The following is a 55388-nucleotide window of genomic DNA, read 5'->3' as shown; positions in this document are numbered from 1 at the left end:
GTGAACCCCGCCTGCGGCATCAGCCAGGCGGTGGCTTTCTCGCCGATGCCCAGCAGCGCCAGACCGAACACCGGCAGGGCCACCAGCCAGCCGATCAGCAGCGTCCGCCAGGGCACCAACGCCAGAGCGGCGGCCACCGCCGGTCGCCGGGCCGGCCCGCGTCCCAGCAACCAGCCCGGCAACAGGCCCACCAGGGCGCCCAGCAGCACGCCGGGCACCGCCATTAACAAATAACCGAATTGGGCGGCCACCGCCGCGTCCCATTGGAACAGGCCGCCGAACAGCGCCGGCAGGGCGGACGAAAAGGAATACATTCGGGTCCTCCATAAAAGGCGGAAAGAAAACGGGGCATCGTGCCGGATTCGGTCGGCCGGGCCAATCGGCGGCGGCGCGCTGGCAGAACCATGGGGTTGCGGTAGGCTGGTGAAAAAAACACCACTCAAGGAGCGACCATGAACGCCAAGGACCCCCACCTGACCCACGTCACCCTGCCGGATGGCCACCGCATGCGTGCCCGCTGGTTTGTGCCCGAACAGCCTAACGGGCTGAATGCCGCGGTGATCGTGATCCACGATATCTTCGGTTTCAGCGACGACCAGGCGCGCATTGCCCGGCGTCTGGCGGATAACGGCTACCCGGTGCTGGCGCCGGATCTCTACGATCGCGCCGGGGCCCGCTCACTGTGCGTGGTTCGCACCCTTCGTGACCACGAACTCGGTCACGGCGCGGCCTTCGAGCAGCTTGAGGCCTGCCGCCTCTGGCTGCTGGAGCAGGACCAACAGCCGGTGACCAAGGTTGCGATGATGGGGTTCTGCATGGGCGGACGCTTCGCGCTGCTTTACGCCGCCCGGGGTGGCCTCCGGGTGGTGGCGCCGTTCTACGGTGGCGTGCCGCGCAAGGCCACGGCATTGACCGGCATCTGCCCAGTGGTGGGCGGTTGGGGGAAACAGGATCTGGTTTATGGCGGGCACGGTGAACGCCTGGCCCGGCACCTCTCCGAGCTGGGTGTGCCCCACGATGTCAAAACCTATCCCGACGCGGGCCACTCCTTCATGAATGATCACCAGACCTTTGTTTTCAAGCGCCTGTCCGGCTACAGCCCCCTTCGCGCCTACCATGAGCCGAACGCCGCCGAGGATAGCTGGCGACGGGTACTGCGGTTCTTTCAGCAAACCCTGGAAGAAAAATAAACACATGTACACATTGTGGCGAGTCAATGGCCTCGGTATCAGATTTGGTGATTAAAAGAAGGTTTATTAGATATTAGTTACGTCCCCTTTTTGCGTGAGCAACATGTTAATCAGAAAAAGGGGACGGACATATTTTAAAAGTGCTGTAACTAATTTATTTCGCAGGGTTTTGCGGCTAGACTATCGTCCAATAATAAAGCGTTATTAGAGGGATAGCATGCCGAGGAAGAGGCGCGTTGTTCTTCCGGGTTACCCCCACCATATACTTCACCGGGGCCATAATCGCCAGGCTGTATTCAAGGAAGAAGAGGACTACCTTAAATATCTGGCGGACGTAAAAGAACTAAAACATAGTTTCGGGGTTGATGTTTACGCATGGTGTTTGTTGCCCGAAGAAGTTCACTTGCTGATTAATCCCGGGCCCGACGAAGGGGCTCTTGGGAGTTTCATGAAATCACTGGCGGCCCGCATGACCCGGCATCGCAACCGGCGTGAGGAGCGGCGCGGCACCCTGTGGGAAAGCCGTTATCGTTCCAGCCCGGTTCAACCGAGCTGGCTGTTGGCCTGTGATCGGTATCTGGAGCAACTGCCGGTGCGTCTAGGCAGGGCCCGGAGCGTGGAGTGGTATCCCTGGAGCAGCTACTCGGAGCGCATGCAGCGGGGTGGCAAGCCGATTCTGGATCTGGACCCGGATTACCTGGCTCTGGCGGACGATGAGCTGCATCGCCGTATTATCTATGAACGTTACGCGCAACAGACCCCCAAGGCTTCGGAAACGGCTTTGATTCACGATGCCGTGGAGCGCAATCAGCTTACCGGCGACCCCGGCTTCACCGATGAGGTGGAAGCCCTGACCGGCCATCGTGTCAGTAACCGGGGCCGCGGGCGGCCACGCCGCCGCCGCGACTAACATCGACACACCCTACCGGGTGAAATACAACCCATTGATTCAGAAGATGATTCTTGATTTCTCTCATGAGGGCCCCGGGGAAATCCGGGGCTGAAAGGGAGGTAAACAAGCGTTCGCTTGTTTTTCTTTTCAGTTTCCCATTCAGGTTTGAACATAAAGGGAAAGCCGGTTGTCCGGCCCGTTCCGGATATGGATTTTAATCGGTTTTAAAGCGTTACTCAGAGTCGGTTTAACGCCAGCGCCGCCACCAGGGCGTTCTTTTTTTCAGGCCGACATGGGCGCCGTCGCAATGGGGCGGGCGGCTGGTGGCGCCACACCCGCAAAACAGCACGATCTCTTCCTTGGTGGCACTGTAAGGCACCCGGTCGCTTGCCGGGCAGCGCTCATCGGTGCAGAAGGGCGCCGCGTCGCTGTGCCCGCAGGCGCACCAGTAGCGGGTTTCGCCGGGCTGCATTCTGACCGGTTGCGGGTAGCGCGGCTCCGCCGCGGCTTCATCTCTCATTTTTATTCCTTCCCAAAAGGGCGTCCTGATCGTGGGCCCGCCCGTAAGCCCGGAGGCGCGAGGTGCTTCCAAAGGCTCCCAGGCTGTCGCGGGATGGTCATGTTTTTGTCACCGCGCGGCAACCGGCGGCTCCCAGACTGGCCGGAAAATAATGTTGGGAGCCCGTTATGCTTGCGCAAGCCGCTGGAAGGATCAAAGCCCTGCGTCCGCCGTTCCGACCCAGAAACCGGCCCAGGGACGCGGAGGAGGGCAGTCGCTTCAGTGCCTACTTTACCCGGTCGCGGCGGGAGATCCTCAAGGTACAACGGTTGCGTTACCGGATTTTTTCCCAGGAGTACGGCGCCAGTTTCAGCGCCCCCTTCGGCCTGGACCGGGACCGTTTCGACCGCCATTGCCTGCACCTGGTGGTGCGTGACAACCGCACCGGCGAGCTGGTCGGTTACACCCGCGTGCTACCCGGTGACCGGGTGGCGCGCACCGGCGGTTTCTATTCCGCCAGTGAGTTCCACATGCCGTTGGTGGACACGCTCTCTGGCGGCGTGGCGGAAATCGGTCGCACCTGCATTCACCCGGACCATCGCGGCGGGGCCGTGATCACGGTACTGTGGGCCCGGTTGGCCCGCTACATGCTCGAGAACGAGGTGCGCTATCTGATCGGCTGCGCCAGCATTGCCCTCGGCGAGGACTACAACGTGGCGGCCATTGACCAGCGTATTCGCGAGGACCATCTGGCGCCCGCCGGGTTGCGGGTCACACCCCGCTGCCGGCTGGCGCCGATGCCCGGCGACGCGGTGGCCGCCAAGGTTAGGATGCCGCCGCTACTGAAGGCATATTTGCGCATGGGCGCCCGGGTGTGTGGCGAGCCATGCTGGGACCCGGCATTCAATTGCCTGGATTACTTCATCCTGATGGAGGTGGACCGCCTGCCGGCCCGCTATGTGCAGCACTTTCTGCAGACCGGCCAGGCCGGGGTGGCGGAGCGCGCGGTCGCGATGGTATGAACGAACGGGACTGGTCCCTGGAGGGCGCGGCGCAAGGCCGCCCGCTGATACTGGCCCGCCGTCTGTGGCGGGCCGTACGCATTGTCGGCCATCTGATCGCCGGGGTGGTGGAGGCGGCCTGGCGGCGCGCCGCCCGCGACCCTCATCGACCGGAGATCCTGCTTGCCAAGCAGCGCTGGTGCCTGCGCTTGCTGGCGATCATGGGCGTCGAACTGCGCGTCCATGGGGCGCTGCGTGGTGGCCCGCTGTTCCTGGTGGCCAACCACGTCTCCTGGCTGGATATCCCGGTGATCGCGGCGGCCCGGCCCTGCCACTTTCTGTCCAAGGCGGAGGTGGCCCGGTGGCCGGTGATCGGCTGGCTGGCGCGTTCCGTGGGCACCCTGTTCATTCGTCGCGGCGCCGGTGAATCCCGGCTCAAGGCCGGGGAGATCCGCGAGCACCTTGGCCTTGGGCGCGCCATCCTGGTGTTCCCGGAAGGCACCACCACGGACGGCGCAAGCGTGCGTCGTTTCTTCCCCCAGCTTTTCGCCGCCGCCGAGGGCATGCCGGTGCAGACGGTGGCGCTGCGTTACCGGGACGCCGTCGGGCGGGCGGACCCGGCCCTGGCCTTCATCGACGATGATGAACTGCACCACCATCTGTGGCGCCTGCTGGGCCGCGAACGCATCGTCGTGGACCTCACCTTCGGCCCGCCGGTGCCCGCCGCCGAACCCCGCGAACGGGCCCGCCTGGCCCGCGAACAGATCATCGCCGGCCTCGGTTGAAACCCGCGCCACGCCCGAATCGCGACGAACCGTTTTTTTGCTACCATGAGCCCCGTTTCGTCCACCATGAGGAAGGCCCGTGACCCGAGCCAGTGACTTGAAGAAAGCCGATGTGATCGAGCACAACGGCGGCCTGTTCGTGATCCGCCAGATCGATGTCCAATCCCCCTCCGCCCGGGGCGCCGCCACCCTCTACCGGGTACGCGCGCAACAGGTAGGCGGTGGCTCCAAATTCGAAGAGCGCTTCAAAGGCGACGACGATGTCCCCACGGTGTCGCTGGTGCGCCGACCGGTGCATTTCTCCTACCTCGACGGCGACGACTATGTGTTCATGGACGATGAGGATTTCTCCCAGTACCCGATCAAGGGTGACGACATCGCCGACGAACTGGCCTTCATCACCGAGGATGGCGACGGCCTGCTGGCCCTGCGCGTGGGTGAAACGGTCATCGGCCTGGAGCTGCCCGCCTCGGTGGTGCTCACCATCACCGAAACGGCGCCGGCCATGAAGGCGGCCTCGGCCAGCGCCCGCACCAAGCCCGCCACCCTGGAAACCGGCCTGGTGGTGCAGGTGCCGGAGTACCTGCAGGAAGGCGAGAAGGTGCGCATCAATACCGCGGAACGGAAATTCATGTCCCGGGCGTAAAGATGGAGACAGGATTCAGGATAAAGGATACAGCGGGTATCGTGCCGTGCCGCGCCAAAAGCCGTGCCCGCGCTCGCGGGGCCGGCAGCGCGGGGGGCGCTGCTCTCCGTCATGCCGGCAGGCGCCTCACGCTGTACCCTGTAGCCTGCATCTTGTATCTGCTTTTATCCGGTTGCCAGCTTGGCTACTACGGCCAGGCGGTGAAGGGGCATTTCAGCCTGATGCATCAGCGCGAGCCGGTGGAGCGGGTGGTGGCCGATCCGGACACGCCGGCTCCGGTGCGCCAACAACTGATCCTGGTCGAGGACGTATTGCGCTTCGCCGACCGCGACATGGCACTGCCCGCCGATGGGGTGTACCGCGGCTATGTTCACCTGGATCGCGATGCGGTGGTGTGGAACGTGATGGCGGCGCCGCGTTTTTCCTTCGAGCCGAAGACCTGGTGCTTTCCGTTCGTCGGGTGCCTCAGCTATCGCGGTTATTTTCAGGAACAGGCGGCCCGCGAGGAAGCCGACAAACTGGCCGGCGAGGGGTGGGATACCTATGTGGGCGGCGCCATCGCCTATTCCACCCTGGGCTGGTTCGACGATCCTCTGACCACGCCCATGATCAATCGCTCCGGTCCGGCGCTGGTGGAACTGCTGCTCCACGAACTGGTACACCGGCGCCTGTACATCGCCGACCATACCCGCTTCAACGAATCCCTGGCCACCATGGTGGCCAGGGAGGGCACTCTGCGTTATCTGGCCCACCATGACCTGACCGTGGATCTGGACCGCTGGCGGCGCCGGGACCGTGCCAGGGATGCGTTCCTGGATCTGGTGGGTGATACCCGCGATAAACTGGCCGCCCTGTACGCCGGGGAGCTGCCCCCGGACACCATGGCGGCACGCAAGGCGGCCCTGATCGAGGAATTGCGCCGCGCCTTCCGTGCCCGTGCCGAGGCGGTGCCGGGCCTGGACGCCTACGGCGGGTTCTTCGAGGGCACGCTGAACAATGCCCGCCTTAATGGAGTCCATGATTATTACGGCCTGGTGGGGGACTTCCAGAAAATACTGCTAAGCTGCGGCGGGCAGTGGCCTTGCTTCTGGGAGCGGGTGGACGCGCTGGCCGAGGAGCTTGAGTGAGCGTCGCGACCGAAGGCATTCCCTCCGCGCGCCGTACCCAACCCGTAGGAGCGGCTGGAGCCGCGATTCACAACGAGGAAACCCATGCGGGAACTGGTCCGTATCAATAACGCCTCCCTGGCTAAACGTCTGGCCGACCTGTTGGCGCGGCGCGGCATCGACACGCGCACCGAGGAACGGGACGGGCACTACACCCTGTTTCTCCTCGACGCCGCCCGCCAGGACGAGGCCCGGGAACTGGCCCGTGAGTTTCTTAATAACCCGCTGGCCGGCAAGTGGCAGGATGACGCCTGGCAGGCCAGCGAACCGGTCACCGGGCTGCCCCGGGAGCGGGTGTTCTCCGGTGGCTGGTTCGCCAGCCTGGGGCCGGTGACCCGCACCGGGCTGATTGCCTGCGTGCTGATCTTTCTTTCTCCCTATGTGATCGGGCCGGGGCTCTACGAAGCGCTGATGTTCCCGGACACGGTGCAGGGGCTGGCGGCCCAGCCCTGGCGGCTGCTGACGCCCATGCTGCTGCACTTCTCGGTGTTGCACATCATCTTCAACCTGCTGTGGTGGTGCGACCTGGGGCGCCTGATCGAGCGTTTCCAGTCCAGCCTTCAGCTGCTGGCCATCACCCTGGTGGTGGCGGCGATTTCCAACTTCGCGCAGTACCTCGATACGGGCCCGCGTTTTGGTGGTCTGTCCGGTGTGGTGTATGGCCTGCTGGGCTATCTGTGGCTGTATGGCAAGGTCAATCCGGCGGCCGGGTATCAATTGCGCAAGGAGATTGTGGTATTGATGCTGGTCTGGCTGGTGATCTGCTACGTGGGCCTGTCCGGCGTGGTCGCCAACACCGCCCACCTGACCGGTTTGCTCAGTGGCGGCGCGCTCGGCGTGCTGGTCGGTTTGTACCGTCGCATGCGCTATTATCGCCGCTGACGTGGGGTCGCGGCTGAAGCCGCGACAGGGCGCGCAACGAATGGAGAGAGGTTTGAAGCAACGGACAATTGCCATCGCCGCGCTGGCTGGCCTGACCCTTGCCCTGCAGGGCTGTGGCCTGGCCCGGGTCGGCGACAGTCTGGGTCAGGGTGTGCGCCAGAACGGCGATCTGGCCACGGTGGAAGCGGGTCTGCCCAGTTATCTGCTGATGATCGACGGCCTGATCGTCAACTGGCCGGAGCGCGAATCCCTGCTCGCCACCGGCGCCGACCTCTACGGTGCCTACGCCGGTCTGTTCGTGGACGATCCGCGACGGGCCGCCCGCCTCAATGCCAAGGCCCTGGACTATGGTCTGCGCGCCGCTTGCGCCCACGATCACGCCTACTGCCGGGCCCGGGAGATGGACGTGCCGGCGCTGGAGACCCTGGTAGCCGGGGCCGACAAGGGAGACGTGCCGGCGCTGTTCACCCTGGGCGCCGCCTGGGCCGGCTACATCCAGACCCACTCCGACGATTGGAACGCGGTGGCCGAGCTGTCCCGGGTGCGCCTGCTCATGGAGCGGGTGGTGGTCCTGGACGAAGGCTATCAGCACGGCCAGGCACACATGTACCTGGGGGTGCTCAACAGCCTGCTGCCAGCCACCCTGGGCGGTCAGCCGGAGCAGGCCCGCGAGCACTTCCTGCGTGCCATTGCGTTGTCCGACGGCGACAACCTGCTGGCCCGGGTGTTCTACGCCGAGCACTACGCGCGCCTGGTATTCGACCGCGAACTGCACGACCGGCAACTGCGCCAGGTGCTGGACGCCGACGTGGACGTGGCCGACCTCACCTTGCAGAATGCCTACGCCAAGCGCGAGGCGCGTCGGCTGCTGGACAGCGCCGACGAGTATTTCTAGGAGACAATGATGTTGAGAACCGCCGTGGCCCTGCTGGCTCTGATGCCGATGCTGGCCTTCGCCACTACCCTGAAAATTTCCACGCTGTATCCGGACGGCACCGCCGTGGTCAAGGCGCTCAAGCAGGCCGGTGACACCATTGAGCAGGAAACCGATGGCCGGGTATCGCTGAAAATCTACCCCGGTGGCGTGATGGGCGATGACCAGGCGGTGCAGCGCAAGATCCGCGTTGGCCAGTTGCACGGACAGATGGCCCAGGGCGGTGCTTTCGCCCGTTACTACCGGGACAGCCAGATCCTCAATGTGCCGCTGACGTTCAACAATTACGCCGAGGTGGATGCCGCCCGCGAGAAGCTGGACCCGCTGATCAAGCAGGGGCTGGAGGACAACGGCTGGGTCAGCTTCGGGCTGGTGGACGGTGGTTTCGCCTACATCATGTCCGACAAGCCGGTGCGTGGCCTGGACGACCTGCGTGCCCAGAAACTGTGGCTGCCGTCCGGCGACAGCGCCTCGGCCAACGCCGCCGCCACGCTGGATTTGTCGCCCATCGTGCTGAATATCGGCAGCGTGCTCACCTCCTTGCAAACCGGTGCCATCGATGCCTACGCGGCGCCGCCGGTGGCGGCTCTGACCCTGCAGTGGTATTCCCGGGTCAACTACATCACCGACCTGCCGCTGCTTTACACCTATGGCTTGCTGGCGATTCAGAAGCGCCACTTCGAGCGGCTCTCCGAGGCCGATCAGAAGGTCGTGCGCCGGGTGTTGGAAGGTGCCTTCGAAGGCATCGACAAGGATAGCCGCGAGCAGAACAAGGCCGCCTTCAAGGCGGTGCGCAACCAGGGGCTGGAGCTGGTGTCGCCCGATGACGAGCAACGCGCGGAGTGGAAGCGCTACGCCGACAAGGCCACGCAAAAGCTGGTGCGGGACGGCCAGCTCAGCCAGGACATGCTTGACCGGCTGCACGCCATTCTCGAGGCCTACCGGAACAGCGGCTCCTGATGCGACGCCTGCTGGGCTGGATTCACCGTTTCGAGGACGGCCTGATTGTCTTCGTGGTGCTGATGATGGTGGCCCTGGCGGTGGCGCAGATCGTGCTGCGCAATCTGGTCGGCACCAGCCTGGTGTGGGCCGATCCACTGCTGCGCAACGCGGTTTTGTGGATTGGCCTGCTGGGCGCCATGATCGCGTCGCGCAAGGATGAACACATCCGCATCGACCTGGCCGCCAACTTCCTGCCCGAGCGTCTGCTGCCCTGGATCACCGGCCTGGTGGATCTGTTCACCGCCGGCATCTGCCTGCTCACCGCCTGGTATGGCCTGGGCTTCGTGATCGAGGAACGCCAGTTCGGCGGCGCCGCCTTCGCCGGCATCCCCAGTTGGTTGCTGCAGGCGGTGATTCCCCTCGGCTTCTCGGTGATGGCGCTGCGTTATCTGATTCTGTTCGGCCTGGGCCTGGTGGGCCGCCGGCCGCGCATGCGGGAGCCGGTGGCATGATCCTGGCCGGTGCCCTGATCCTGATTTTGCTGGCGCTGCTCGGCGCGCCCCTGTTCGCGGTGCTGCTGGGCGCCGCCGCTCTCGGTTTTTATGCGCTGGGCTCGCCGCTGGCGGTGCTGCACATCGATATCTATCAGCTGGCGGATTCGGTGGTACTGATGGCGCTGCCGCTGTTCACCTTCGCTGGCTTTCTGCTCAGCGAATCCCGCACCGCCGATCGATTGATGCGTCTCAGCCAGGCGGCGTTTGGCTGGATGCCCGGCGGCATGGCGTTCGTGGCGCTGATCGCCTGCGCCTTCTTCACCGCGCTTACCGGTGGCTCCGGGGTGACCATCGTGGCGCTGGGCGCCTTGCTGCTGCCGGCGCTGGTGAAGGCCGGCTACCCGCAACGCTTCAGCCTGGGGCTGGTGACTTCCTCCGGCAGCCTGGGGCTGTTGCTGGTGCCCTCGGTGCCGCTGCTGATCTACGGCATCATCGCCCAGCAGCTCTCCCAGCAACTGGCCATGCCGCCGGTGGAGATCGTCGATCTTTATCTGGCCGGCGTGGGTCCGGCGTTGCTGATGGTGGTGCTGCTGTACCTGTATTGCCTGTGGGCGACCCGGGCCGGCAACGCCGGGGGCGCCACCGCGGTGCCGCGCCAGGCGTTCAGTGGCCGGGAACTGCGCGCCGCCCTATGGGACGCGCGCTGGGAACTGCCGTTGCCACTGGTGGTGCTGGGCGGCGTGTTTTCCGGCGTATTGGTGGTCAGCGAGGCGGCGGCGGTGACCGCGCTTTATGTGCTGATCGCGGAAGTGTGGCTGTACCGGGAGATTCCCCTGCGGCGGCTGCCGGGCATTACCCGCGAAGCCATGGTGATGGTGGGTGGCATCCTGCTGATTCTGGCGGTGGCCCAGGCGTTCGCCGATTACCTGGTGTACGCTGAGGTGCCCGAGCAACTGTTCCAGTTCATCCAGACCCATGTGCATGGCAAGATCGCCTTCCTGATTCTGCTGAACATTCTGTTGCTGGTGCTCGGCGCCATGCTGGATATTTTCGCCGCCCTGGTGATCATGGTGCCGCTGATCCTGCCGGTGGCGCTGCGCTATGGCATCGACCCGGTGCACCTGGGCATTATCTTCGTGGCCAACATGCAGATCGGCTACATCACGCCACCGGTGGGCATGAACCTCTTCATCGCCAGTTACCGGTTCCGCAAGTCGATCACCGAGCTGTTCGCCGCCACCATTCCGTTCATGCTGGTGCTGATCGTGGCACTGCTGGCGATCACCTATATTCCCGCTCTGAGTCTCTGGCTGGTGCGTTAGGCCCACCGCGGCGTTGCGTTTCAGCCGTGATCCCGCCACTGGACACGGCGTTTCTCCTGTGCACATACTCCAGGGTATGTGGTTTCGATCAATAATATAACAACTCGGGAGAGAGCCATGTTCGCAGAGAAAACACCGTGGAAAGCCACGGTCACCGCTATTTTCCTTTCGTTTTTGTTTATCGCTCCAGGTCACGCCGCGCCCGCCGACAAGGAACCGGTCACCATCGCCATTATCGATCCGCTGACCGGGCCGATGGCCGGCGTGGGGCTGCCGCTGGTGGCGCATATGAAGTTCGAGGCGGAACGTCTTAACGCCGAAGGCGGCATGGATGGCCATCCGTTCCGCATTGTCGGTTTGGATAACAAGGTCAGCCCCCAGGAAAGCCTGGTGCAGTTGCAAAAGGCGGCGGACGACGGCATCCGTTATATCGTGCAGGGCAACGGCTCATCGGTGGGGTCGGCGCTGATCTCGGCGATCGATAAACACAACCGCCGCAATCCCGGCGAGGAGATGCTGTATCTGAATCATGGCGCGGTGGACCCGGTGCTCACCAACGAACGCTGTTCGTTCTGGCATTTCCGCTTCGATGCCGGCTCCGACATGAAGATGAATGCCCTGACCAACTGGATCAAGGATCAGAAGGACATCAAGAAGGTGTATCTGATCAACCAGGACTACAGTTTTGGTCATTCGGTGTCGTCCATGGCCCGCGAAATGCTCAAGGAAAAGCGCCCCGACATTGAAATCGTCGGCAACGATTTCCATCCGCTGGCCAAGGTCAAGGATTTCACTCCCTACGCCTCCAAGATCAAGGCCTCCGGCGCGGACGCGATCATCAGTGGTAACTGGGGGCAGGACATGGTGTTGCTGGCCAAGACGCTGGCGGACTTCGGCATCGACGCGCCGTTCCTGACCTATTACGCGGGCAGTCCCGGCACCGTGACCCAGGTCGGCGATCGCGGCGTGGACAGGATCTATGAAATCTACGCCTATTACGGCGATACCGAGGACCCGGAAATCGGCCAGCGCCAGAAGGATATGTACCAGCAAACCGATTGGGATTATTTCCTGTTCTACCCGCGTCTGACCACGATGATGGAGATGCTCAAGAAAGCCGCCGATGAGACCGGCAGCGTGGACCCGGTGGACATCGCTTTCGCCATGGAGGGCCTGTCCGTGGACATGGATACGGGTACCTACACCATGCGTAAGGATGACCACCAGATTCAGCAACCGATGGTGCTGTCGGTGATGAAGGGCGACATGCCCTATGGCGCCGAAGGCACCGATTACAATTTCGCCAAGGTGGCGCTGATTCCCGCCGAGGACGTGGCCATGCCCACCACCTGCAAAATGCGCCGCCCCCCGCGGGACTGAACCGGTCGGGCGCCGGCACGCCGGCGCCTGCCGCTAACCGCTCTTGCCGCCGCTTTTGCGCACGTTTTTGACCCTCAGGGCATTGTTGCCGCCGCCCACCGGCGCTACCTCGAACTGCTTCGGGTAGGCGCGCAGCAGGTCGCTAAGCTTCTTGAAGCCATACAACCGTGTGTCGAACTCCGGTCGGCGCTTGTTGATGTTCTGCCCAAGCGCGCCCAGGTGCACCCAGTCTTCCTCGTCGGCGATATCGTCGATCACCCGGGTGATCAGTTTCAGCGGCGGTTTTTCCTGATTGCCGCCGGTGGCGGCCTGTTCCTTGCCGGCGGGCTTGCCGTCGCTACCGGCGGCTTCGCCGCCGTCGTGGTCGGCGCGCAGGATTTCCGTATAGATGAACTTGTCACAGGCGGCCACCAGGGGCTTCGGCGTTTTGCGCTCGCCGAAGCCATAGACGATCAGCCCGCCTTCCCGCAGCCGCGCCGCCAGGCGGGTGAAGTCGCTGTCGCTGCTGACCAGGCAGAAGCCATCCAGTGCCCGGGTATAAAGCAGATCCATGGCGTCGATGATCAGCGAGCTGTCGGTGGCGTTCTTGCCGGTGGTGTAGGCGAACTGCTGCACCGGCTGAATCGAGTAATCCAGCAGCACCTGCTTCCAGCCGCCCAGGTTGGGCTTGGTCCAGTCGCCGTAGATGCGTTTCACGGTGGCGGTGCCGTACTTGGCGATTTCCTCGAACAGCCCCTCGACAATCGCCGGCGCTGCGTTGTCGGCGTCGATCAACACCGCCAACTGCTGGGGGGCGTCGGTTTGGTTGGCCATGGTCGGTTCCTTGCAATGGAATCCGACCACTGTACCAGTCATGCCCGCGGTCGGGTACGCGGGCCCAGGTCGAAGGGGCCGACGATCATGGCGCCGGAGTGCGCCCGGTGGTGCGCTTCCCGCGCCTTCCAGGCCTTGCCGTAGCGGTAGAACGGAATGGTCGGGTACAGGTGATGCATCAGGTGGTAGTTCTGATACATCAGCACCGGCGTGAGCCACCATTCCTGGCCCATGCGCATCAGGGCGGTGCGGTTCGGGTCCTGGTCCTGGCGGCCGGTGTGCGGGTAGTGGGGCAGCACCATGAATACCAGACACATGAGAAAGAACGCCAGGTAAGTGGGGATCAGCCACAGCGTGAGCATATAGAACGGCGCCCATACCCAGAGCGCGGCGATGATGGCGCCGGCCACCAGCATTTCACGGACCACCTCGGACACCTTCAGGCCCGGCACCCGGTTTGGATCACGCAGGAAAAAGATCACGTAGAAGTAGGGCCACAGGCCCCACAGCGGCATGGTCCAGAGGCTGCGGGCCATCCAGTGGTCCGGGTCATTCTCCTCGTTGGCGAAGCGGTGATGGCGCATGTGCAGCAGCCGGAATAACCGGCCCCGGCCGAAGGGCACCGCCACGAAGGTGGCCGCCGCCAGCAGGAAGTCGTTCATTTTCGGGCTGCGCGCGGCGCAGCGGTGAATCGCCTCATGGGCCGGGGTGAACAAGGCGTAGCCGGCCACGCCGTTGACCACCATGCCCACCCACAGCGGCCAGAGATGGTTCATGGTCAGCACCCAACTGGCGGCGATGGTGGCCACGCTGCCGATCAGAATCGCCACCGTGGGCCAGGCCAGGGTGGGGGACAGCCGCAGCCGGGCCAGCCGTTGTTTTTCCAGGGTGTCGGTCGCGTCGCTGTGCATCACGGGTCTCCGCCTCGTTACGTGCACACAGTGTTTACCAGGAAGGCGACGACGGGCAGACACGGAAATTGCCAACAGGGGGATAAAAAGTGACAGCGCGGGTTCAGGAACGGCGGAAGTCGCTGGGGTGGGTGCCATACCAGCGCCGGAAGGCGCGTCGGAAACTGGCCACATCGGTATAACCCAACTCCCGGGCCACCGCCGCCACGGTGTAGTGGGGCAGGCCCAGCAGTTCGGCGGCCCGTTGCGCCCGGGTGCGGTCGCGCAGGGCCTGGAAACGGGTGCCCTCGGCCTTGAGCCGGCGGATCAGAGTGCGCGGGCTGACGTGCAGCGTCCCGGCCACCGCCACCAGGTCCGGTTCCGGTTCGGCGCGTAGCCGCGCCAGCACCTGGTCGCTGAACGAGCCGTGCCGGCGCAGTGCTTCCTGGCGGGCCTCGCACTGGCGCACCGCCATCCACAGCAAATCCCGGTCGTGGCTGGGCACCGGCTCGTCACCGTAGTGAGCAGGCAAGGTCAACGCCACGCGGGGGGCGTCGAATTGCACCCGGATGCCGGCGAACGCTTCCCGATACAGGACGGCGTGCTCCGGCGGCGGATAGTTGAAATGCACGGCGCCGTCCTCGATGGGGCGGCCACGCAGCACGATATGGCAGGCAAAGGCGGAGGCCAGCGCCGATTCGGTGAGAAAGCGCACCGCGTAGTCCTGGGGCTCGATGAAATCCAGCCGCAGGGTAATGGCCTCCCGGTCTTCTTCCAGATGAGTGCTGAACACCCGGGTGCGGGTGTTGTTAAAGCGCGCGAACAGCACCATGGCGTCGCGCAAGGTGGCGCTGGCCATGGCCGCCATGCCCATGGGGCCATGCATGGCGGGCAGGGCGCGCAGGCCGGTGCGCAGGGCCAGGTCCGGCCGTGGCGACAGGGCCAGGGCATTGGCGATCAGCCGGCGTGCACCGGGCCAGTCGATGAAACCCTCGCCTTGCTCCAGAGTGGCCGCGTTGATGCCGGTGCCTTCGAGCAGAATGATCCGCCCGGCGTCATTGGTCTCCAGGGTGTCGGCGATCATGCGGCAGTAGGTAAGCGCCAGATCCGGGCTCACGGCGGGTCACCTTGCGGGGGTTGTCCCAGGTACCCGGCCACCATGCGCGTCAGTTCCCGGGCCAGCTCTTCTTCATCGATCAGATCGCCCTGGCTGACGTGGCGCACCATGGTGAACAGCACGCTGTTGGTGACGATGAACACGCGCACCTCCAGGTTCTCGATTGGATAATCCCGATAGTGGCGCAGAAAATACAGCCGCGACAGTTCCATGAAATGCTGCTGCAGCAGGTCCACCACCCGGTTGGTGGGCAGCCGATGCCAGTTGCGCACCAGCTCCAGATAGAGCCCGTCCCGGGAGCGCAGCACCGAGAAGCCGAAGCGGATCGAGCGGTGCACCATCTCGCCCAGGTCGGTGACCGCCATCAGCGGCAGCCGCCGCAGGCCGGCGGCGATGTCCTCGGCAAGGCGGTCCAGCAGTGCCGCGATCAAGGCGTCCTTGTCGCCGAAGTACTGGTACAGCGAACCGACGCTGACGCCGGCCTGTTCGGCGATACGCGCCGTGGTGGTGTCATCCAGGCCGTGGCGCTGGATGCACTGACCGGTGGCTTCCACCAGGGCTTTCACCATTTCCCGGGAACGTTTTTGCCGTGGCTGTTTACGCATGGAGCCTCAAAACGCGAATTGAACGCGAATAGATATTCGCATTAAGGTGCGATCATGAGCAAGTGCCCGCCAAAGCCACCAGGCCAAAGCCACCAGGAGAGCCCCATGAACGCACCGGCCCCCTCGACCACCTGTTCCGTGTCAGTATCCGCCCCGACCCGGGCGCGGCCGTTCGAAAAGACCGCCACGCCGACTCCGGCCTGGCTGCGCCGTCTGCTGGGCCGGGAACTGGCGCCCAGCCGCGAGGAATACCAGACCGCGCTGGACGATCTGTGGGTGGGCGACCCGGCCATGGATGCCCTGATCGAATGGATGTACGAGTATGGCCCGGCCCGGGCGCGCCCCCTGTTCGAAACGGCGGTGCGCGAGGGCGTGGAGGCGGTGCCGGATTGTCCGGCCCCGTTGAAGGCGTTCATGGACCGGGTGGCGGCACCGTCCTGGCTGGACCCGGCCCTGGTGGACGAAGGTGCCCGTTTCATTCAATCCACCGGCATGGCCGCGCCTTACGTGCTGCGTGATCTGGCGCTGATGGGCGGCTATTTGCTGTCCGGCTTCAACCAGTCCCTGGTGCTCACCGGCGCGCTCAGCCAGGGCACCGCCCGGCGGGTGGCGGAGACTGGAAAATGGTGGATCGATTGCACCGAGGAGGGCGGCCTGTTGGCCGGTGGGGAAGGGTATCGGGGCACGCTGCATGTGCGCATGGTGCATGGGCTGGTGCGGCGTAACCTGGATCGTCGCGACGAGTGGGAGCATGCCCGTTGGGGCCTGCCGCTCAACCAGGTGGATATGGCCGCCACCTATCTGGGCTTCTGCGTGGTGATGCTGGGCGGGCTGCGTAAGATGGGGATTCCGGTGACGGCGCGGGAATCCCGGGCGGTCATGCACCTGTGGAAATACGCCGGCTGGCTGATGGGCGTGGACGAACGCTGGCTGGTGGAGCGGGAGCGGGATGGCATCGTGTTGTTGCACCATGCCATGATGACCCAGAGCCGTCCGGACTGGACCAGCCAGGAACTGGGCCGGGCTCTGTCCCGGGAGCCGTTGTCGCAATCGTTCCCGCGCTGGGCCGGGGCGCGCCGGCGCTGGGCCTACTGGAGGCACTTGAGCGTCACCCGCTATTTCCTGAACCGGGAGAAAATGCGTCAGCTCGGCCTGCCGGACAACGTTGGCCCCTGGTTTCCGCTCGCCACCCTGGTGCCGCGTTTCGTCGGGCATACGCTACTGCGTTACCTGCCGGGGGCGCGTCGCTGGCAGCAACGTCATGGTCGGCGTGTACAGAACGCCGCCCTGCGCCATCTGTTCGCCGAGGGCGATCCCGGGCTGGTGCGGGCGGATCTATAAAAAAATCCGATCAATCCGTTCTTCTCACCCTCGTCCCTTCACACCAGCTTTATCTGTACAGTTCTAATCTCTTTCGGAAATGGACGAGGCTTAGAGCGATGAAACGGATTCTGGTGCTGTATTACTCCATGTACGGACACATCGAGTCACTGGCGGACGCCGTGGCCGAGGGCGCCCGTGGCGTGGACGGCGTGGAAGTGACCATCAAGCGGGTGCCGGAAACCATGCCCGAGGACGCGTTCAAGGCGGCCGGCGGCAAGACCGACCAGAACGCTCCGGAAGCCAGTCCGCAGGAACTCAAGGATTACGACGCCGTGATCGTCGGTACGCCCACCCGTTTTGGCAACATGAGCGGTCAGATGCGCACCTTTTGGGATCAGACCGGCGGTCTGTGGGCCCAGGGGGCTCTGGCCGGCAAGGTGGCCAGCGTATTTACTTCCACCGGCACCGGCGGCGGCAAGGAAACCACCATTATTTCCACCTGGCTGACCCTGGCTCACCACGGCTTCATCCTGGTGCCGCTGGGTTACGCGGACCCGGGCCAGGAGCAGAACGATATTAGCGAAACCCACGGTGCCTCGCCCTACGGGGCGGGTACCCTGGCCGGGCCGGACGGCAGCCGTCAGCCCAGTGCCAAGGAATTGTCCCTGGCCCGTTACCAGGGTGAGCAGGTCGCGAAGCTGACCGTGAAACTCTGAGATTTCCTCTCGTGTAAGAACTCATAGCGCTGATTCTTACCCCTTATACCGCCCTCCCCCGGGCGGTTTTTTTTGTTCATCGCGTTTTCGCTCCTACCGCGTGATCCAACCGCCCCCCGCAACATGCGGAGTCGCGCGGGAGGCCGGCGAAGTTTCAGGCCAGGCGCTTGCGCATGCGCCAGCGGGGCAGAGAGACGCCGCGCCGTTGCACGCTCTCCTCGCCGTCCACCTCGAACCCGAGGAAGGTGAAGAAATCCCGTGCCACCAGGCTCGCCTCGGTCACCAATTCGTCGAGCCCCCGTATCCGGGCTTCGTCCTCCAGATGATGATAGAGCAGGGTGGCGATGCCCAGGCGGGCTGCTTCCGGATGCACGTAGACGAAGGTGACGCGCCGTTCCACCAATTGCGCGAAGGCGGCGGGCCGGCCATCCCATTCCGCCACCATGGTCAGACCGTCCGCGAGCGCTTCCTGGAAACCGGGGGTGTCGGCGCCGGCGGCCCAGGCGGCCCGTTGGTTGGCGTCGTAGTGGTCGGCGGCGGTGGTGTGCACGGCGGCCTGAAACACCGCCACCAGAGCGGGACCGTCGGCGGGCTCGAAGGGGCGGATCAGGAAGGGCAGTCCGGGCAGGGCCGCCGGCGCGTCGGGTGAATCGTCGGCATCGTCGACATCGGGGGCATCGGCGGGCGCCGGCGCGCTGGCCGGCTCGGCGGCCCGGCTCGCCGGGGTTGGCTCGGTCGGCGCGGTGGCGCCGGTAAGCCACCGCCACAGGGCGCGGATCATGAGGCGCCGTCCCGCCGCTGTTGTTTCAGGGCCTCCACCTGGCGTTCCAGGGCTTTCAGGTAAGCCTCCTGTTTTTCCAGCAGGGCGTCGGTGGTGGCCTGCTGTTCGCGCAGGGCCTCGGCGCGGTCGCGCAGTTCCGCCTGCTCGCGGCGGGCGGCGTCGCCGGCTTCCTCCGCCGCCGCCCGGGTGGCTCCCTCGTCCCGGGATTCAGCGCCCAGGGCGGGCGCGGCCAGGGCGATCAGCAGCAATGGCCAGAGCAAACGCATGGAAGACTTCCCCCAGGGCTAAAACGTCGAGTCTAGCAGAGGTTCGGTGCCCGGACAGTGCCGCCCGTCGTCGGCGTTAGACCAGGCCGGTGCTCAGGGCGGCGCCGGCCACGGCCAGCAGCATGGCCCACAGCAGGGCACCCAGGGCCAGCGGGCGCCAGCCCGCCTGGCGCAGCAGGCTCAGGTGGGTGCTCAGTCCCAGCCCGGCCATGGCCAGGGTGAGCAGGAGATTGTCCAGGCTGGCCAGGGCCGGGCGCAGGGCGTCCGGCAGCCCGATCAAGCCGTTGACCACCATGGCCAGCGCGAACAGCAGGGCGAACGGCGGCACCGGAACCCGGCGGGCGGTGGCGCCGGCAGCGCCGCCGCGTAGCATCAGCGCCAGGCCCATCAGTACCGGCGCCAGCATCATCACCCGGGCCATCTTCACCAGCAGGGCGGTGTCCAGCAGCGCCGGCGACATGGCCTGGGCCGCCACCAGCACCTGGGCCACCTCCTGCACGGTGGCACCGGTGAACAGGGCATAGTCGGCGGGGTCGCCGAACAACCCGGGCCAGTGATGGAACATCACCGGCAGCAACAGCATGTTGAGGGTGCCGAACACCACCACCGCCGCCACCGCCATGGCGCCGTCCCGGTCACGGCCACGCAGTATCGGCTCGGCGGCCAGCACCGCGGCGGCCCCACAGATGCCGTTGCCGACACCGATCAGCAGGGCGGCGTTGCGTGGCATGCGGAACAGCAGTGGCCCCAGCCAGGCGGCCAGCAGCAGGCTGGCCAGGATCTGCAGCGCGTCCAGCAGCAACACTCCGGGGCCGAGCCGGGCCACCGCGTCCAGCGGAATGCGCAGCCCGTAAAGCACGATGGCGGTTTTCAGCACCGGGCCCTTGAACAGGGCCAGGGCCGGAATGGCCCGTTCACGCCACGGTGCCGGCAGGGGCTGCGCCACCAGCAGGCCGACCAGCAGCGCCAGGGCCAGTGCTCCCAGCCCCCAGGCGTGGGCCAGGGGCGTGGCCGCCAGGCCCATCCCGGCCATCCCGCAGGCCAGGATCAACGCAACGAACGGCCAGTCGGGGCGACGGGGAAGGGCCTGGGTCAGCATGGTCGGGCTCCGTGATGGATTCGAAGCCACTATGGCAATGTGATCGGCTTAAATATATTTAATAAATATAAAGATATAACTAAAATAAACTTATGAATGACACCACCTTGCGCCAGTGGCGCCTGTTTCTCGCCGTGGCCGATAGCGGCAGCGTCGCCGCCGCCGCCCGCCAGGTTGCCCTGACCCAGCCGGCGGTAAGCCAGGCACTGGCCCAGCTTGAGGATCGGTTGGGCGAGCGCCTGTTCGACCGGGTCGGGCGGGGGCTGCACCTGAACGCGGCGGGGCGGCGCCTGCGACCGGAAGCCCGTGCCCTGCTGGAGCAGGCGGCTCGCTGTGAGCGTCTGTTCGAAACGCCGGAGTTGGAAGTGGAGCTATCGGCCACCCATACACTGGGCAATTACTATCTGCCTCCCTTGCTGGCCGATTTCCGGGCCCGCCACCCGGCGGCCCGGGTGCGGCTGGACGTGGTCAACACACGCACCGCCGTGGCCCGCCTGCTGGCCCTGGAAACCGAACTGGCGCTGGTGGAGGGGCCGGTGTCCCATCGCCTGCTGGCGGTACGGCGCTGGCGGGATGACACCCTGGTGCGGGTGGCGGCTCCGTCGCTGGCGGCGGTCCTGGGGCCGGATCCGGCATCCTGGCCCTGGGTCATGCGCGAACCGGGCTCGGGAACCCGGGCGGTGATCGAGGCGCGCCTGGGCGAGGCGTTTCCGCCCGCCGAGCGCCTGCTGCAACTGGGGGCCGGGGAGGCGGTGCGCCAGGCGTTGCTGGCCGGCGCGGGGGTGGGCTACGTGAGCCTGATCGCCGCCGCCCGGGCTCTCGAAGACGGTCGTTTGGCGCGGGTGCCAGGGGCCGGCGCGGAGCTGCGCCGGCCGCTGTATCTTCTGCGTCACCGGCGGCGCTCGCCGGGGGAGGGGGAGCGGGCGCTGGAGACGCTGCTACTGGAGGGGGCGGCTCAGGGGTCGAGTCCGTAACGGCGCAGGACATGGCGGTTGCGGTTCGCCCAATGCTGGTAGCGTTGGCGCAATTCCTGGTCGTCGGGCACCGGCGCGCCGACCCATTGGCAGCGCTGAATCACCGCGCGTTTGAAGGCGCCGAAGCCGCCGTAGCGGCGAATCGAAAACCATCGCTTGCGGCCCCGGTTGGCGGTTACCGAGAAGTTGCCGCCGAGGGGCTTGTCGCGGAAGGTCACGGTGACGCCCACCAGGCCGAAGGGATTGCGGGTATTTTCCGCCGGGTCGTCCTGGTCGTCGCTGGCGTACAGCATCAACGGGCGACGGTCGCCCATGGCGGCGCGTACCGCCGGGTCCTGGATGGCTTGGTCGCGCCATTGGCGGGCCTGCTCCAGGGCCGCCGCCTTGCTGCCGTAGCGGCGGTCGCGGAAGGAGCGGCGCCGTTGCCGGCGGCGGCCGTGGCCGTCCAGCCAGGGGACCGCGCACCACCAGAACTCGCCGGTGTGATTACGATAGATGTACAAAAAGGAGTGCACGCGGGGTGCTCTTTTCATGGGCTGATTCATGATTCCGACTTCCGTCCTTGTCCTTTTTTGTTGCTTTAACGCAATACTGGAAATCAGGGTCATTAATGCAGAGCACTCCCTGGAAAGAGGGTTTTCGCTCTTTATATAAAGGCAGAGCGAATCCGGCTCCCGTTTTGAAGGGTCCTTAAAAGTCGGGGAAATCACCAAACAAATTCGCCAAGACGGCAAGATTTATGCGGCTTGCGCAAAGGTGGATCGGGCGGGGTGGCTTGTCTCGCGCGGCTCTGGCGCTTAAAGGAAGCGGAGCTGTATGGGCCCCGGATAGCGCTTTCGCGGGTTTTCCGCCAAAGCGCGATGAACCATGAAAAAAGGGGCGCCGGAGCGCCCCTTGTCGTTGCGGGTGGGGTGAGAAGAGGGATCAGCCCTCCATCATCTGCCGCAGCACATAGTGAAGGATGCCACCGTTCTTGAAGTAGGTGACCTCGGCACCGGTGTCCAGCCGGCTGATGCAGTTCACCCGCTCTTCCTTGCCGCCTTCCTTGCGGAACACTACCTCGATTTCCTGGCCGGGTTTGAGGTCGTTGCCCAGGTTGGGGATGTCCACTTCCTCGCTACCGTCCAGGTTCAGGGTTTTGCGGGTGGTGCCCTCGGGGAACTGCAGCGGCAGCACGCCCATGCCGATCAGGTTGGAGCGGTGAATGCGCTCGTAGCTCTCGGCGATCACCGCACGCACTCCCAGCAGGCGGGTGCCCTTGGCGGCCCAGTCGCGGCTCGAGCCGGTGCCGTATTCCTTGCCGGCCACCACCACGGTGGGGATGCCGTCTTTCTGGTAGCGCATGGCGGCGCCGTAGATGGGCATTTCCTCGCCGCCGGGCAGGTGCTTGGTGTAGCCGCCCTCGATGTCCGGCGTCATTTCGTTGCGAATGCGGATATTGGCGAAGGTGCCGCGCATCATCACCTCGTGGTTGCCGCGCCGGGAGCCGTAGGAGTTGAAGTCGATGGGCTCCACGTCGTGGCCCTGCAGGTAATGCCCGGCGGGGCTGTCCGCCTTGATGGCGCCGGCCGGGGAGATGTGGTCGGTGGTAATGGAATCGCCCAGCATCGCCAGGATGCGAGCGCTCTTCACCGGTTCCACGTCGTCCACTTCCTCGGTGAGGCCATCGAAGAACGGTGGGTTCTGGATGTAGGTGGATTTCGAATTCCATTCGTAGGTTTTGGATTCCGGAATCGGCAGGCTTTTCCAGGTCTCGTCGCCGTCGAACACACTGGCGTATTCTTTACTGAACATCTCCGTGTTCACCGCCACCATGGCATCCTGGATTTCCTTGCTGGAGGGCCACAGATCCTTCAGATAGACCTCGTTGCCGTCCTTGTCGCGGCCGATCGGGTCCTTGTCCATGTTGATGCGCACGGTGCCGGCCAGGGCGAAGGCCACCACCAGCGGCGGCGAGGCCAGCCAGTTGGTACGCACGCTCTGGTGAATCCGGCCCTCGAAGTTACGGTTGCCGGACAGCACCGAGGCCACGGTGAGGTCGCCCTCGGCGATGGCCTTGTCGATTTCGTCGGGCAGCGGCCCGGAATTGCCGATGCAGGTGGTACAGCCGTAGCCCACCAGGTCATAGCCGATCTGGTCCAGGTACTCCTGCAGACCGGCCTTGGCCAGGTAGTCGGTGACCACCTTGGAGCCCGGTGCCAGGGAGGTTTTTACCCAGGGTTTGCGGGTCAGTCCCTTCTCCACCGCCTTTTTGGCCACCAGGCCGGCGGCCAGCATGACGCTGGGGTTGGAGGTGTTGGTGCAGGAGGTGATGGCGGCGATCACCACGTCGCCATGGTCGAGATGGAAGGTCTGGCCGTCCATGGTCACCTCCACGCCGGAGCTCGGTTCGTGGTTGCCCACGGCGGTCTGGCCGCCTTCGCCCTCAAGCTTGGCGATTTCGCTGTCGTCCTTGTCCAGCTGCTCGGTGATGATGTCGGTAATGGTCTGCTTGATGCCGGTGAGCGGCACCCGGTCCTGGGGCCGTTTGGGGCCGGCCAGGCTGGGAACCACCTCGCCCAGGTCCAGCTCCAGGGTGTCGCTGAAAGCCGGCTCCGGGCTGTCGTTGTAGCGCCACAGCCCCTGCTGTTTACAGTAGGCTTCCACCAGCGCGATGTCCTGCTTGGGCCGACCGGTGAGTTCCAGGTATTCGATGGTGCGTTCGTCGATGGGGAAGAAGGCGCAGGTGGAGCCGAATTCCGGTGACATGTTGCCCATGGTGGCGCGGTCCGCCAGGCTCAGATCCGCCAGGCCCTCGCCGAAGAATTCCACGAACTTGCCGACCACGCCGCGCTGGCGGAGCATTTCGGTGACGGTAAGCACCAGGTCGGTGGCGGTGACGCCCTCGCGCAGCTTGCCGGTCATCTTGAAGCCCACTACTTCGGGGATCAGCATCGCCACAGGCTGGCCGAGCATGGCCGCTTCCGCCTCGATGCCGCCCACGCCCCAGCCGAGCACGCCCAGGCCGTTGATCATGGTGGTGTGGGAGTCGGTGCCCACCAGGGTGTCGGGGTAGGCGAAGGTCTTGCCGTCGTCGGTGTCGCTGGACCACACACCGCGGCCCAGGTACTCCAGGTTCACCTGGTGGCAGATGCCGGTGCCCGGTGGCACCACGCGGAAGTTATTGAAGGCTTTCTGACCCCAGCGCAGGAACTGATAGCGCTCCTTGTTACGCTCGTATTCCTTCTCCACGTTCTGCTCGAACGCCTGCGGGTTGCCGAACTTGTCCACCATCACCGAGTGGTCGATGACCAGATCCACCGGCGCCAGCGGATTGATCCGCTCCGGGTCGCCGCCGGCCTTGGCGATGGCGTCGCGCATGGCCGCCAGATCCACCACGCCGGGCACGCCGGTGAAGTCCTGCATCAGCACGCGGGCCGGGCGGTAGTTGATCTCCCGGTCGGAGGCGCGCTTCTCGGGCCATCGCACCAGCGCCTCGATATCCTCGGCGGTGACGGTGTCGCCGTCTTCGTGGCGGAGCAGGTTTTCGAGAAGAACCTTGAGGGTAAAGGGAAGCTTGCTGAGATCACCCCAGCCCTTGTCGGCGACGGCGTTAAGATCGAAGTAATGATAGGTCTTGCCGCCGACGTCCAGGGTCTTGGCGCTGTTCAGGGTGTCCTGGCCAATCCGTGTCACTGCGCACCTCCTTAGTTGGCGAGTCGTTCGCTTGGGGGGTTGTAACTCCATGATAGTACGCCCTTATGGCGGGCACATGAACCAGCCCGGCGGGCCGTCGCGCCTATCGCCGCGATGGTCCCGGTCGATGCCGCGGCCAGGTCCGCCCTGGCCTGGCGGCGCCCGCCGGCGACCTGCCTGGACGGCGCGGTTTTACACCTTTTCGCAAAGTGGCCCGGTGAGCCGCGTTAGGCTGCGCGCAAACAGCGAGGAGGGAACCCATGTTCGACTGGATTTCACAACACCAGAAAGTACTGAGCGTGATGATCAGCTTCGGCACCCTGCTGATCTGGCTGGTCTATGCTCAGTTGCTGTACCAGAGCTACCGCCGCCAGCGGCGGCCGCGCATCGTCATCAACCGGGGCAAGCATCGCAGCGTCAACGCCCTGTGCCTGATCAGCAACATGAGCGCGGAATCGGTGTTCGTGGAGCACATCGTGGCGCGGCTGGAAACCGACCGGGGAGTGTTGCGCGCCGACGTCACCGAGTTGGAACAGGATTACGAGCAGGGCGACGAAGACCGCCAGCAGCGTCACGGCACGGCCCCGGATTCATTACGCGACAGCACCCGGCAGGGGCCGTTGGCGCCCGGCGAATTCCTGCATATCGGCGCTTTCGGGGATGTCATCGAGCGGGTCTGCCGGGCCCGGGGCGTGTCCCTGGAAGCGGGTGACGGCGACGAGCGCATCGTGCGGGCCCGGGCCCTGACCATCCAGGTGGTGGCGATCTACGGTTCCGACGATCTGCCGATCGGCGTGGAGCGGCGCTTCCTGATCCACGAAACCAAGCGGGGCCATCTGCTGGTGCCGGACACCTGGGACAGCAAACGCCTGGCCAGCCGGCGCCAGCGGCGGCGCCTGCGTGACCTCATGGAAGAGCTGCGCAAGGAACAGTTGGCCGGGGATTGAGGAATCCGTTGTAATGGGGCTTTTGTGGAACAAGGGGGAAACACGATGCGGTTCGAGGCCGTGCATCCGGGCACCGTGGCGGTATGGCGAGTGCAGTCGCTGGTCGCGATCGCCGTGGCGTTGCTGGCGCTGGCGGCGTTGTTCGCGCCGCTGCTGGCCGGCGGCGCCCTGGCCATGGCGGCGTTGATCGCCTGGCTGGTGGCGCTGTTGGTGCTGGCGGCGCTGGGCTGGTGGTTGCCGGAGGCCTGGTACCGGCGCCTGCGGTATTGTCTGGATGAACGGGGCCTGAGCGTGGAGCGGGGGCTGCTGTGGCGCCACCGCATTACCGTGCCCCGGGTGCGGGTGCAGCATTCCGATGTCAGCCAGGGGCCGCTGCAGCGTATCTTCGGCGTGGCCACCCTGCGTTTGTACACCGCCGGTAGCCGTTTCACCGTGACCACCTTGCCGGGCCTGGAGCACGACACCGCCCTGGCGCTGCGTGAAAGGCTGCTCCGCGAGGGCGATGGCGATGCGGTATGAGAATGGCCACCCGGTGCCGGAACAGCGCCTGCATCCGCTGAGCTGGGTGTTCCACCTGGTCGGTGGGCTGGGTGCCTTGATCCCCCTGGGCATCGCCGCCGCCCTGGGCGCCGAGTGGGGGGGCGCCTTGTGGATGCTGGTGCCGCTGCTGTTGCTCGGCCCTCTGGCCGGGCTCTGGCACCAGTGGGTGTATCGCTACGATTACGGCCCGGACGGGCTGCTGATCCGCGAGGGGCTGGTGTTCCGCAACCTGCGCCAGATCGACTACCGGCGCATTGAGAACATCGATACCGAGCGCACCATATTGCACCGCTTGCTGGGCGTGGCCGACGTCAAGGTGGAGACTTCCAGCGGCGGTGGCGCGGAGGCCACCATCCGGGTGTTGTCGGTGGCCGGCGCCCGGGCATTGAGCGAGGCGGTGTTCGCCCGCCGCCGGGCCCTGGGTGACGAGGAGCGCCAGGAGCACGAAGATGATCCGTCCGCTGACGCGGTTGCCTCGCCGCTGCTGCGGCTGCCGGTCAGTGAACTGATCCTCATGGGGCTGATCGACAACCGTAATCTGTTCTGGCTGGGGGCGGTGATCGGTTCGCTGTTCCAGGTGGCCGGGGTGGAGACCCTGGAGCGGCTGTTTGGCCCCGCGCTGCGCGATGCCGGGGTGGCCTACGTGAATCAGCTCGGCCTGGCGCTGAAGATTTTTCTGGTGCTGGCTACCCTGGTCGGCGTGCTGGTGGTCGCCAAGCTGCTGTCGGTGATCACCGCCCTGGTGCAGTACCACGATTACACCCTGGATCGGGACGGCGATGACCTGCGGGCCCGCCATGGCCTGTTCACCCGTCGCACGGTGACCCTGCGGGTGCCCCGCATCCAGGTGGTGCACCAGCTGGCCACGCCGCTGCACCGCCTGTTCCGGCGCGTGATGCTGCAGGTGGATCTGGCCGGCGGCGCCGCGGAGCCGGGCCAGAGCGGCGGCGCCCGGCCGCTGGCGCCGATCTGCCGGCCGGATCAGGTGAGTGGCCTGATCGACCGGGCGCTGCCGGGCCTGGATCGCGCCGCCCCGGACTGGCGGCCCCTTTCCTCGCGCACCCGCCGGCGCCTCACCCGCCTGTGGCTGTGGTGCTGGGCGCTGCTGAGCCTGCCGCCGGCGCTGTGGTGGTGGGGCTGGCCGGGGCTGGCGGTGCTGCCCGCCGGCCTGCCGGTGGCCCTGTTGCACGGCCATCTTTACGCCCGCTATACCCGCTGGGCGCTGACCCCGGACCTGCTGCTGTTCCACCGGGGCTGGCTGTGGCGCCGGCTGGCGGTGGTGCCGCGCAATCGTATTCAGACCGTGCGCCTGGCCCGCAATCCGTTCGACCGGCGCTACCGCATGACCGAGTTGGAAATCGACACCGCCGGTGGCGGCCTGGCCAAGCGCCGGGTGCGGCTGGCCTACCTGGACCGTGATGTCGCCGCCCGGCTCGCCGGGTCGCTATTGGAGTAAGCCATGCTGGAATGGATCACTTCGCCGGAGGCGTGGATCGCCCTGGCCACCCTGACCGCGCTCGAGATCGTGCTGGGCATCGACAACATCATCTTTCTGTCGATTCTGGTGGACCGGCTGCCGGAGAAGCAGCGCCCCAAGGCGCGCCTTATCGGCCTGTCCATGGCCATGGTGATGCGGCTGTTGTTGCTGGCGTCCCTGGCCTGGCTCACCAAACTCACCGCCGATTTGTTCACCGTGCTCGGGCAGGGCATCTCCGGGCGCGATCTGGTGCTGATCCTGGGCGGGCTGTTCCTGCTCGCCAAGTCGGTGCTGGAGATTCACCATTCCATCGAGGACGCCGGCGAGGCGCCGCAGCTCGCCAAGGCGAAGGCCGGCGCCTCGTTCATGGTGATCCTGATTCAGATCGCGGTGCTGGACATGGTGTTCTCGCTGGACTCGGTGATCACCGCCGTGGGCATGGCCAACCACCTGGAAGTGATGGTGATCGCGGTGATCATCGCGGTGGGCTTCATGATGGTGTTCGCCAACGCCATCGGCCGCTTCATCACCGAGCACCCGACCCTGAAGATGCTGGCGCTGTCGTTCCTGGTGCTGGTGGGCACGGCGCTGATCGCCGACGGCCTGGAATTCCACATTCCCAAGGGCTACATCTACTTCGCCATGGCGTTCAGCTTCGGCGTCGAGATGCTCAACCTGCGCTTGCGCGCCAAGCGCAAGGCGGTCACCAGGAGCCGCTAGGGCTCCACGCGTTGCAGCTGGTCGAGCAGGCCCATCAGGGTTTTGTAGTTGTCGGCGCCGAGCTGGCGCTTGATGCGACGATACTGCCTGTGCATATCGTCGCTCATGGCGTCGAACAGCCGATGGCCTTGCTCGGTGAGCGACACGCACAGGCGGCGTTGATCGTTGGCCGGCTTCCAGCGTTTCACGTAGCCGGTTTTCTCCAGGCGCACCAGCACGCCGGTGAGGCTGGGCCGCAGAATGCAGGCGATCTCCGCCAGTTCCCGGCTTTCCAGCTGGTGCTCGGGCACTTCCTTGAGAATGCGGATCACGCGCCATTGCTGTTCGGTGAGGCCGTGCTCGTTGAGCAGCGGGCGGAAAAAGCCCATGGCGGCCTCGCGGGCCTGAAGCAGGGCCACGGTCAAAGAAGGCGTGGGTTTGGCCATGCGTACGGAATGCTCCTTGGGTACGGCGCGGCGGCTCACGGGTCCGCCACGCACAGATACTTCAATTCCAGATAATCATCGATACCGTGGCGCGAGCCTTCGCGGCCCAACCCGGATTCCTTGATGCCGCCGAAGGGGGCCAGTTCGGTCGAGATGATACCTTCGTTGACGCCGACCATGCCATATTCCAGCGCCTCCGCCACCCGCCAGGCACGCCCCGGATCGCCGCTGTAAAGATAGGCCGCCAGGCCCGAAGGGGTGTCGTTGGCCAGGGCCACGGCTTCCGCTTCGTCGTGGAAACGGAACACCGGCGCCAGGGGGCCGAAGGTTTCCTCCCGGGCCACGCGCATGGCCGGCGTCACTTCGCTGATCACCGTGGGCTGGAAAAAGCCGCCGCCCAGTTCGTGGGGGCCGCCGCCGCACAGCAGCCGGGCGCCGCCCTGAATGGCGTCGTCCACATGGCCGCGCACCTTGGTGAGCGCGCCGGCGTGGATCAGCGGGCCCTGTTGCGCGTGGGCGTCGCTGGCCGGGCCCACCTTGAGCGCGGCCACCGCCCGCGCCAGCTTTTCGCAGAAAGCATCGTGGATGCCGTCCTGCACCAGAAAGCGGTTGGTGCACACGCAGGTCTGGCCGCTGTTGCGGAATTTCGACGCCAGGGCGCCGTCCACGGCGGCGTCCAGGTTGGCGTCGTCGAACACGATGAAGGGCGCGTTGCCGCCCAGTTCCAGGCTCAGTTTTTTCACCGTGTCGGCGCATTGCGCCATGAGCAGTTTGCCCACCGCCGTGGAACCGGTGAACGACAGCTTGCGCACCCGCCGGTCGCCGGTGAGGCGGGCGCCGATGGCGGCGGCGTCACGCCCCGGCACCACATTGAACACCCCGGCGGGCAGGCCGGCGCGCCGCGCCAGCTCGGCCAGGGCCAGCGCCGACAGCGGCGTTTCCGGGTCCGGCTTGAGCACCAGGGTGCAGCCCGCCGCCAGGGCCGGGCCGGCCTTGCGGGTGACCATGGCACAGGGGAAATTCCAGGGGGTGATGGCCGCCACCACGCCCACCGGCTGTTTCAGGGTGACCAGTCGCCGCCCGGGTCGGTCGCCGGCCAGCAACTCGCCGTTGACGCGCTTGGCTTCCTCGGCGAACCATTCGATGAAGCTGGCGGCGTAGTCGATCTCGCCCCGGCTTTCCGCCAGCGGCTTGCCCTGTTCGCGGCTCAGCAGCCGGGCCAGGTCTTCCTTGTGCTCGACCATCAGATCGAACCAGCGGCGCAGCAGCCGCGAACGTTCCTTGGCGGGCCGTTGGCGCCAGGCGGGCAGAGCGCGGGCGGCGGCGTCGATGGCGCGGTCGGTGTCCGTGGCGCCGGCGTCCGCCACCTCGATGATCAGGCTCTGGTCCGCCGGGTCGCGCACCGGGAAGCGGGCGCCGCCGTCGGCGTCGAGCCATTGGCCGTCGATACAGGCCTGGTCGCGCAGCAGGCCGGTGTCGGCCAGGGCCAGGGGAGAGTCGGTCATGGCGATTCCTTGATGACGTCGGGCGCCGGTCAGTAAACGGAGGGGCCGGCGGGGGCCGGGGCGGCATCGCCCTTGAATTCGGCGGCCAGGCCCTTGAGGGCGCCCATCAGCAGGCTGGTGTCCACGCCCACCGCCACGAACAGGCAGCCCAGTTCCAGGTAGCGCCTTGCCAGGTCCCGGTTGGCGTTGAGAATGCCGGCGGCCTTGCCGGCCCGGCGTATACGGGCGATGGCGTCCTCGATGGCGGCCTGCACATCCGGGTGCGCCGGGTTGCCCCGGTGCCCCAGGGAGGCGCTCAGGTCCGCCGGCCCGATGAAGACCCCGTCCACGCCGTCCACGGCGGCGATCTCGTCCAGGTTGTTCAGGGCCTCGGAGCTCTCGATCTGCACCAGCAGGCACATCTGATCATCGGCCTGGTCCAGGTAGCCGGGCACGCTGTTCCAGCGCGATGCCCGGGCCAGGGCGCTGCCCACGCCGCGCACGCCGCCCGGCGGGTAGCGCATGGCACGCACCAGCCCGCGGGCCTGGTCGGCGCTGTCCACCATGGGCACCAGCAGGGTCTGGGCGCCGATGTCCAGGTACTGCTTGATCAAGGCGGTGTCGCCCACCGGCGGGCGCAGTACCGGCTGGGCCGGGTAGGGCGCCACCGCCTGGAGTTGCGCCAGCAGGGTGCGCAGGTCGTTGGGCGCGTGCTCGCCGTCCATCAGCAGCCAGTCGAAGCCGGCGTTGGCGGCCAGCTCCGCGCAATAGGCGTCGCACAGCCCCAGCCACAGGCCGATTTGCGGGCGACCCCGGGCGAGCGCCTGTTTGAAAGTGTTGACGGGCATCTCCATCTGTCTGTCCTTAGACGAACCGGCAGGCGATGGCGCCCAGGTCGTCGTAATCCACGTGGAAGGTGTCGCCGGGGCGTACCGCCACCGGCCGGGTGAAGGAACCGCCCAGGATCAGCTGGCCCGCTTCCAGGCCCACATCGTAGGGTGCCAGGCGGTTGGCCAGCCAGGCCACGCCCTTGGCCGGGTGGTTGAGCACGGCGGCGGCGACGCCGGATTCCTCGATCACGCCGTTGCGGTAGAGGATCGCGGAAACCCGGCGCAGGTCCAGGTCCATGGGCCGGATCGGGCGGCCGCCCATCACCACGCCGGCGTTGGCGGCGTTGTCGGAGATGGTGTCGAACACCTTGCGGGTGACGCCGCTTTCCTCGTCCACCTGCTGGATGCGCGCATCAATGATTTCCAGCGCCGGAATCACGTACTCGGTGGCGTCGAACACATCGAAGATGGTGCAGTTCGGTCCCTTGAGCGGCTTGCCGAGGATGAACGCCAGCTCCACTTCCAGGCGTGGCACGATAAAGCGATCGATGGGAATGTCGGTGCCCTCGTCGAACAGCATGTCATCGAGCAGGGCGCCGTAATCCGGCTCGCTGATGTTCGACGATACCTGCATGGCCCGTGACGTGAGGCCGATCTTGTGGCCGATCAGCTTACGGCCATCGGCGATTTTCTTTTCCACCCAGGCGCGCTGGATGGCGTAGGCGTCCTCGATGGTGATGTCCGGCTGGTCCAGGGAGAACTGGCGGACCTGCGTGCGTTGCCGCTCGGCGTCGTCGAGCCGTTGCGCGGCCTGGCGGATGAAAGCATCGTCGAGCATCAGCGCTCCCCCTTGAGAAAGGCGTGGATGTTGTTGTGTTTGAAGTTGAGATCCGGGTCCAGCTCGGTCATCTCGAAGGACACCGCCAGCAGGCGTTTTTCCTGCAGCGGCGCGAAGTGGGCCTTGATCGCCTCGAACAGGGTTTCGGCGACCGCTTTGCGGGTTTCCAGGTCGCGGCCACTGCCCACTTTCAGGCTCATATGGACGAAGGCGTAGTCGTGCTCGCCGTCGGCGATGCGGTAGGTATCGTGGCGGATGGCGCGGCTGCGGATGCCGCCCAGCGGGAATACACCGGACTCACCGAGCACCCGGTGCACGGTTTCGAACAGGGCGGGGAAGTCGGTTTCGCCTTCCAGGTTGGCGCTGTATTCGGCGATGAAATGGGGCATGAGAGTTCTCCTTAATGATGATCGTGGCGTTCCGCTTTAGCCGCGATGGGCCGCGAAGGGTTCACCAGGGCAGCGGAAAGACGGCATTGATCTGCCCGGTGCCGGAGCTGGCGTACAGATCGGTGAGCACTTCCACCGGCCGGTCGTAGTCCTCGCCGCCAAGCAGCCCCAGCAGCATGGCGGTGTCGTGCATGCCGCCCTCGCCGTAACAGTGTTCGGCGTAGTCCGGCAGCATGGCGCAGAATTCCTTGAAGCGGCCCTGCTTCCACAGCTCCACCACGCGCAGATCCATCTGCCGGTCGAACTCGCGGCTCCATTTGTGCAGGTTCTGGTCGGCCAACCGGTCGTCGGAGAAGCGGTGCGACAGGGAGCCGGACGCCAGCACCGCCACCTTGCGGTCGCTGGCCTCGATGGCGCGGCGCACGGCGGCGCCGAAGGTGAAGCTGTCCTCCAGCCGGTGCCAGGCGCACCAGGACGCCACCGACACCACCTTCAAATGCTGTTCCCGGGGCACGTCCATGTGCATGTAGCGCATCGGCACCAGGGTGCCGTACTCCAGGTGCAGGCTGGGAATATTGTGAGCCCGGGTGCGCACGTCGGCGGCGTTGGCCTGCTCGGCGATGAGTTCGCCCAGGTCCGGGGCGCCGTCGTACTGGTAGTGCATGTCCTTGATAAAGTGGGGCAGCTCGTTGCTGGTGTAGATGCCCTCGAACCGTTCACCGCAATTGATGTGGTAGCCGCTGTTGACCAGCCAGTGCACGTCGAACACCAGGGCGGTGTCGGCGCCCAGCTCGCGGGCGCGGCGGCCGATTTCCTTGTGGCCGTCGATGGCCGCCTGCCGGCACCCCTGATGGGGCCCCGGCAGTTCGGACAGATACATGGACGGCACGTGGCAGATCTTGGCGGCGAGAACGACCTCTCCCATTGTTTTTCTCCTTATCGCCGTGCCGGGGTCAGACGCCCCAGCGCGGAATGTGATGGTGGCCCATGGCGACGCAGACGTTCTTCACCTCGGTGAACACCTCGAAACTGTATTCACCGCCCTCGCGGCCGGTGCCGGATTGCTTGATGCCACCGAACGGCTGGCGCAGGTCGCGCACGTTCTGGCTGTTGATGAACACCATGCCCGCCTCGATGCCGCGCGCCACCCGGTGGGCCTTGGCCAGGTTCTCGGTCCAGACGTAGGAGGCCAGGCCGTACTGCACGTCGTTGGCCAGTTCCAGGGCGTGGACCTCGTCGGTGAACTTGCCCAGGCACACCACCGGGCCGAAGATTTCCTCCTGGCAAATGCGCATTTTGTTGTCCACGTCGGCGAACACCGTGGGCTGGATGAACTGGCCGTTGGCGACCCGGTCGGGCAAACCCTCGGGACGCTCCAGGCCACCGGCCACCAGTTTGGCGCCTTCCTCGATGCCGATGCGGATGTAGCCGGTGACTTTTTCGTAGTGCTGCCGGGTGATCATGGAGCCCACCTGCGTGTCCGGGTTTTCCGGATCGCCCACCTTCAGTTTTTTGGCCCGTTCGGCGAACTTCTTCACGAACTCGTCGTAGACGCTTTCCTGAATGAAGATGCGGCTACCGGCGGTGCAGCGCTCGCCGTTCAGCGAGAAGATGGTGAACAGGGCGGCGTCCAGGGCGCGATCCAGATCCGCGTCCTCGAACACCAGCACCGGCGACTTGCCGCCCAGTTCCATGGAGTATTTCTTCATGCCGCCGTTCTGAACGATCTTGCGGCCGGTGGCGGTGCCGCCGGTGAAGGACACGGCGCGCACGTCCGGGTGGCGCACCAGGGCGTCGCCGGCGGTGGACCCGTAACCCTGAATCACGTTGAACACGCCGTCCGGGATGCCCGCCTCCTTGGTCAGCTTGCCCAGCTCGGCGGCGGTCATCGGCGACAGCTCGGACATCTTGAGCACGGCGGTGTTGCCCAGCGCCAGGCAGGGGGCGGTCTTCCAGGTGGCGGTCATGAACGGCACGTTCCACGGCGACACCAATGCGCACACTCCCACCGGCTGGTGCAGGGTGTAGTTGAGCATCTGGTCATCCACCGGGTAGGTGTGGCCGTTCATGCGCGTGCAGACTTCGGCGAAAAAGTTGAAGTTGTGCGAGGCGCGGGGGATCAGCACGTTCCTGGTCTGGTGGATCGGCAGGCCGGTATCCAGGGTCTCCAGTTCCGCCAGGCGTGGCACGTTTTCGTCGATCAGCTCGCCGAGGCGGCGCATCAGCCGGGCCCGTTCCTTGGCCGGGGTGTTGGCCCAGCCGGGAAAGGCGGCCTTGGCGGCGGCCACCGCTTCGTTTACTTCCTTCTCGGTGCCGCTGGCCACCGGGCCGATCACTTCGCCGGTGGCCGGGTTGATGTTGTCGAACGTTTCCGGGCTTTCCACTTCCCGGCCGTTAATCCAATGCTTGATCACGATGACTGCTCCTTCGCGTTCTTGAAGAATTCACTTTCGCTGAGCATGGTGTTGCGCAGCCGACCAATGCCCTCGATCTCCACGTCCACCACGTCGCCGGGTTGCACGTCCGCCATGCCCTTGGGCGTGCCGGTGGCGATCATGTCGCCGGGCTGCAGGGTCATGAAGCCGGACAGGTATTCGATCAGGAAGGGCACGTCGAAAATCATGTCGGCGGTGCTGCCTTCCTGTTTCAGTTCGCCGTTGATGTAGGTGCGCAGGGTCAGGTTGTTGGGCTCCGGAACCTGGCTCCTGTCGATGATCCAGGGGCCCACCGGGGTGGTGCTGTCACGGTTTTTCACGCGCAGGTTGGGCCGGTAGTAATTTTCCAGGTAGTCGCGGATGGCGTAGTCGTTGCACAGGGTGTAGCCGGCCACGTACTCCAGGGCGTCGGCGCGGCTGACGTTACGCGCGGTCTTGCCGATCACCGCCACCAGCTCGCACTCGTAGTGCATGTAATCCACGTTGTCCGGGCGCCAGCTGTAACCGTCGTGGCCGGTGTAGGCGTTGGGCGCCTTGACGAACACCAGGGGTTCCTTGGGTGCCGATTTGAAGCTCAGTTCGGCGGCGTGGTCGGCGTAGTTGAGGCCCAGAGCGAACATGGTGCCGGTGGCCGGCGGCAGCCAGGTCACCTGGCCGGCATCGAGCGGCGTGCCGTCGGCCAGCAGGATATCGCCGTCGTCGTTGACGGTGACGTCGAGCACTTCGCCGTTATGCCGGATGCGAGCGTGTTTCATGAGCGGTCTCCTTCCCGGGGGGCGCCTTCTTCCGTCACGAACGACACCAGAGTGCCGACCCGGTCGATTTCCACCGCCACTTCGTCGCCGGGCTGGACGTCCACACGGCCCGCCGGCACGCCGGCGATCAGCACGTCGCCTTCGTGCAGGGTCATGAATTCGCTGAGCTCGGCGATCAGGCGCGCCACCGGGCGCACGAAATTGGCGGTATTGCCTTCCTGTTTGAGTTCGCCGTTAACGGACAGCCGCACGGCCAGGCCAGCCGGGTCGCCCACTTCGTCGGCGCTGGTTACCCAGGGGCCCAGCGGGCAGAAGCCGTCCCGGCATTTGGCCTTCACCGCTGGCCGGTAGTAGCTGTCTTCGGGCAGGCTGAACTCGTTGACCACGGTGTAGCCGGCCACGTAATCCAGGGCATCCGCTTCGCGGACGCGGCTGGCGCTTTTACCGATCACCACGCCCAGGGATGGGCCCGGTTGCAGACGCTCTCCGGCGGGCCGCGACACTGCCCGTTGATGTCCGTTACGGGTGTTCGGAGTCTTGATGAACAGCACCGGTCTTGTCGGCGGCTTTTCGTAGGGGGGATGGTTGAAGCTGTCCAGGTGGGACTCCAGCAAGGCCCGGTCATTGAGAGCGATGCCGAACACGGTGCCGGACACCGGCGGCAGCCAGCGCAGGCGGTCGGTGCCGACCAGGTCGCCGTTGGCGCGACGCAGGCCATCGTCGTCGACCGTGACGGCGACCGGGTCGCCGTTGATTTCCACGAGAGCGTGGCGCATGGGAACTCCTGTTTGTTCTTTGCTGGATTTTGTACATTAAGATGTTAATGAATTCAAGCGGCCGGCGCGATCGGTTATGCTGGGTTCCGGAGAGCCCTATGAAGAACAATGAACCGATTCCCAACATCAACATCGGCCAGGTGTACGATCAGCGCTACGCCGATGCCGAGGTGCACTACGACGCCCTGGGACCGATGGCGGATTTCTTTGGCCGCAACATGCCGGCCCATCGCCACGATCGTTTTTTCCAGGTGCACTTCGTCAAAAGCGGTTTGGTGCGCGTCTACCTGGACGAACGCCAGCATCACCAGCACGGGCCCCTGTTCTTTCTTACGCCGCCCACGGTGACCCATGCTTTCGTGACCCAGGCGGACGCCGACGGCCACGTGCTCACCGTGCGCCAGCAGCTGGTTTGGAGCCTGCTGGAGGAAAGTGGTGATCTCGCCGATCCCACCGAAGTGCGGCCGCTGTGCGTGGCCCGCGCGCAATTGGAACCGCACCGGCACGCCGAACTGGAGCGCCTGGAGCGGTTGTTCGACGCGCTCGGCGACGAAGCCGCCAGCGACGGCCCCGGGCGTGAAGTGGCGGTGCGCAGCCTGGCGCGGCTGATCTTCATCCGTCTGTTCCGGTTGTCCTCCAGTGCGTTGCCGTCGCAGCCGGCCCGCCATGAGGACCTGGCGGTGTTTCAGCGTTTCCAGATGCTGATCGAGGACCACCACGCGCATCATTGGACGCTCTCCCAGTATGCCGAGGCCCTGGATATCACCGAGAACCGGCTTAACGAGATCTGCCGGCGCACCGCCGGCAAGCCCAGCAAGCGGCTGGTGTTCGACCGGCGGGTCCAGGAGGCGCGGCGGCTGCTGATCTTCACCACCGCTTCCATCAACGAGATCGGCTACCGCCTGGGTTTCAACGATCCGGCCTACTTTTCCCGCTTCTTCACCCGTGAGACGGGCATGACGCCGGGGCGCTATCGCCGCCACAACCGGCGCGGCTGATCGTCTCAGCCCGGGCGTCGGGTATTGGCCTCGAAGAACGCCGCCAGTTCATCCACCGCCTCGAACGGCAGCACCTGGGACACATAGTGGTCCGGGCGCACCACGATCACGGCGCCGCCACGGTCGACGCCGCGCGCCTCGAAGATGTCGCGCTCCGGGTCGATGGCGTAAACCTTTTCGTAGTCGGTGAGCTGGAAGGGGCCCACCCGGGGTTGGAACAGCGGCGGAATGGACGGGCCGAACTCCACTTCGCCGTGGGGTTGCTGATAGATCACCTTGATGTCGAACAGGCTGTCCAGATCGGCGCCGTCCGGGGTAAAGCGCGCCACCGGCGAGGCGGCGGCGTTGAGCATCCATTCCGCCCAGTCGTTCAGCCGTTCGGCGCCGGCGTCGGCGAAGGCATAGATCCGCCAGCGGCCGTCAGCGGTGGCGTGGTGGCCCAGGTGCACATCGTTGCCGTCGCAGACCCGCATCACCGGCGCCGATTTAAAGCGCTTGCCCACCGGGAAACCGGTGGCCAGTGACTGGTGGCGGGTGTCGCCGGTGATCATGGAGGGGCGGTACTCGGTCATGAAGCCGGCGGGAAATTCCGCGGTTTTCACATAGAAGTCCGCCAGTTCCTTGGGGTCCTCGAAGTCCTCGGTGGGCCTGGCCATCAGGCTCGACCACTCGCGGTCGAAGTCGATCAGGTTCTGCGCCACCTCCTGGCGTTCCTCGGAATAGGTGGCCAGCAGTTCCGCCGGCGCCTGGCCGGACAGCACCTGACCCAATTTCCAGGCGATGTTCCAGCCGTCCTGCATGGAGACGTTCATGCCCTGGCCGGCCTTGGCACTGTGGGTATGGCAGGCGTCGCCGGCGATAAAGACGCGCGGCGCATGCCGGCCCTCGTCACCCGGGTCCACGTCGTCGAACTTGTCGGTGACCCGGTGGCCCACCTCGTAGACCGTGTACCAGGCACAGTCCTTCACCTCCAGCGTGTAGGGATGGAGGATGCGGTTGGCCTTGGCCACGGTGGTCTCCAGGGTGGTCTGGCGCACCTGACGGTTATCGTCGGCGGACACCTCGCCCAGGTCCACGTACATGCGGAACAAATGGCCGCCTTCGCGGGGAATGTGCAGGATACTGCCGCCGCTGGCGGACTGGATCGCGCATTTGGTGCGGATGTCCGGGAAGTCGGTGGTGGCGAGTACGTCCATCACGCCCCAGGCGTGGTTGGCCACCTTGCCCACGTGCTGGCGGCCAATGGCCTCGCGCACCTTGCTGTGGGCGCCGTCGCAGCCGACCACGTATTTGGCGCGCACGGTGCGTTCCTCGCCTTCCCGTTCGCCGCTCACATGCCGCAGGGTCACGGTGACCGGGTATTCGGCGGCCCGGTCGATGTCCAGGCCAACAAACTCCAGACCGTAGTCCGGCGTGATGCGCGCCGGGGCGTTGCGGGCAAATTCGGCGAAGTAATCCAGAACCCGGGCCTGATTAACGATCAGATGAGGGAATTCGCTGATCTCGCCGGTGCCGTCATCCAGCGCCACCGAGGCGCGGGTGATGTTGTCCGGGTTGGCCGGGTCCGGGGACCAGAACGCCATTTCCGTGATCCGGTAGGCCTCGTCGGTGATGCGCCCGGCGAAGCCGAATGCCTGGAAAGTCTCCACGCTGCGTGCCTGGATGCCGTCGGCCTGGCCCAGTTTCAGGCGGCCCGGGCGGCGCTCGACAATGCGGGTGGTGACGTTCGGGTATTTAGCCAGTTGCGCGGCGGCGATCATGCCCGCCGGGCCGCTGCCGACGATCAGCACGTCGACGTGCTCGGGCAGGTCCGCGGGACGGTCGATGCCGGTGCCGGCGGCGTCCTCGACGCGGGGGTCGCTGGAAACGTAACCGTGATGATGGAACTGCACTGGGATTTCTCCTTTGTTTTTCTGATCGGCCTTGCCAGCTTCATCGCGACTGAAGTCGCTCCTACGCAATCTCCAAGCCACGGAGGCGACCGTGATGAACCGTTGTTTGCGTTGCTTTTTTCATCATCGGCGAGAGAAGAGGGGAGTCCCAGGTGTTTTCCGAGGGAAAAATTGCACTTTCCAACGGCGGGGTGCGCGAATGTATACCCACCCGGGAAGGAAACGATTTTATTCATGCCGGCGCATTGACCGGCCGCTCGGAGGCTGTTTAGTATTCATTAACAAATTAATGGATTGCGGCGTGCCCGGCAGGGGCGTCGCCATCAAGAACAACAAGCAAAGACAGACGAGGTCATCATGAAAGCAAGCATAAGAAACCTCCCCCTCTGGATTGCCGGCACCGCCCTGGGCCTGACCCTGGGGCTGACCGGTGCCCACGCCGACGACACCGTTACTCTGCGTATCGAGCATTTCCTGCCGGCCAACTCCAACGCCCAGCAGAACGTGATCGAACCCTGGTGCGAGGACATGAAGGCGGCGTCGGACGGTCGCATCCAATGTGAGATCTATCCCTCCATGCAGCTCGGCGGTACGCCGGGACAATTGGCGGACATGGCGCGCAACGGCGTGGTGGACGTGGTGTGGACAGCGCTGGGTTACTCCGCCGGCCGTTTCCCGCGCAGTGAGGCGCTGGAATTGCCGTTCGTTTTGCCGGCCGGTGGCGAGACCGCCAGCCGCATCATCTGGGACTATTCCACGACCTACGCCAAGGATGATTTCAAGGACTACAAGGTGCTGGCGGTGTACAGCGATGGCGGCGGCACCCTGCACACCGCGAAGAAGCCAGTGAGCAACCTGGATGATATGAAGGGCCTGCGGATTCGCGCTTCCACCCGGCTGGCATCCCGCTTTCTCACCTCCGTGGGCGCCACGCCGGTGAGCATGCCGCCGTCGCAAATCGCCGACACCTTGTCCAAGGGGGTGATCGACGGCGCCCTGGCGGTATGGGAAGTGGTACCGCCCACCAAGCTGGACGAAACCACCTTCCATCACATGCAAACGGCACCGGATCAGGCCACCACCACGGTGACCACACTGGCCATGCTGATGAACCAGCAACGCTACCAGGGCTTGCCGGACGACCTGAAAAAGATCGTCGACGAGTACAGTGGCGAGGCGCTTACCGTGCGCTTCGGCAAGGCCTGGGATCAGGCCATCGATCAGGTGAAAAACCGCATCGCCGCCGACGACAAGCACACCATCGTTACCCTGGACGACGCCGCCTATCGGGCCATGGTTCAGGCCTCGCAAAGCGTGGTCGATGACTGGGTGGGCAACGACGACGGCGGCCTGGACCGCCAGGCCCTGTTCGACGGCCTGCGCCAAACGGTTAAGGAATACACCCCGGAACTGGCGCGCTGAAGCGCGCCTCCCTGTGAGCGGAGTGAACAATGGCGGGCGTTATTCTGCGTCGGTTGTCGCTGGGGTTCGCCCTGGCCGGTGGCGCCATCGTCCTGGTGCTGATTGTCATGTCGCTGGTGTCACTGGTGGGGCGCAAGCTGTTTTCCGCGCCGATCCCCGGTGACATTGAAATGCTGCAAATGGCCATTGCCGTGGCGGTGACGGCTTTTCTGCCCCTGTGCGAGATGACCGACAACCATATTCGCGTGGATCTGATAGCGGGCTTTCTGCCGGCGCCGGTGAACCGGGGGCTGCTGGCCATCGGCCATCTGCTGTTGGCGGCGGTGGCGGCGTTGATGGGCTGGCGCACCTTTCTGCTGATGCAGAACAGCCAGGATTACGGTTCCACCTCCACCATGCTTGGCGTGCCGCTGTGGTGGCCTCAGGGGCTGATGGTGCCGAGCCTGGCGCTGCTTGCGCTTTGCGGGCTGTACCGGGCGGCGCGGGAGATCAGACCATGAGCGGCATGCAAACCGGACTGCTGGTGCTGGCGGTGCTGATGGGCTTGCTGGCTCTGCGCGTGCACGTGGGCATCGGCATGTTCCTGGCGGGCATTCTCTGTTACGTGCTGGTCAACCATGGCAACCTCAACGCCCTGTTGTTCACCATCAACAATCTGGTCTACGCGCGGGTGTCCGATTACGACCTGGCGGTGATTCCGTTGTTCGTGCTGATGGGGCAGTTCGCCATCCACGGCGGCTTGTCCCGGGCGCTGTTCCGCGCCGCCTCGGCGTTCATCGGCCACTGGCGGGGCGGGCTGGCGATGTCCGCCGCCGGCGCCTGCGCCGGCTTTGGCGCCATCTGCGGCTCGTCCCTGGCCACCGCCGCCACCATGAGCCAGGTGGCGCTGCCGGAGCTGGAGAAACACCACTACCCAAGCAGGCTGGCGGCCGGCACCATCGCCGCCGGCGGTACCCTGGGTATTCTGATCCCGCCTTCGGTGCCACTGATCGTCTACGCGGTGCTCACCCAGGAATCCATCGGCAAGCTGTTCGTGGCGGCCATCATCCCCGGCCTGGTGGCCATGCTCGGTTATTTGATCGTGATCCGTCTGGTGGCCATGCGCACCATGCGCGACGCGCCGCGTATCCCCAAGGCGGCCTGGGGCACGCGTTTGCGCGCCCTGGCGGAAGTGTCGCCGGTGCTGCTGGTGTTCCTGGTGGTGATCTTCGGCATCTATGGCGGCTGGGCTAACCTCACCGAGGCGGCTTCCATCGGCGCCGGCGCCTGCGGTCTGTTCGCCGTGGTACGTGGCGGCATGCGTGGCGAGGGCCTGGTGAAAAGCCTGATCGGTACCGCCGAGGCATCCGCCATGATCTATCTGGTGGTGATCGGCGCCGACCTGCTGAACAGCGGCCTGGCGCTCAGCCGCATGCCGGTGGAACTGGCGAACTGGGTGCAGGCCAGCGGCATGGCGCCGTTCGCGGTGCTGTGTTCGATCCTGGTGATCTACCTGCTGCTGGGCTGCGTAATGGATTCCCTGTCCATGATTCTGCTTACCGTGCCGATTTTCTATCCGATCGTGGTGGGGCTGCCGTTCTTCGACCTTACCCAGACACAGATTTCCATCTGGTTCGGCATCATCGCCTTGATGGTGGTGGAGATCGGACTGATTACCCCGCCCATGGGCATGAATCTGTTCATCGTGCAGAAGTTCAGCGAACGCACCTCCCTGGGGGCGGTCAGCCGTGGCATCGTGCCTTTCCTGGGCGCGGACCTGGTGCGCATCGTGTTGCTGGTGGCGGTGCCGGCACTGTCGTTGTTGTTGTTGCCGGCGGCCTGAGCCGCCGGCTCGCCGTTCAGGCCGGTTCCCCCACTCAGGCCGGTTCCAGAACATCGGCGGTGACCGGCTTGGCGCGGGTTTCCTGGTGGCCGATGCGCACGCTGCCGTCATCCGGGGAGACCTGGTAGAACACAGTGGTCATGCTGTCCTCGTTCAGTTCCACCCAGACGAAACCGTAGTCGCTGTCGTTCTGGTAGCGCACCGGGTTGCGGTTGGCGTCCTTGAAGTCGTCGGTCTTGGCGCCGGCGCCGGACACGATCAGTTCGGTGCGGCCCATGGCTTGCGCCGGTTGCAGCCATTGCAGGGAATGGTCGTGGCCGGTGAGCAACAGGTCGGCCCGGTCGGCGAAGCATTCCTCCAGAAAAGCCTTGTAGCGCAGGCCATCGGCGTCCGGGTTATTGAACATCCAGCGCAGGTGGGCGTCCAGGTCGCCGGCGTTGCCGTGCTTGCCATTGGAGCGGTAGGGCACATGGGTCATGGCGATTTTCCAGTGGGCCTGGCTTTTGCCGACGGCGCGCTTCATCCAGGTTTGTTGCGGGTAGCCGTAGTTGCTCCAGTTGAAGTTCTCGTCGTGGTCCAGATAGAAGCTGGTGAGCGGGTTGGAGTCCACCACGAACAGTTCCAGAAAGGGCGTTTCCCGTGAGGTGGCGAAGGCCTGGCTGTAGAAGCGGGCCGGCATGTGCCACTTGTTGGAATAGCGGTCGCGGCTGTAGTGGTACATGACCTGGTAATCACCGCGCTGATTGTCCGAGCCGCCGCCGAACACGGTGCTGGCGCAATCGTGATTGCCCAGGCAGAGGAAGAATGGCAGATCCAGGTTCTGGTAGGGATACTCGAATTTTTCCAGAAACTGGGGGTCGTCCACGGCGGTGACGCCGGCTTCGTAGATGTTGTCGCCGGTGAGCAGCACCAGGTCGCAGCCGCGCTCGGCCACCACCGCTTCCATGGCGGCGGCCACCTGATACTGGCCCTGGCCGCCACTGCCGGTGTCGCCGACGGCGATAAAACGCAGCGTGCGGGGTGCCTCCGGAGTATCCGGCGTGTTGCCGGTTTCCTCGCCGCCCCCCGGCGTGGCGCCTTGGTCGTCGCCGCCACCTCCGCCGCCGCCGCCGCAGGCGCTGAGTACCGGTACGCTGGCGCCGCCGATCAACAGGTTACGAATAAAGTCACGTCGTTTCAGGCTCATGGCTTGACCCCTTGGGTTGAAGGCGCCAGCGGCGGCGCGTCGGGTTTCGGAGCGCTGGGTTGGGAAGCCCGCTCCACATGGTTCTGGCCATCGCGGGTCAGGTAGGAGCGGGCGAAGAACTCGCTGTCGTCCGGTTCGCTGACCGTGTTGAGGTGGAACCAGTCGGCTTTGCAATGTTCACCGGTGAGGTCGAGGACCAGATAGCCACGGCGGAACAGGTCCACCCATTTCAGATGCGGATTGAGCGGCACCAGGGCGGCGCGGGCCAGGTCGGAGAGCCCCTTGGTGGGCGCCGCTGGCGAGGTCACCGCCGGGGTCACGAACTCCACCGCCAGGGAGCCCTCGCCGGTGAAGCGGTTGTAGACCAGGGCGTTGCCCGGGTCGGTGCTTACGTCCATGGCCCAGGAACTGTGGATGTCGCCGGTGAGCACCACGGTGTTGTCCAGGGCCATGGCCTCGATGCGGCCGAGCAGGGCGCGGCGGCTGGTTTCGTAACCGTCCCATTGGTCGTAGTTCAGCTGGGCGCCGCCGCCCAGGTCCCAGTTGGGCATGTCCGGCAGGGTGCCCAGGGTAAGCGGCGAGAGCATCACCTGCTGGCCGATCACATGCCAGCGGGCGCCGCGTCCCCGGGAATATTCCAGTTGTTCGAACAGCCATTCGCGCTGGTCCTGGCCGAGCAACTGGCGGTTCCGGTCGCGGGCCGCCGAAGGGCTGCTGACTTGCTGGTCGCGACCGATCAGACGGGTATCGAGCATCACCAGGGTGAGCAGGTCGCCATAGTCGAAGCGCCGGTAGATACGCATGTCCCGGTCCGGGAAGCCCATGCGAATGGGCATCCATTCGTAGTAGGCGCGCACCGCCGCGCGCTTGCGGTCGGCGAAGTCGCCTTCGCCTTCGTTGTGGTTCTCGGCGCCGTTCATCCAGGCGTCGTTGGCGATCTCGTGGTCGTCCCAGACACAGATGAAGGGGTGCTGCCGGTGGCACTCTTGCAGGTCCGGGTCGCGGCGATAGCAGGCATAGCGACGGCGGTAGTCCTCCAGCGTGATGATCTCGTTGGGCGGGTCCACCGGGCGCAGCGCCGCCAGGTCCGGGTCGTTGTATTCCCCCTGGGCGTATTCATAGATGTAGTCGCCCAGGTGCAGCACGGCGTCCAGATCGGCGCGCCGCGCCACCCGGCCGTAGGCGTTGAACCAGCCATAGGGCAGGTTGGAACAGGACATCACCGCCAGGCGCAGGTGATCGACCCGGGCGCCGGGGGCCGGGGCGGTGCGGGTGCGCCCCACCGGGCTGGTGAAGCCAAGGCTGCGGAAGCGGTAGAAATAGGTGGTCTCCGGGTCCGGCAGCAGCGGGTCCAGCTTGACGGTGAAATCGTTCTGGGAGCGCGCGTAGCCGACGCCCTGGTACACCGGCGTGGTAAAGGCCGGGTCCCGGGCCACCTCCACGATGACCGGGATTTCGTCCAGATTGGCGGCGCTGATCCGGGTCCAGAGGATCACCTGATTGGCCAGCGGATCGCCGCTGGCGACGCCATGCTGGAACGGGTCCGGGCCGTCATAGGCGGGCATCTCCGGAGCGTTCGGTGTGCCGTTGCCGGGCTGGCCGGTATCGCCGTTGTCCGGGGAGTTGGAGCCGCCGCCCCCGCAGGCGGACAACACGCCCAGGGACAGCCCGGCGGTGGCGGAACGGGTGAGGAATTCGCGTCGTTTCATGACCTGCCTCGATATGGAAAATCTGGCGGCACGCTACGGCTCGGTCATGATTCGAATATGACAGTTTTTCTCAACAATCCGGCCCGGCTATGGATGGCGTTGCTGTGCAACGGGGGAAACGCCCATGGCACGGGCGTTTCAGGCCTCCTTAGCGGTAAATGTTTTGATTGGTTTTGTTTTGTAACCCGTCACCGGTTTCCGTCCCGGCGCCACTCCGGCGGCTTCCATAAATGTTTGAGCCGCTGGCCCGGCGAGCCGCGTTGGGCCATGTCGCGAAACATATCCCGGTATTCATGGCACCAGTTGACGATCAGGCTGTGGCTGTACACCGGGCGGGTGATGCCGTACTCCACCGGTTCATCGTCCCGTTCTTCGGTGAAGGTGCCGAACAGGCGGTCAAAGACGATGAAGACGCCGCCGTAGTTACGGTCGATGTAGTCCGGGTTGCGGGCATGGTGCACGCGGTGGTGGCTGGGAGTATTGAAGAGCCACTCGATCCACGGATGCAGGCGGCCCACCAGGGTGGTGTGGATGAAGAACTGGTAGACCAGGGACAGGGCATAACAGACGCCAATCCACACCGGATTGAAGCCGATCAGGGCCAACGGCACATAGACCAGCCAGCCGCCGTTGAAGATGTTGGTGGCGTTCTGGCGCATGGCGGTGGAGAAGTTCATGCGCTCGGAGGAATGGTGGGTGACATGGGCGGCCCACAGCCAGCGCACCCGGTGGGAACCACGATGGAACCAGTAGAAACAGAAGTCGGTGAGTACCCAGAGCAGGGCGCCGGTGGCCCAGTTGAGCGGGATATCCAGCAGCCGGTAATGGTAGGCGAGGGCGAACACCGGAAAGGAAATCACGCCGGCGAACAGCAACTCGGTGGTCTGGTAGCCGGCGCCAAGCAGAAAATTACGCAGCGATTCCCGCGGTTCCACCCGCGCCGGGTCGTGGCGGATCTTCAGGTATTCCCACAGGAATACGCCAATAAAGACCGGCGTCGCGACGACGAAGATCATCTGTCGTTCGTCCAGCGCCAGCCAGGGCGACAGAGTCAGCCACAGGCTCTCCAGGCCACTGTCGCGCCAGACATCGTGGAACATTTCCATCAGGGGCATCGATTCTGTCTCCAGGTCGCTGAGCCTCCATTGTGCGGGCGACGCTAAGGGGTGTATTGACGAATGACGCCGTGTTTTTGACAATTCATGCCATCATCACCATTCACCATCATTCATGGGGAAGCGCCATGGCCACGTCCATGCGGGTTACCGGGGCCTGGGTGCAACTGCTCACCGACTGGCTGGACAAGGAAAATCTGCCGGCGCCGGAATTGCGCTCGATACTGGATAGCCGGGGCCCGGCGGACATCGTGGCGTTACCGCTGTGGCGCGAGTTGCTGGCGCGGGCGGTGGCGCTGCGCCCGGAGCTGCCGGCGCCAGGCCTGGCGATCGGTGCCCTGGTGCAGCCGCGTCATGTGGGCGTGCTGGGTTATCTGACCCTGACTTGCCAGACCCTGGGCGAGGTGATGCTGGCCTACCAGCGTTACGAGAGCCTGTTCTATGGTCGGGATCTGGTGGAGGTGGAGGCCGGCGCGGACCGCATGACGATGCGCTGGCCGGCGGCGGTAGCGGTGGGCGAACTGGCGGACAGCGTGTCGGTGGCGGCGATGATCACTTTCATACGCCGCCTGCTGGAGCGGCGTCTGGTGCCGCTGCGGGTGAGTTTCGTGTTCGCGGCGCCGGACGCCGGCGTGCGGCGGGCATACCGGGAATTCCTTGGCTGCCCGGTGGCGTTCGGCGCGGGCCATACCAGCGTGAGTTTTCCGCTGTCGTTCCTCGGCCTGAGCCTGCCACGCAGCGATGCCGCCTCCCGGGCGTTGCTTGATCATCAGGCCCGGGCGTTGCTGCGGGCCCTGCCGGATTCCGATGATTTCGACCGGGCCCTGCAGCGCACCCTGGTGGGGTTGTTGCCGGAGGGGCGGGTAAGCCTCAGGCGGGTGGCCGAGCGCCTGCATGTGTCGCCGCGCACCTTGCAGCGGCGCCTGGCGGGGCGGGCCCTGAGCTGGCAAATGCTGCTCGACCGTACCCGGGAACAGCTCGCCGACCAGTACCTGGCGGACCGGTCCCTGACCCTGGGGGAGATCGCCCTGCTGTTGGGTTACTCGGAGCACAGTGCTTTCAGCCGGGCCTACCGCCAGTGGACCGGGCGCACGCCGGAGCGGGCCCGGCGCTCCGCTTCAGGGCGGTGATTGGCGGCGGTTATCGCGACTGAAGTCGCTCCTACAAGGTCGGTATGCTCCTACAAGGTCGGTATGTAGGAGCGACTTCAGTCGCGATGCGCTCTAGCCGCCGAGCAGTTTCTCCTCGGCGGCTTCCACGGCTTCCAGGGGACCATAGAGGATCAGGATGTCGCCGTCGCGCAGCTCGGTGTCGCCGGCGGGGTAGTCCAGGCTGCGGTCATCGCGGCGCAGGGACTGCACCTCCACCTTGCCCTCCTTGAGGTCGAGCTGATCGAGGCGCTTGCCGATGCAGGCCGCCTGGCCGCTCACCGTGACCGCGTGCAGCAGCCGGTAGGGATTGCCGGCGCTGTCGGCGGTGGGCAGGGACTCACCGTGGTAGTAGCCGCGCAGCAGCTTGTAACGCTCACGGCGGCTCTGACGCAGCATGGCCAGCACCTTGCCGAACGGTGTGTCGAGCATCATCAGGGCATGGGCCACCAGCATCAGCGAGGCTTCCAGCACCTCCGGCACGACCTCGGCGGCGCCGGCGCCGAGCAGATCGTCCAGATGGGTGTCGTCCCGGGTGCGCACCAGCACGCGCAGATCCGGACAAAGCTGGTGGGCGGTATGCAGAATGCGTTCCGCCTGGCGTGGATCGTCGAAGGTCACCACCAGCAGGCTGGCCCGGTGGATGCCGGCCCGTTCCAGAATCTCCTTGCGGGTGGCGTCGCCGAACAGGATTCGCTCGCCGGCCTGGCTGGCTTCCTGGATGCGCACCAGGTCGGTGTCGATGGCCACCGCCTGGTGATGGAAGCGGTGCAGGTAGCGCATCAGGTTCTGGCCCACGCGGCCATAGCCGCACAGCAGCACATGGCCGTGGGTGTCTTCGTCCACGGACGGGGTGTCCGGTTCCTTCTCCCACTGGCGCAGCAAACGGCGGGTCAGGGTGCCGCTGTGTTCCAGCAGGGCGGGGGTGGCGGCCATGGTGAGCACGGTGATGGACACCAGCACGCCGGCCTGCTCATTGGTGATCAGGTCGTGGGTCACCGCCAGAGCCACCAGCACGAAGCCGAACTCGCCGCCCTGGGCGAGCAGGATGCCGGTGCGCAGGGCGGTCTCCTTGCGCTCGCCGAGCACCCGCAGCAGCCCGGCGATCAGCACCAGCTTGCACACCATCAGCAAGGCCGCGCCGATCAGAATCCAGTGCCAGTACTGGGCGAACAGGGCCGGCGAGATGAGCATGCCCACGCCCATGAAGAACAGCCCCAGCAGCAGGTCCCGGAACGGGCGGATGTCCGCCTCGATCTGATGGCGGAAGTGGCTCTCGCCGAGCATCATGCCGGCCAGGAAGGCGCCCAGGGCCATGGACAGCCCCAGGGCGTGGGTCACCCAGGCGGCCAGCAGCGCCAGCAGCAGGGCGGTCATCACGAACACTTCGTCGGAACGGGCGCGGCCGGTTTCCTCCAGGGCCCGGGGCAGCACCCATTTGCCGATCACATAGATGCCGGCGAACAACAGCACCGCCTTGCCCAGGGTGGCGCTGGCGGTGATCAGCGGGTCGCCGGCGCTGGGATCGGCGAGCACCGGCAGCAGCACCAGCATGATCACCGCCGCCAGGTCCTGGAACAGCAGTACACCGGTGGTGGCGCGCCCGTAGCCGGTGTTCACCGCGCCCCGGGTGATCAGATCGCGGATCACGATGGCGGTGGAGGAGAGCGCGAAGGCGCCGCCGCCGATCAGGGCCACCGCCGGCGACAAGCCCACCAGCCATAACACCGCCGCCACCGGCACGGCGGTGAGCACCAGTTGCAGCGGCCCGGCGCCGAACACTACCCGGCGCAGGGCCAGCAGCCGTGGGATGGAAAATTCCAGACCCAGGGAGAACAGCAGGAAGACGATGCCGAACTCCGCCAGGTGACGCATGCCGGAGGTGTCGCCTACCCAGCCGAAGCCGCCGGGGCCGGCGAGCACGCCGGCGCCCAGGTAGGCGAGGATGGGGGGCAGATGCAGGCGGCGGAACACCACCACGGCGAACACCGCCGTGGCGAGCAGGATCACCACCAGGGTCAGGGTATCGGTCATGGTTGAACGTCGTCGGGCATGAAGATCAGATCCGTGGTGCCGAAGTCCCGACCGAGCTGGCTGAGCGCGGCGGTGAGCTGGCCCCGGTGGTGGGTCTGATGGTTGAACAGGTGCGTCAGGCACAGGCGCAGGGGAAGGGTGCGCGGCGAACCGGTGGAGGTCAGATAGTGGAGGTCGTCGTCCAGACCCGGTTCTTCCAGGGTGGCTACGTAGTCGGCCAGATCCCGGTCGGTGCGGTTGCGCTCCTGGCACAGGGTGTGGAAGTCGCCGTACAGCTCCTGGGCCAGGCTTTCCACCGCGAACGGACTGCCGGTGAAGCGGCCCAGCCACAGGCGGTCGGTGAGCAGCAGGTGGTTCAGGGTGCCGTGGATGGAATGGAAGAACAGCCCGCGTTCCGCCTTGCGCTCACCGTCGTCGAGGGTGGCGCAGGCGTTCAGGACCTGGCCGTTCTGCCAATGGTTGTAGCGCGCCAGGCGCGCATAGTGATCCCGCCACATGGAAAGGTCCCCGTTATCTCAATGGGCCTACTGTAATGTAATGCAGCGGCGCGCGGAAACGCCGCGAGGCAGCGTCACGCGCGGGCGGGCCGGCGGGCTCAGACCTTGCTGCTGAGCTCGCGGATTTCCTGGTTGAGGATACGGTCGTTCATGCTGTAGTCCACCGCCACGTCGACCACGTGCACGCCGCCGGTGGCGTAGCACTCCTCCACCTTGGGCACCAGGTCGCCGGTGCTTTCCACGCGGTGCCCCTGGGCGCCGTAGGCCTTGGCGTAGGCGACGAAGTCCGGGTTGTGGAAGTCCAGGCCGAAGTCGTGGAAATCCATCTGCTTCTGCTTCCACTTGATCATGCCGTAGCCGTCGTCGCGCAGGATCAGGATCACCAGATCCAGATTCAGGCGCACGGCGGTTTCCAACTCCTGGGAGTTCATCATGAAACCGCCGTCGCCGCATACCGCCATCACCCGGCGTTCCGGGTGCACCATCTTGGCGGCCATGGCCGAAGGCAGGCCGGCGCCCATGCTGGCCAGGGCGTTGTCCAGCAGCACGGTGTTGGGGTGGGTGGCCGGATAGTTGCGCGCGAACCAGATTTTGTACATGCCGTTGTCGAGGGCGATGATGCCGTCGCTGGGCATGACCCGGCGAATCTCGCGCACCAGCCGCTGGGGCAGGATTGGGAAGCGATCGTCGCGGGCGCCCTCGGCGATGTGTTTCTGCAGGGCGTCACGGACCCGGTGGAAATCGGCGAAGCTCCAGTGCTCCTGGGGGGCCAGGCGTTCCTTGAGCTGCCACAGGCTGTTGGCGATGTCGCCCACCACCTCGATCTGCGGAAAGTAGACCGGGTCCACCTGGGCGGAGTTGAAGTTGATGTGCACCACTTCGGCGCCGCCGGGTTGCATGAAGAAGGGCGGTTTCTCCACCACGTCGTGGCCGACGTTGATGATCAGGTCGGCGGCGTCGATGGCGCGGTGCACGAAGTCACCGTCGGAGAGCGCGGTGTTGCCCAGGAAGTGGGCGCCGGTCTCGTCCACCACGCCCTTGCCCATCTGGGTGGTGATGGCGGGGATGCCGAGTTTTTCGATGAACTGGCGCAGCATCTTGCTGGTGAGCTTGCGGTTGGCGCCGGCGCCCACCACGATGAGCGGCTTGCGGGCGCCCTTGATGGCCTCCACGGCGCGGCAGATGGCCTTGTCCTCGGCGATCGGACGGCGCGTCAGGCTCGGCTCCAGCACCGGCATGGTGGAATGCTCCCGGGCGATGTCCTCGGGCAGCTCCAGGTGGGTGGCGCCGGGGCGCTCCTCCTGGGCCAGCCGGAATGCTTCGCGCACCCGGGCGGGGATGGTGTCGCCGCTGACCACGGTCTTGGTGAACTTGGTCAGCGGGCGCATCATGTCGACCACGTCGATGATCTGAAACTGCCCCTGCTTGCTGGACTTGATCGGTTTCTGTCCGGTGATCATCACCATCGGCATGGCGCCCAGTTGGGCGTAGGCGGCGGCGGTCACGAAGTTGGTGGCGCCGGGGCCCAGGGTGGACAGGCAGGCGCAGGCCTTGCCGGTGAGCCGGCCGTAGGTGGCGGCCATGAAGCCGGCGGCCTGTTCGTGACGGGTGATCACCAGCTGGATGGAACGGGAGCCGCGCAGGGCTTCCAGCAAATCCAGGTTTTCCTCGCCGGGGATGGCGAAGACGTATTCCACGCCTTCCGCTTCCAGGGCCCTGACGAACAAATCCGAAGCTTTCATTCAGGCTCTCCTTACCGGCACGCGGTTCGCGCGCCCTTCATTCTTCGATTGGCGGGGATCGTCATGCTGGGGGGTACTATAACGCGTCGATGGCGCGGGCGGGTATGGTGAATACTGATGCGTGGTATTGGTCGGGGCGATCCTCAGTGCCAGGTGCCCTCGATGTTCTCGCACTGTTCCAGGAATTCCTCGGCGCTCATTTCCACGGTGTCTTCATCGCCGTCGATGTGGGCGGTGACCTGCTCCTTGAGCTGGCTCACCACGGTGGTCATCATCGCCAGGGTTTCCTCGACCTGCTCGATGGCGGAGATAAGGTCCCGGGCTTCCTCCTGGAAATCGTCGTGGTCTTGATCGCTCATGCGGCCTCCGTGAATGGTCCTTACTATGGTGCCAAAGGACGGGGGCGGGGACAAACCCCGCCCCATGGAGCCGGCACTCAATCCCAGGACAGGGCGCCGCCCACCTGGTACTCGGTGACGCGGGTTTCGAAGAAGTTCTTCTCTTTCCGCAGGTCCATGATCTCGCTCATCCAGGGGAACGGGTTGGTGACGCCCTTGAACTGCTCGGGCAGGCCCAACTGGGTGAGACGACGGTTGGCGATGAACTGCAGGTACTCTTCCATCATCGAGGCGTTCATGCCCAGTACGCCGCGCGGCATGGTGTCGCGGGCGTATTGGATTTCCAGCTCGGTGCCTTCCAGGATCATCTGGGTGACCTTGTCGCGCATTTCCTGGTCCCACAGGTGCGGGTTTTCCAGTTTGATCTGGTTGATCACGTCGACGCCGAAGTTCACGTGCATGGACTCGTCGCGCAGGATGTACTGGAACTGCTCGGCCACGCCGGTCATCTTGTTGCGGCGGCCCATGGACAGGATCTGGGTGAAGCCGCAATAGAAGAACACCCCTTCCAGCACGCAGTAGAACGCGATCAGGTTCTTGAGCAGCGCCTTGTCGGTTTCCACGGTGCCGGTGGTGAACGACGGGTCGGAGATCTCACGGGTGTACTCGATGCCCCATTGCGCCTTCTTGGCCACCGAGGGGATTTCCCGGTACATGTTGAAGATCTCGCCTTCGTCCATGCCCAGGGACTCAATGCAGTACTGGTAGGCGTGGGTGTGGATCGCCTCCTCGAACGCCTGGCGCAGGATGTACTGGCGACACTCCGGGTTGGTGATCAGCCGGTAGGTGGCGAGCACCAGGTTGTTGGCGACCAGGGAATCGGCGGTGGAGAAGAAGCCCAGGTTGCGCTTGACGATGCGGCGCTCGTCCTCGGTGAGGCCACCTTCCTTCTTCCACAGCGCCAGGTCGGCGTTCATGTTGATTTCCTGGGGCATCCAGTGGTTGGCGCAGCCGTCCAGGTATTTTTGCCAGGCCCAGTCGTACTTGAAGGGCACCAGCTGGTTGAGGTCGGCGCGACAATTGATCATGCGCTTGTCGTCGACCTGCACGCGGCCGGCGGCGCCTTCCAGCTCCGCCACGCCCTCGGCGTCGTCCATCTTGGCCACGGCCTGTTGGGCGCGCAGCACGGCGTCGGTCACCGCTGTGTCGGTTCGTCCGCGCAGCTCTTCGTGTCCAGGGTGCGCTTGCGCTCCTCGGTCATCTCCTGCATGCGCACCACTTCCCGCTGCCGGTGCTTGAGGTGCAGATGCCGCTTCCTCAGATACCGGCGCAGATTGCGCCGGCGTTGACCCGGCGCCACCGGGCTGCTTGGCGTTCGGCGTCTCTTGCGCATGAAAATCATCCCAGCTCAGCATGTCTCTCTCCATTCTTTCAGGGTGGCGCCTTGGCGTCACGGATGGTGCATTCTTTAAAGAAGCCGCTTGCACGCAACACGCTTCACGCTGGCACGCGAAAAGGCGTGATGCGTGCCGGCGTGTAAGCGTGCTTGCGTCTTTTATTGGCAGGCCTCGCAGTCCGGGTCGTCGATGGAGCAGGCCTGGGGCACGTCCGCGGCCTGGCTGAAATCACCGCCGGAAGCCTCGGCGCCGTTGGCGGCGGCCGCGCCACCCTCGGCACCGGAAGAAACGCGATTGAGCTTGCCGTCATTGATGGTGGACTTCTCGGCCTGGGTGGCGCCGATGGCGCGCAGGTAATAGGTGGTCTTCAGACCCAGCAGCCACGCCATCTTGTAGGTGACGTCCAGCTTCTTGCCGTTGGCCTCGGCGATGTACAGGTTCAGGGACTGCGCCTGGTCGATCCATTTCTGGCGGCGGCTGGCGGCTTCCACCATCCAGCGCGGCTCGATCTCGAAGGCGGTGCGGAAGCGCTCTTTCAGGTCCGCCGGCACACGCTCGATGGGCAGCACGGAGCCGTCGTAGTACTTGAGGTCGTTGACCATCACGTTGTCCCACAGACCGCGTTCCTTGAGCGCGTTCACCAGGTACGGGTTGACCACGGTGAATTCGCCGGACAGGTTCGATTTCACGTACAGGTTCTGGTACGTGGGCTCGATGGACTGCGATACGCCGGTGATGTTGGCGATGGTGGCGGTGGGCGCGATCGCCATCACGTTGGAGTTGCGCATGCCTTTCCGGGCGGTCTCGCGCAGGCTGTCCCAATCCAGGGTCTGGCTACGATCCACCTGGCAGTAGTCCTCGCCACGCTGCTTGACCAGGATGTCGATGGAATCGATCGGCAGCACGCCCTGGCTCCACAGGGAACCCTCGAAGGTCTGGTAGGCGCCACGTTCCTCGGCCAGTTTGGCGGACGCCTGGATGGCGTAGTAGCTGACCGCTTCCATGGACTGGTCGGCGAAGTCCACCGCTTCCCGGGAGGCGTAGCTGTAGCCCTGCTTATAAAGCGCGTCCTGGAAGCCCATGATGCCCAGGCCCACGGGGCGGTGCTTCATGTTGGAACGTTCCGCCTGGGGCACGCTGTAGTAGTTGATGTCGATGACGTTGTCGAGCATGCGCACCGCGGTTTTCACCGTGCTGGCCAGCTTGTCGCGGTCCAGCTTGCCGTCAACGATGTGCTGGGCCAGGTTCACGGAGCCCAGGTTGCACACCGCGATTTCGTCCTCGCTGGTGTTCAGGGTGATCTCGGTGCACAGGTTGGAAGAGTGCACCACGCCCACGTGCTGCTGCGGGCTGCGCAGGTTGCACGGGTCCTTGAAGGTGAACCACGGGTGGCCGGTTTCGAACAGCATGGAGAGCATCTTGCGCCACAGATTGATGGCGGGCAGACGCTTGTAGAGCTTCATGCGGCCGTCGCGGGTCATCGCCTCGTACTCTTCGTAGCGCTTCTCGAACGCTTCGCCGTAGAGGTCGTGCAGGTCCGGCACGTCGTTGGGGCTGAACAGGGTCCAGTCCTGCTCGTTGATCACCCGCTTCATGAACAGGTCCGGAATCCAGTTGGCGGAGTTCATGTCGTGGGTACGGCGGCGGTCGTCACCGGTGTTCTTGCGCAGCTCGATGAATTCCTCGATGTCCATGTGCCAGGTTTCCAGGTAGGCACAGACCGCGCCCTTGCGCTTGCCGCCCTGGTTGACCGCCACGGCGGTGTCGTTGACCACCTTCAGGAACGGCACCACGCCCTGGGATTTGCCGTTGGTGCCTTTAATGTAGGCACCCAGCGCGCGCACCGGAGTCCAGTCGTTGCCCAGGCCGCCGGCGAATTTACTGAGCATGGCGTTGTCGTGGATGGCGCTGTAAATGCCGGACAGGTCATCGGGCACCGTGGTCAGGTAGCAGCTGGACAGCTGCGGACGCAGGGTGCCGGCGTTGAACAGGGTCGGCGTGGAGCTCATGTAGTCGAAGCTGGAGAGCAGATTGTAGAACTCGATGGCCCGTTCCTCGCGCTGCTCCTCGCGCACCGCCA

At 65.3% G+C, this 55388-nt stretch carries 54 protein-coding genes (2 of these 54 running past the window's edge); 24 read left to right on the top strand and 30 right to left on the bottom strand.

Features of this window, described 5'->3' with window-relative positions; genetic code table 11:
• A protein-coding gene (locus ACLD02_RS12075) for a hypothetical protein (protein ID WP_410298806.1) crosses the window boundary here: on the bottom strand, nt 1-314 show its 5' portion. Its footprint begins 301 nt before the window's first position; only the first 314 of its 615 coding nucleotides appear in the window; its start codon is at nt 312-314; its stop codon lies beyond the left edge, outside the window.
• A 138-nt stretch (nt 315-452) separates the two neighbouring features.
• On the opposite strand from ACLD02_RS12075, the gene ACLD02_RS12070 reads away from it, so the two are divergent.
• Nucleotides 453-1190, top strand: a complete 738-nt coding sequence (locus ACLD02_RS12070) for a dienelactone hydrolase family protein (protein WP_410298805.1) — start codon at nt 453-455, stop codon at nt 1188-1190.
• A 217-nt stretch (nt 1191-1407) separates the two neighbouring features.
• On the top strand, nt 1408-2100 hold the full coding sequence (locus ACLD02_RS12065) for a transposase (protein ID WP_410298804.1): 693 nt from the start codon (nt 1408-1410) through the stop codon (nt 2098-2100).
• 229 nt (nt 2101-2329) lie between these two features.
• Here the strand turns inward: ACLD02_RS12065 and ACLD02_RS12060 are convergent, their stop codons facing one another.
• Nucleotides 2330-2602: a CDGSH iron-sulfur domain-containing protein gene (locus ACLD02_RS12060; RefSeq protein WP_203105075.1), complete on the bottom strand. Its 273-nt coding sequence runs from the start codon at nt 2600-2602 to the stop codon at nt 2330-2332.
• A gap of 167 nt (nt 2603-2769) precedes the next feature.
• Here ACLD02_RS12060 and ACLD02_RS12055 point away from each other — a divergent pair, with 167 nt between their 5' ends.
• The 10 genes from ACLD02_RS12055 to ACLD02_RS12010 all read left to right on the top strand — a co-directional run bounded on the left by ACLD02_RS12055 (nt 2770) and on the right by ACLD02_RS12010 (nt 12133).
• A complete protein-coding gene (locus ACLD02_RS12055) occupies nt 2770-3603 on the top strand; it encodes a GNAT family N-acetyltransferase (RefSeq protein WP_203105074.1) in 834 nt (277 codons plus the stop codon).
• Nucleotides 3600-4367, top strand: coding sequence for a lysophospholipid acyltransferase family protein (locus tag ACLD02_RS12050; RefSeq protein ID WP_203105073.1), 768 nt, complete (start codon nt 3600-3602; stop codon nt 4365-4367). Before ACLD02_RS12055 ends, ACLD02_RS12050 begins: the two co-directional genes overlap by 4 nt.
• Nucleotides 4368-4446: 79 nt before the next feature.
• Nucleotides 4447-5013 carry an elongation factor P-like protein YeiP gene (yeiP, locus tag ACLD02_RS12045; protein ID WP_203105072.1) on the top strand — a complete coding sequence of 189 codons (567 nt, stop codon included), beginning with the start codon at nt 4447-4449 and terminating at the stop codon, nt 5011-5013.
• 152 nt (nt 5014-5165) lie between these two features.
• Nucleotides 5166-6140, top strand: coding sequence for an aminopeptidase (locus tag ACLD02_RS12040; protein ID WP_410298803.1), 975 nt, complete (start codon nt 5166-5168; stop codon nt 6138-6140).
• Nucleotides 6141-6224: 84 nt separating this feature from the next.
• Entirely contained in the window at nt 6225-7061 is an 837-nt protein-coding gene (locus ACLD02_RS12035; protein ID WP_203105070.1) for a rhomboid family intramembrane serine protease, read from the top strand.
• Between the two features lie 52 nt (nt 7062-7113).
• Nucleotides 7114-7956, top strand: a complete 843-nt coding sequence (locus tag ACLD02_RS12030; protein ID WP_238401083.1) for a TRAP transporter TatT component family protein — start codon at nt 7114-7116, stop codon at nt 7954-7956.
• A 9-nt stretch (nt 7957-7965) separates the two neighbouring features.
• Nucleotides 7966-8955, top strand: coding sequence for a TRAP transporter substrate-binding protein DctP (gene dctP, locus ACLD02_RS12025; RefSeq protein ID WP_203105374.1), 990 nt, complete (start codon nt 7966-7968; stop codon nt 8953-8955).
• A complete protein-coding gene (locus tag ACLD02_RS12020) occupies nt 8955-9449 on the top strand; it encodes a TRAP transporter small permease (protein WP_203105068.1) in 495 nt (164 codons plus the stop codon). Before dctP ends, ACLD02_RS12020 begins: the two co-directional genes overlap by 1 nt.
• The gene (locus ACLD02_RS12015; RefSeq protein WP_410298802.1) at nt 9446-10753 is read left to right on the top strand and encodes a TRAP transporter large permease; all 1308 of its coding nucleotides are present in this window, start codon (nt 9446-9448) and stop codon (nt 10751-10753) included. The genes ACLD02_RS12020 and ACLD02_RS12015 overlap by 4 nt, the downstream gene beginning before the upstream one ends.
• Before the next feature lie 117 nt (nt 10754-10870).
• Nucleotides 10871-12133, top strand: a complete 1263-nt coding sequence (locus ACLD02_RS12010) for a branched-chain amino acid ABC transporter substrate-binding protein (protein ID WP_203105066.1) — start codon at nt 10871-10873, stop codon at nt 12131-12133.
• Between the two features lie 33 nt (nt 12134-12166).
• Here the strand turns inward: ACLD02_RS12010 and ACLD02_RS12005 are convergent, their stop codons facing one another.
• The 4 genes from ACLD02_RS12005 to ACLD02_RS11990 form a co-directional block, all read right to left on the bottom strand.
• Nucleotides 12167-12946 carry an NYN domain-containing protein gene (locus ACLD02_RS12005; RefSeq protein ID WP_203105065.1) on the bottom strand — a complete coding sequence of 260 codons (780 nt, stop codon included), beginning with the start codon at nt 12944-12946 and terminating at the stop codon, nt 12167-12169.
• Nucleotides 12947-12984: 38 nt separating this feature from the next.
• Complete coding sequence (locus ACLD02_RS12000; protein ID WP_410298801.1) at nt 12985-13857, bottom strand: fatty acid desaturase; 873 nt, start codon at nt 13855-13857, stop codon at nt 12985-12987.
• Between the two features lie 103 nt (nt 13858-13960).
• On the bottom strand, nt 13961-14953 hold the full coding sequence (locus ACLD02_RS11995; RefSeq protein ID WP_410298800.1) for an AraC family transcriptional regulator: 993 nt from the start codon (nt 14951-14953) through the stop codon (nt 13961-13963).
• On the bottom strand, nt 14950-15558 hold the full coding sequence (locus tag ACLD02_RS11990) for a TetR/AcrR family transcriptional regulator (RefSeq protein ID WP_203105062.1): 609 nt from the start codon (nt 15556-15558) through the stop codon (nt 14950-14952). Before ACLD02_RS11990 ends, ACLD02_RS11995 begins: the two co-directional genes overlap by 4 nt.
• Nucleotides 15559-15663: 105 nt before the next feature.
• Here ACLD02_RS11990 and ACLD02_RS11985 point away from each other — a divergent pair, with 105 nt between their 5' ends.
• Nucleotides 15664-16899: an oxygenase MpaB family protein gene (locus ACLD02_RS11985; RefSeq protein ID WP_410298799.1), complete on the top strand. Its 1236-nt coding sequence runs from the start codon at nt 15664-15666 to the stop codon at nt 16897-16899.
• Between the two features lie 98 nt (nt 16900-16997).
• Nucleotides 16998-17597 carry an NAD(P)H:quinone oxidoreductase gene (gene wrbA / locus ACLD02_RS11980; RefSeq protein WP_203105060.1) on the top strand — a complete coding sequence of 200 codons (600 nt, stop codon included), beginning with the start codon at nt 16998-17000 and terminating at the stop codon, nt 17595-17597.
• Nucleotides 17598-17751: 154 nt separating this feature from the next.
• Here the strand turns inward: wrbA and ACLD02_RS11975 are convergent, their stop codons facing one another.
• The 3 genes from ACLD02_RS11975 to ACLD02_RS11965 form a co-directional block, all read right to left on the bottom strand.
• A complete protein-coding gene (locus ACLD02_RS11975) occupies nt 17752-18378 on the bottom strand; it encodes a GNAT family N-acetyltransferase (RefSeq protein WP_410298798.1) in 627 nt (208 codons plus the stop codon).
• Complete coding sequence (locus ACLD02_RS11970) at nt 18375-18644, bottom strand: hypothetical protein (protein WP_203105058.1); 270 nt, start codon at nt 18642-18644, stop codon at nt 18375-18377. The genes ACLD02_RS11975 and ACLD02_RS11970 overlap by 4 nt, the downstream gene beginning before the upstream one ends.
• A 76-nt stretch (nt 18645-18720) precedes the next feature.
• Nucleotides 18721-19743, bottom strand: coding sequence for a YeiH family protein (locus ACLD02_RS11965; RefSeq protein ID WP_410298797.1), 1023 nt, complete (start codon nt 19741-19743; stop codon nt 18721-18723).
• 92 nt (nt 19744-19835) lie between these two features.
• On the opposite strand from ACLD02_RS11965, the gene ACLD02_RS11960 reads away from it, so the two are divergent.
• Nucleotides 19836-20717: a LysR substrate-binding domain-containing protein gene (locus ACLD02_RS11960; RefSeq protein ID WP_203105056.1), complete on the top strand. Its 882-nt coding sequence runs from the start codon at nt 19836-19838 to the stop codon at nt 20715-20717.
• On the opposite strand, the gene ACLD02_RS11955 is transcribed toward ACLD02_RS11960, so the two are convergent.
• Entirely contained in the window at nt 20699-21250 is a 552-nt protein-coding gene (locus tag ACLD02_RS11955) for a hypothetical protein (RefSeq protein ID WP_203105055.1), read from the bottom strand. The two genes, ACLD02_RS11960 and ACLD02_RS11955, sit on opposite strands and share 19 nt — an antisense overlap.
• Before the next feature lie 391 nt (nt 21251-21641).
• Nucleotides 21642-24392 (bottom strand): aconitate hydratase AcnA, encoded by a 2751-nt coding sequence (gene acnA, locus ACLD02_RS11950; RefSeq protein ID WP_338015226.1) that lies wholly within the window; start codon nt 24390-24392, stop codon nt 21642-21644.
• A 260-nt stretch (nt 24393-24652) separates the two neighbouring features.
• Here acnA and ACLD02_RS11945 point away from each other — a divergent pair, with 260 nt between their 5' ends.
• The 4 genes from ACLD02_RS11945 to ACLD02_RS11930 are packed head-to-tail and all read left to right on the top strand — an operon-like array spanning nt 24653 to nt 28076.
• Complete coding sequence (locus ACLD02_RS11945) at nt 24653-25339, top strand: hypothetical protein (RefSeq protein WP_410298796.1); 687 nt, start codon at nt 24653-24655, stop codon at nt 25337-25339.
• Nucleotides 25340-25384: 45 nt separating this feature from the next.
• Complete coding sequence (locus ACLD02_RS11940; protein WP_410298795.1) at nt 25385-25858, top strand: PH domain-containing protein; 474 nt, start codon at nt 25385-25387, stop codon at nt 25856-25858.
• Nucleotides 25848-27335: a PH domain-containing protein gene (locus ACLD02_RS11935; protein WP_203105051.1), complete on the top strand. Its 1488-nt coding sequence runs from the start codon at nt 25848-25850 to the stop codon at nt 27333-27335. Before ACLD02_RS11940 ends, ACLD02_RS11935 begins: the two co-directional genes overlap by 11 nt.
• A 3-nt stretch (nt 27336-27338) precedes the next feature.
• Nucleotides 27339-28076, top strand: coding sequence for a TerC family protein (locus ACLD02_RS11930; RefSeq protein ID WP_410298794.1), 738 nt, complete (start codon nt 27339-27341; stop codon nt 28074-28076).
• Here ACLD02_RS11930 and hpaR read toward each other — a convergent pair.
• The 9 genes from hpaR to ACLD02_RS11885 all read right to left on the bottom strand — a co-directional run bounded on the left by hpaR (nt 28073) and on the right by ACLD02_RS11885 (nt 36008).
• A complete protein-coding gene (gene hpaR / locus ACLD02_RS11925; RefSeq protein WP_410298793.1) occupies nt 28073-28501 on the bottom strand; it encodes a homoprotocatechuate degradation operon regulator HpaR in 429 nt (142 codons plus the stop codon). The two genes, ACLD02_RS11930 and hpaR, sit on opposite strands and share 4 nt — an antisense overlap.
• 35 nt (nt 28502-28536) lie before the next feature.
• Nucleotides 28537-30006 carry an NAD-dependent succinate-semialdehyde dehydrogenase gene (locus tag ACLD02_RS11920; protein WP_410298792.1) on the bottom strand — a complete coding sequence of 490 codons (1470 nt, stop codon included), beginning with the start codon at nt 30004-30006 and terminating at the stop codon, nt 28537-28539.
• A gap of 29 nt (nt 30007-30035) precedes the next feature.
• Nucleotides 30036-30839 carry a 4-hydroxy-2-oxoheptanedioate aldolase gene (hpaI, locus tag ACLD02_RS11915; RefSeq protein WP_410298791.1) on the bottom strand — a complete coding sequence of 268 codons (804 nt, stop codon included), beginning with the start codon at nt 30837-30839 and terminating at the stop codon, nt 30036-30038.
• Nucleotides 30840-30849: 10 nt separating this feature from the next.
• A complete protein-coding gene (gene hpaH, locus ACLD02_RS11910; protein WP_410298790.1) occupies nt 30850-31653 on the bottom strand; it encodes a 2-oxo-hept-4-ene-1,7-dioate hydratase in 804 nt (267 codons plus the stop codon).
• Entirely contained in the window at nt 31653-32042 is a 390-nt protein-coding gene (locus ACLD02_RS11905; RefSeq protein ID WP_410298789.1) for a 5-carboxymethyl-2-hydroxymuconate Delta-isomerase, read from the bottom strand. The genes hpaH and ACLD02_RS11905 overlap by 1 nt, the downstream gene beginning before the upstream one ends.
• Before the next feature lie 61 nt (nt 32043-32103).
• A complete protein-coding gene (gene hpaD, locus ACLD02_RS11900; RefSeq protein WP_203105045.1) occupies nt 32104-32967 on the bottom strand; it encodes a 3,4-dihydroxyphenylacetate 2,3-dioxygenase in 864 nt (287 codons plus the stop codon).
• Between the two features lie 28 nt (nt 32968-32995).
• Nucleotides 32996-34456, bottom strand: coding sequence for a 5-carboxymethyl-2-hydroxymuconate semialdehyde dehydrogenase (gene hpaE, locus ACLD02_RS11895; protein WP_410298788.1), 1461 nt, complete (start codon nt 34454-34456; stop codon nt 32996-32998).
• Nucleotides 34453-35232 (bottom strand): fumarylacetoacetate hydrolase family protein, encoded by a 780-nt coding sequence (locus ACLD02_RS11890; RefSeq protein ID WP_203105043.1) that lies wholly within the window; start codon nt 35230-35232, stop codon nt 34453-34455. Before ACLD02_RS11890 ends, hpaE begins: the two co-directional genes overlap by 4 nt.
• Nucleotides 35229-36008: a fumarylacetoacetate hydrolase family protein gene (locus tag ACLD02_RS11885; RefSeq protein ID WP_410298787.1), complete on the bottom strand. Its 780-nt coding sequence runs from the start codon at nt 36006-36008 to the stop codon at nt 35229-35231. Before ACLD02_RS11885 ends, ACLD02_RS11890 begins: the two co-directional genes overlap by 4 nt.
• A gap of 98 nt (nt 36009-36106) precedes the next feature.
• Here ACLD02_RS11885 and hpaA point away from each other — a divergent pair, with 98 nt between their 5' ends.
• The gene (hpaA, locus tag ACLD02_RS11880) at nt 36107-37006 is read left to right on the top strand and encodes a 4-hydroxyphenylacetate catabolism regulatory protein HpaA (RefSeq protein ID WP_203105041.1); all 900 of its coding nucleotides are present in this window, start codon (nt 36107-36109) and stop codon (nt 37004-37006) included.
• A 5-nt stretch (nt 37007-37011) separates the two neighbouring features.
• On the opposite strand, the gene ACLD02_RS11875 is transcribed toward hpaA, so the two are convergent.
• Nucleotides 37012-38898: an FAD-binding monooxygenase gene (locus tag ACLD02_RS11875; RefSeq protein ID WP_410298786.1), complete on the bottom strand. Its 1887-nt coding sequence runs from the start codon at nt 38896-38898 to the stop codon at nt 37012-37014.
• A gap of 357 nt (nt 38899-39255) precedes the next feature.
• On the opposite strand from ACLD02_RS11875, the gene ACLD02_RS11870 reads away from it, so the two are divergent.
• Genes ACLD02_RS11870 through ACLD02_RS11860 form a run of 3 tightly spaced genes read left to right on the top strand, consistent with a single transcriptional unit; the run spans nt 39256 to nt 42142 of the window.
• Complete coding sequence (locus ACLD02_RS11870; protein WP_410298785.1) at nt 39256-40320, top strand: TRAP transporter substrate-binding protein; 1065 nt, start codon at nt 39256-39258, stop codon at nt 40318-40320.
• Nucleotides 40321-40349: 29 nt separating this feature from the next.
• On the top strand, nt 40350-40820 hold the full coding sequence (locus ACLD02_RS11865; RefSeq protein ID WP_203105038.1) for a TRAP transporter small permease: 471 nt from the start codon (nt 40350-40352) through the stop codon (nt 40818-40820).
• Nucleotides 40817-42142 carry a TRAP transporter large permease gene (locus tag ACLD02_RS11860; RefSeq protein ID WP_203105037.1) on the top strand — a complete coding sequence of 442 codons (1326 nt, stop codon included), beginning with the start codon at nt 40817-40819 and terminating at the stop codon, nt 42140-42142. Before ACLD02_RS11865 ends, ACLD02_RS11860 begins: the two co-directional genes overlap by 4 nt.
• A gap of 34 nt (nt 42143-42176) precedes the next feature.
• Here ACLD02_RS11860 and ACLD02_RS11855 read toward each other — a convergent pair whose 3' ends face one another.
• The 3 genes from ACLD02_RS11855 to ACLD02_RS11845 all read right to left on the bottom strand — a co-directional run bounded on the left by ACLD02_RS11855 (nt 42177) and on the right by ACLD02_RS11845 (nt 46152).
• On the bottom strand, nt 42177-43328 hold the full coding sequence (locus ACLD02_RS11855) for a metallophosphoesterase (protein ID WP_410298784.1): 1152 nt from the start codon (nt 43326-43328) through the stop codon (nt 42177-42179).
• Entirely contained in the window at nt 43325-45037 is a 1713-nt protein-coding gene (locus tag ACLD02_RS11850) for an alkaline phosphatase D family protein (protein ID WP_410298783.1), read from the bottom strand. The genes ACLD02_RS11855 and ACLD02_RS11850 overlap by 4 nt, the downstream gene beginning before the upstream one ends.
• A 188-nt stretch (nt 45038-45225) precedes the next feature.
• Nucleotides 45226-46152 carry a sterol desaturase family protein gene (locus tag ACLD02_RS11845; protein WP_203105034.1) on the bottom strand — a complete coding sequence of 309 codons (927 nt, stop codon included), beginning with the start codon at nt 46150-46152 and terminating at the stop codon, nt 45226-45228.
• A gap of 128 nt (nt 46153-46280) precedes the next feature.
• Here ACLD02_RS11845 and ACLD02_RS11840 point away from each other — a divergent pair, with 128 nt between their 5' ends.
• Entirely contained in the window at nt 46281-47282 is a 1002-nt protein-coding gene (locus ACLD02_RS11840) for a helix-turn-helix domain-containing protein (protein WP_410298782.1), read from the top strand.
• 93 nt (nt 47283-47375) lie between these two features.
• Here ACLD02_RS11840 and ACLD02_RS11835 read toward each other — a convergent pair whose 3' ends face one another.
• The 6 genes from ACLD02_RS11835 to ACLD02_RS11810 form a co-directional block, all read right to left on the bottom strand.
• A complete protein-coding gene (locus tag ACLD02_RS11835; protein ID WP_203105032.1) occupies nt 47376-49334 on the bottom strand; it encodes a monovalent cation:proton antiporter family protein in 1959 nt (652 codons plus the stop codon).
• On the bottom strand, nt 49331-49831 hold the full coding sequence (locus ACLD02_RS11830; protein WP_203105031.1) for a DinB family protein: 501 nt from the start codon (nt 49829-49831) through the stop codon (nt 49331-49333). The genes ACLD02_RS11835 and ACLD02_RS11830 overlap by 4 nt, the downstream gene beginning before the upstream one ends.
• A 98-nt stretch (nt 49832-49929) precedes the next feature.
• Nucleotides 49930-51573: an acetolactate synthase large subunit gene (locus ACLD02_RS11825; RefSeq protein ID WP_203105030.1), complete on the bottom strand. Its 1644-nt coding sequence runs from the start codon at nt 51571-51573 to the stop codon at nt 49930-49932.
• Nucleotides 51574-51716: 143 nt separating this feature from the next.
• Nucleotides 51717-51932: a hypothetical protein gene (locus tag ACLD02_RS11820; protein WP_203105029.1), complete on the bottom strand. Its 216-nt coding sequence runs from the start codon at nt 51930-51932 to the stop codon at nt 51717-51719.
• A 77-nt stretch (nt 51933-52009) separates the two neighbouring features.
• Entirely contained in the window at nt 52010-53326 is a 1317-nt protein-coding gene (locus tag ACLD02_RS11815; protein ID WP_203105028.1) for a ribonucleotide-diphosphate reductase subunit beta, read from the bottom strand.
• Between the two features lie 140 nt (nt 53327-53466).
• Nucleotides 53467-55388, bottom strand: the 3' portion of a protein-coding gene (locus tag ACLD02_RS11810; RefSeq protein WP_203105027.1) for a ribonucleoside-diphosphate reductase subunit alpha. 988 nt of this gene lie beyond the right edge of the window; 1922 of the gene's 2910 nt are visible here — the last part of the coding sequence; the start codon falls outside the window, past its right edge; the stop codon is at nt 53467-53469.

It is taken from the genome of Alloalcanivorax sp. C16-2 (assembly GCF_046507615.1).
Taxonomy (GTDB): Bacteria; Pseudomonadota; Gammaproteobacteria; order Pseudomonadales; family Alcanivoracaceae; genus Alloalcanivorax; species Alloalcanivorax marinus_A.
Note: the sequence above shows the minus strand (reverse complement) of the source record. Positions and strands in the feature narration are given on the sequence as shown.

Excerpts from the sequence above, each read along its gene's own strand:
- ACLD02_RS11945 (WP_410298796.1), top strand. The coding sequence starts at position 24,653 with ATGTTCGACTGGATTTCACAACACCAGAAAGTACTGAGCGTGATGATC.
- ACLD02_RS11855 (WP_410298784.1), bottom strand. The coding sequence starts at position 43,328 with ATGAGCCTGAAACGACGTGACTTTATTCGTAACCTGTTGATCGGCGGC.
- ACLD02_RS11930 (WP_410298794.1), top strand. The coding sequence starts at position 27,339 with ATGCTGGAATGGATCACTTCGCCGGAGGCGTGGATCGCCCTGGCCACC.
- hpaI (WP_410298791.1), bottom strand. The coding sequence starts at position 30,839 with ATGGAGATGCCCGTCAACACTTTCAAACAGGCGCTCGCCCGGGGTCGC.
- ACLD02_RS11860 (WP_203105037.1), top strand. The coding sequence starts at position 40,817 with ATGAGCGGCATGCAAACCGGACTGCTGGTGCTGGCGGTGCTGATGGGC.
- ACLD02_RS11970 (WP_203105058.1), bottom strand. The coding sequence starts at position 18,644 with ATGCGTTTGCTCTGGCCATTGCTGCTGATCGCCCTGGCCGCGCCCGCC.
- ACLD02_RS11940 (WP_410298795.1), top strand. The coding sequence starts at position 25,385 with ATGCGGTTCGAGGCCGTGCATCCGGGCACCGTGGCGGTATGGCGAGTG.
- ACLD02_RS12055 (WP_203105074.1), top strand. The coding sequence starts at position 2,770 with ATGCTTGCGCAAGCCGCTGGAAGGATCAAAGCCCTGCGTCCGCCGTTC.
- ACLD02_RS12005 (WP_203105065.1), bottom strand. The coding sequence starts at position 12,946 with ATGGCCAACCAAACCGACGCCCCCCAGCAGTTGGCGGTGTTGATCGAC.
- ACLD02_RS11870 (WP_410298785.1), top strand. The coding sequence starts at position 39,256 with ATGAAAGCAAGCATAAGAAACCTCCCCCTCTGGATTGCCGGCACCGCC.
- wrbA (WP_203105060.1), top strand. The coding sequence starts at position 16,998 with ATGAAACGGATTCTGGTGCTGTATTACTCCATGTACGGACACATCGAG.
- ACLD02_RS12000 (WP_410298801.1), bottom strand. The coding sequence starts at position 13,857 with ATGCACAGCGACGCGACCGACACCCTGGAAAAACAACGGCTGGCCCGG.
- ACLD02_RS11965 (WP_410298797.1), bottom strand. The coding sequence starts at position 19,743 with ATGCTGACCCAGGCCCTTCCCCGTCGCCCCGACTGGCCGTTCGTTGCG.
- ACLD02_RS12060 (WP_203105075.1), bottom strand. The coding sequence starts at position 2,602 with ATGAGAGATGAAGCCGCGGCGGAGCCGCGCTACCCGCAACCGGTCAGA.
- ACLD02_RS12020 (WP_203105068.1), top strand. The coding sequence starts at position 8,955 with ATGCGACGCCTGCTGGGCTGGATTCACCGTTTCGAGGACGGCCTGATT.
- ACLD02_RS11830 (WP_203105031.1), bottom strand. The coding sequence starts at position 49,831 with ATGTGGCGGGATCACTATGCGCGCCTGGCGCGCTACAACCATTGGCAG.
- ACLD02_RS12010 (WP_203105066.1), top strand. The coding sequence starts at position 10,871 with ATGTTCGCAGAGAAAACACCGTGGAAAGCCACGGTCACCGCTATTTTC.
- ACLD02_RS12050 (WP_203105073.1), top strand. The coding sequence starts at position 3,600 with ATGAACGAACGGGACTGGTCCCTGGAGGGCGCGGCGCAAGGCCGCCCG.
- ACLD02_RS11955 (WP_203105055.1), bottom strand. The coding sequence starts at position 21,250 with ATGAAAAGAGCACCCCGCGTGCACTCCTTTTTGTACATCTATCGTAAT.
- dctP (WP_203105374.1), top strand. The coding sequence starts at position 7,966 with ATGTTGAGAACCGCCGTGGCCCTGCTGGCTCTGATGCCGATGCTGGCC.
- ACLD02_RS12035 (WP_203105070.1), top strand. The coding sequence starts at position 6,225 with ATGCGGGAACTGGTCCGTATCAATAACGCCTCCCTGGCTAAACGTCTG.
- hpaR (WP_410298793.1), bottom strand. The coding sequence starts at position 28,501 with ATGGCCAAACCCACGCCTTCTTTGACCGTGGCCCTGCTTCAGGCCCGC.
- ACLD02_RS11850 (WP_410298783.1), bottom strand. The coding sequence starts at position 45,037 with ATGAAACGACGCGAATTCCTCACCCGTTCCGCCACCGCCGGGCTGTCC.
- ACLD02_RS11845 (WP_203105034.1), bottom strand. The coding sequence starts at position 46,152 with ATGCCCCTGATGGAAATGTTCCACGATGTCTGGCGCGACAGTGGCCTG.
- ACLD02_RS12015 (WP_410298802.1), top strand. The coding sequence starts at position 9,446 with ATGATCCTGGCCGGTGCCCTGATCCTGATTTTGCTGGCGCTGCTCGGC.
- ACLD02_RS11905 (WP_410298789.1), bottom strand. The coding sequence starts at position 32,042 with ATGCCCCATTTCATCGCCGAATACAGCGCCAACCTGGAAGGCGAAACC.
- ACLD02_RS11890 (WP_203105043.1), bottom strand. The coding sequence starts at position 35,232 with ATGAAACACGCTCGCATCCGGCATAACGGCGAAGTGCTCGACGTCACC.
- ACLD02_RS11935 (WP_203105051.1), top strand. The coding sequence starts at position 25,848 with ATGCGGTATGAGAATGGCCACCCGGTGCCGGAACAGCGCCTGCATCCG.
- hpaA (WP_203105041.1), top strand. The coding sequence starts at position 36,107 with ATGAAGAACAATGAACCGATTCCCAACATCAACATCGGCCAGGTGTAC.
- ACLD02_RS11885 (WP_410298787.1), bottom strand. The coding sequence starts at position 36,008 with ATGCGCCACGCTCTCGTGGAAATCAACGGCGACCCGGTCGCCGTCACG.
- ACLD02_RS11825 (WP_203105030.1), bottom strand. The coding sequence starts at position 51,573 with ATGAAAGCTTCGGATTTGTTCGTCAGGGCCCTGGAAGCGGAAGGCGTG.
- ACLD02_RS11865 (WP_203105038.1), top strand. The coding sequence starts at position 40,350 with ATGGCGGGCGTTATTCTGCGTCGGTTGTCGCTGGGGTTCGCCCTGGCC.
- hpaH (WP_410298790.1), bottom strand. The coding sequence starts at position 31,653 with ATGCTCGACGATGCTTTCATCCGCCAGGCCGCGCAACGGCTCGACGAC.
- ACLD02_RS11975 (WP_410298798.1), bottom strand. The coding sequence starts at position 18,378 with ATGATCCGCGCCCTGTGGCGGTGGCTTACCGGCGCCACCGCGCCGACC.
- ACLD02_RS12065 (WP_410298804.1), top strand. The coding sequence starts at position 1,408 with ATGCCGAGGAAGAGGCGCGTTGTTCTTCCGGGTTACCCCCACCATATA.
- ACLD02_RS11840 (WP_410298782.1), top strand. The coding sequence starts at position 46,281 with ATGGCCACGTCCATGCGGGTTACCGGGGCCTGGGTGCAACTGCTCACC.
- ACLD02_RS11920 (WP_410298792.1), bottom strand. The coding sequence starts at position 30,006 with ATGACCGACTCTCCCCTGGCCCTGGCCGACACCGGCCTGCTGCGCGAC.
- ACLD02_RS11815 (WP_203105028.1), bottom strand. The coding sequence starts at position 53,326 with ATGCTGAGCTGGGATGATTTTCATGCGCAAGAGACGCCGAACGCCAAG.
- ACLD02_RS11820 (WP_203105029.1), bottom strand. The coding sequence starts at position 51,932 with ATGAGCGATCAAGACCACGACGATTTCCAGGAGGAAGCCCGGGACCTT.
- ACLD02_RS11985 (WP_410298799.1), top strand. The coding sequence starts at position 15,664 with ATGAACGCACCGGCCCCCTCGACCACCTGTTCCGTGTCAGTATCCGCC.
- ACLD02_RS11960 (WP_203105056.1), top strand. The coding sequence starts at position 19,836 with ATGAATGACACCACCTTGCGCCAGTGGCGCCTGTTTCTCGCCGTGGCC.
- hpaD (WP_203105045.1), bottom strand. The coding sequence starts at position 32,967 with ATGGGAGAGGTCGTTCTCGCCGCCAAGATCTGCCACGTGCCGTCCATG.
- ACLD02_RS12070 (WP_410298805.1), top strand. The coding sequence starts at position 453 with ATGAACGCCAAGGACCCCCACCTGACCCACGTCACCCTGCCGGATGGC.
- ACLD02_RS11990 (WP_203105062.1), bottom strand. The coding sequence starts at position 15,558 with ATGCGTAAACAGCCACGGCAAAAACGTTCCCGGGAAATGGTGAAAGCC.
- ACLD02_RS11835 (WP_203105032.1), bottom strand. The coding sequence starts at position 49,334 with ATGACCGATACCCTGACCCTGGTGGTGATCCTGCTCGCCACGGCGGTG.